Here is a 42,881-nt window from a genome sequence, read left to right as displayed (position 1 = left end):
AAGGGCGTACCCAACTTTCTCCTTAACGGATATCCTATTAGAATCAGGTTTCATATAAATGGTAGGCTTTAATAGATTATGTTTAATTTTTGGCAGCTACTTGAATTACTTCTTTATAAGCTGGTTTCTGTTTATAATCCCTGTCAAAAAGCAAAGGATAATTGGTTCTACCTTCAATAGGCCAATTATTTAACCATGAATCGCCATCTTGTACTCCCCAAAAGGTAACACGGCCAATCTTATCCTGATGTTTTAAGAATAATTCAAAGATATCTTTATAGCGTTTGTTAAATTTAGTTACCACAGAATCTGGCATACCATTAGGATAAGGATTCATTTTAGGGTCTTGCTCAAAATTTTGATTTACGTCTGCACCTTCCAAATCCCAAGGGTTAGGTAAGACCGTAATATCCAACTCTGTGATCATTACTTTGATACCTAATTCAGAATAAGCAATAATACTCTTTTCTATTTCCTCCAAAGTAGGCGTTTCTAGTCCCCAGTGGCCTTGCATTCCAATGCCATCTACTTTACAATTATTTTCTTGTAAAAACTTTATCAATTTAATTGCACCCTCCCTTTTGCTGGGTGCACATAAATTGTAATCGTTATAATAAAGTTCTGTTTGCGGAGCGGCCTGTTTTGCCCAATTAAAGGCATCTACCAAATAGTCGTCTCCTAGTTTATTTAAAAAAAGAGAATTTCTTAAGCTACCGTCTTCATTTAAAGCTTCGTTAACCACGTCCCAACCATTAATTTTACCAGCATATCTACCGGCAACCGTAACCACATGTTTTTTTAGTGCTAGTTTTAAGCTATCCTTATCTTCTATTTCATTAAAAAAGTTAGACAGTTGGCTATGCCATACCAATGTATGCCCAACAATAAACATGTCATTGTCTTGGCCAAACTGAACATATTTGTCTGCTGCATCAAAATTATAAGTGTTTACACCTGGGTGTATGTTAACAGATTTCATTACGTTCTCTGGTGTTACGGTATTGAATTCCCTTTTTATTAATTGTGTAGCTAATGAATCATGACCATAAATCTGATGACTGTTTAATGCCGTTCCTATGGTAAACTTAGATTTAAAGGCCTCTTTAAGAGTTGGAAGTTTGTATTCCTTTTCTGTTAACTCGTGGTTTCTATCTTCTTTACAGCTAACTATAAACAATAGAGTAAGAAGTAGAATTGTTGAAGAGAATGTCTTTTTCATTATGTGCTTTAGTTTAGTAGTATTCAGTTTTAGGTGTTGGGCAGTTAATTTAATAACCTTAAAAAACATAATTCTTTATTGGAATCTTGCTAAGATAGAGTGGTTAGTCTGTTAAATACATAGAATTAAGAATCTAAGTTCGATATGTTTCGCAAAAATTTTCGTAGCATTTTTTGAAAATTAAATGCAATCGATTGCATCTGTAATTTTAATATATACATTTATCATATTGAAACTATAAAGCAGGTAAAATTGCTTAAGTCTCAACCAAACTGTTGAAATTAAACTAAATTCTTAAAACATGTCTAAAAACTTAGATTTTGATTTTTTAATCAAATGGAAGGCAAATGCCTTACGATTGTATTTATGTGTGCTTGCCTTGCTGTTTTGTAGTGTAAGTGCAATTGGGCAAACAAAGGTCTCCGTAAGCGGAACGGTTACGGACGCAGCCGGTACGCCTATTCCTGGGGTTAGTGTTATAGAGATGAACACTACCAATGGAACTACTACGGATTTTGATGGAAACTATGTTCTAGAAGTAGCACAGGGTGCTAGTTTGGAATTCCGTTATTTAGGGTTTAATCCTCAAACGATTGCGTTAAATGGAAGACGAAATTTAAACGTACAGCTAGAAGAGGATACGCAACTGCTAGATGAAGTTGTTGTTATTGGGTATGGTACCCAAAGTAAAGAGTCTGTAACTGGTTCTGTTGTCTCTTTAAAAGCAGATGAAATTAAAGAGGTACAAACTGCCAACTTTCAACAGGCATTGCAAGGGCGTGCACCCGGTGTAAACATTTCTACAACTAGTACTAGGCCTGGTGCGGCGCCAACCGTACGTATTAGGGGTACACGTTCTCTTAATGGAGATAATGATCCATTGATCGTATTGAATGGAATTCCTTTTTCGGGTGGTTTAAGTGATATCAATGTAAATGATATAGAAAGCTTAGATATTCTTAAAGATGCGTCTGCAACGGCTATCTATGGATCTAGGGGGGCAAATGGTGTCATTATCATTACTACCAAATCTGGTACAAAAGGGCAAAAAGCTAAATTTACGTACAACACTTATTATGCAACAAAAGAGGTATTTAGTAAATTTCCCATGATGAATGCTGCGCAACTTACGCAGTTACGAGCAGATGTTGCCGCCAATAATGGTGGTGTTCCAATTTATGATTTAGGAGGGGACGAAGACTTGGCAAACGATACAGACTGGCAAGATTTGCTTTACGGTACAGGCTTACAAACAACCCATGATATAAGCGTACAAGGTGGTACTGAAAAAGGGTCTTATAATGTTGGATTGGGGTACTTTAAAGAAACATCTGTATTGCCTGGAGATTCTTTTCAGCGTTACTCTTTAAGAGCACAAGTAGACCAACAAGTTGGCGAACTTTTTAGGTTTGGTATTAACTCAGTAATGAATTATAACATAACCTCTAGCATTACCGGTGTTTCATTGGCCGCTTCACCTTTATTAAGTCCCTATGACGAAAACGGAAACTTTTTGGAGTCTGTACGGCTGCAAACACAAGCAGATGATGTTTGGATACCTACAAGAAACGAAATAAGTAGAATAGGAGACGGCAGAAAAAATGAACAATTGGATTTTGGATCCTACAACAATATATATGGTGAAGTAAAAATACCATGGGTAGACGGACTTAAATATCGATTAAATGTTGGTTTAAACTTTAGGACCAGTAGAGACGGTAATTTTCAAGGAAGGGGCGTATTTAGTTATAATGAAGACAACAATTCGTCCGCTAGATACAGCACTTCCTTAACAAGGGATTATGTTATTGAAAATCAATTGTTATACGATAAAACCTTTGCGGATAAGCATCAAGTAAACTTTGTAGGATTGTTTTCTTCACAAAGAACAGATTATGATAATGCAACATTAGCGGTAAGAAATGTACCCGATGAAAATTCACTGTGGTATAACTTAGATGCTGCCTTAGCAGAGGATATTACAGATTACGGAACCGGTTATTCTTCCACCGGTTTACTTTCTTATATGGCCAGGGTGCTTTACCAGTATGACAATAGGTATTTGTTTACCGCTACCGTTCGTTCCGATGGTTCTTCAAGATTGGCTCCAGGGTATAAATGGTATACTTATCCGGCGGTTTCTCTGGGTTGGAACATAGGTAACGAATCATTTATGGAGAATGTAGGTTTTGTAGATTTACTTAAATTAAGAGTAGGTTATGGAGAAACATCCAATCAGGCAATTGCCCCATATTCTACACAGGGTAGATTGTCTACGGTAGACTATAATTTTGGAAGCACATTTGCAACAGGCTACAGTGTAACCCAATTGCCAAACCCTAATCTAGGATGGGAATTCTCAGAAACATTTAACTATGGCTTGGATTTCTCTTTGTTTGGTAGCCGTTTGTCTGGTACGGTTGAATATTATGTAACCAAAACCAATGATGTGTTATTTAATCTTGGCTTACCAGATACCTCTGGGGTGAATAACATTGCAACCAATATTGCTAAAACAGAAAATAAGGGTATTGAAATTGCACTTAACGGTACCATAATAGATAATCCAAATGGTTTGTCTTGGGAAGCAGGCGTTAACGTGTTTACCAATAGAAATAAAATTGTTTCCCTTGCATCTGGTCTTGATGAAAACGTTGGTTCTTTATTGTTTGTTGGGTCTCCTATTAACGTTATTTATGATTATAAGCGAATTGGTCTCTGGAACGAGTCTGATCCTGATTTCCAATATTTAGATCAGTATGAACCAGGAGGAAATGTAGGTATGATCAAAGTGGCATATACTGGAGAGTTCAACGAAGATGGTTCTCCTGTAAGAGCGATTAATGCAGATGATAGGGTAGTGCAAGATCCTACACCAGATTTTCAAGGCGGTTTTAACACGCGTTTCACCTATAAGAATTTTGATCTAAGTGCCGTTGGTGTTTTCCAAAGTGGTGGTATACTGGTAAGTACTTTACATTCTTCTAATGGTTATGTAAACTTACTTACAGGTAGAAGAAATAACGTGGACGTAGATTATTGGACACCTACCAATACAGATGCTAAATATCCCGCTCCAGGGGGTATCCAATCTGGTGATAATCAAAAATATGCTAGTACTTTGGGTTATTTTGATGCTTCTTTCTTAAAGGTTAGAGCACTAACCTTGGGTTATACATTGGATCAAAACTTGGTAAAGAATTTGGGTGTGCAGAATATCTATCTATATGCAACGGCCCAGAATCCATTTGTATTGTTTTCTCCGTTCACCAAAGAATCTGGTCTAGATCCAGAGACTAATTCTGGTGTGGACTCTAATGGTAACCGTCAGAACGTAGCGGTAAATACCTCACAAATTTCTAATGGTATACCAACAGTAGGAGCTAACGTTCCTACAACTAGAAATTATATGTTAGGATTAAACATCACATTTTAAAAAAGAATCAAAATGAAAAAGTTTAATAATAAAACAAAATTCTTGGCAGTGTTTGCTTCTGCATTGCTAATAGGTTCTTGTACTAAGGACATTATACAAGAAGAAACAAGGGGTGTGTTTACCCCAGAGTTTTTTGAAACAGAGTTGGGTGTAAACGGAGGTTTAACTTTTTTATACCAAAACCTTAGGGATATATATGGTCAAGCGTACTATTATAATTCCATGGAAACTGGTACGGATGAGTATACCTTTGCCCAAAGTGCCGATAACAATTTTAAAACGGCAGATTTATCTGGTGAAGGAGAAATTATGTCGGATACCTATACTACAGGTATACAGTGGGGCAATAGTTTTCCTGCTATAAATACGGCAAGTGGTATTATAGAAAACGCTTCTGCCGTCGGCTTGGATAACGCCGTTATTGCAGAGGCTCGTTTTTTTAGGGCGTTTAATTATTTTTTATTGGTGCAACAATTTGGAGGTGTACCCCTAGATTTGGGTTCTGGAGAGTTGGCATTCAATAATTCAGCTGTCAGAACATCTACCAGAAATACAGTGCCAGAAGTTTATACAATTGGTATTTTTCCAGACTTGATAACTGCGGTCAACGATTTGCCAGATTCGCCCAGACTTACTGGTACGGTTACTAAAAACGTGGCACGTTTATATTTGGCCAAAGCGTATTTAACTTATGGTTGGTGGTTAGAGAACCCAAGAAATATTCCTACTTACCCAGATACACCAAGGACAGACCCAGATGGTAGGGATGCGCAATGGTATTTTCAACAAGCCTATGATATTGCCGTTCAAGGAATAGATAACCCTGGGCCTTATTCTTTACAAGAATATTTCTATGATGTGCATTTAGCTTCTAATGACCGTCATAGCGAAATGATGTTGTATGCAGACCGTACAGAAGAGAGCGAAATATATAATGGAGCAAGCTTAGGTTGGAGCAGCACAGGAGGTAGTGCCAATACTGCTGTGTGGATGGTAACATCTAATTATACTACTATTAATGTAGATGGTGTTGCAGCAGTTCAAAGAGAGGCAGCGCAAAGTTATGGCCGCCCATGGACACGTATGGCTCCTAGCATTAATGTTTTTGAAGAAACTTTTGCCGAAAAGGAATTAGACTCTAGGTACGATGCCACTTTTGTGACCAGTTATAGAGGTAATTGGAATAAGGGTGGTGTGAGCGACCCTACGATTACAGCGGCCAATGGTATGGAGATTGCCCCCGGGGATGCGGTAATTTCGTTCTTGGATGAATATGATCCAACGGTAGATTATAGCGTTAACGGAGGAAATCTTGGTGCTGGTGAAGTGGCTGGGAGATCAGATTATGTAATCAATCTAAATGAAATTAATAGAAGATTTTATCCAGGTTTATGGAAGTTGGGTACCTACCGTACGGATCATGATACGGAAAATTCCTTAGGGCAGCCAAATGGAGCTTTAACCAGACCGTTTCCTATTGCTAAATATTCCGAATTCTATTTGGTAGCGGCAGAAGCGGCCGTTAAAGGAGCGGCCACACAGGCCGGTAAAAGTGCTAGGGATTTGGTTAACGTTTTACGTGCCCGTGCTGGTAAATGGCGTTTTGATAATGGTGAGCAAGAAGAACGTATAGAGGATAATAGTTCTGCATTAACTGCGGCAACACCAACCACTATTACCATAGAATACATTTTGGCAGAGCGTTCAAGAGAGTATTTTGGCGAAGGCGTAAGATGGTTAGATTTGGTAAGAACCCAGACTTGGGACGTGTTGGCAGCTTCCTACGAAATTGCTGGTAACGATGCCACCGATCACAGCCCTGTGGTTACCACCAGAAACATACAACCGCATCATTATTTAAGACCAATACCGCAAGGACAAATAGACGATTTGGATATGACGGAGGCTGAAAAAATTGCCTATCAGAATCCAGGATATTAAGATGCAACCTAATCTTTTAGTAGCATTAGTTTGAGTTAGTTTAGATTTTTTTGAAAGAGGCTGTTCGTGTTAACGGCCTCTTTCCTATTTTTAGTTGTAGGTAATGAAAATTCTTGGGATATCTGCTTTTTATCATGATGCTGCCGCTGCTCTTATAGAAGATGGTAAGGTTGTGTATGCAGCACAAGAAGAACGTTTTACACGTATTAAAAATGATGCATCCTTTCCAGAAAATGCTATTCGCTTTTGTTTAAAAGAAGCTTGCATTACCCTAGAGCAAATAGATTACATAGCTTTTTATGATAAACCTTTTTTAAAATTTGAACGTTTATTAGAAACCTATTATGCCTATGCGCCAAAAGGTTTTTTATCTTTTGCTAAGGCCATGCCTATTTGGCTAAAAGAGAAATTGTTTACCAAACAGCTAATCCAAAAAAGATTAAAACGACTAAATGGTGGTAAAAAGGTTAAGATGGCTATCTTATTTCCAGAACACCATCTTTCTCATGCAGCTAGTGCTTTTTACACATCGCCCTTTGCAAAAAGTGCTTTTTTAACAGTAGATGGGGTAGGAGAATGGGCCACCACAACCTTTGGTATGGCAGATGGTAGTAAGGGATTCCAAATTATGGGTGAGTTACATTTTCCACATTCCTTAGGCCTCTTTTATTCATCATTCACCTACTTTTTAGGTTTTAAAGTAAACGCTGGTGAATATAAAATGATGGGCTTGGCACCTTATGCCGTACCCAATTCTGCTAGGGTTCAGCAATTTATAGAAATTATTAAATCCCAATTGATAACAATTAAAACGGACGGATCTTTTAAATTAAACCTTTCCTATTTCAACTTTCCGGTCGGTTCTACCATGGTATTGCCTAAAAAATGGGAAGTTTTATTTGGATTTAGAAAGAGGAAAGCAGAAGATAAATTATCTCAAATACATGCAGATTTGGCCTTAGCCGCACAAAAAGTTACAGAAGAGGTTTTGGTGCTATTGATTACGCATGTAAAAAAGATAACAAAAGCCAGTAATTTGTGTTTGGCAGGTGGGGTTTTTCTTAATTGTGTAGCCAATTCGGTTTTATTTGCAAAAGGTCTTTTTTCTGATATTTATATACAGCCAGCAGCCGGTGATGCCGGCGGGGCTTTGGGAGCTGGCTTGGCTGCAGCTTATTTAAAACAACCTTTGGAATTCAAAGGAATGCCGCATCCGTATAAGGTATACTTAGGACCAAAATATTACAATCAGGAAATAGAACGTAATTTAAAAAACCGCAAATTGCCTTTTCGGTTTTATCAAGAAGAAAAAAACTTGTGTAAAGTGGTAGCTGGCTATTTGGCAGCAGATAAGGTGGTTGGTTGGTACCAAGGCAGAACAGAATTTGGACCTAGGGCTTTGGGTAATAGAAGTATCTTGGCAGCGGCTTCTAATCCAGAAATGCAAACAAACTTAAATCTAAAGATAAAGTTTAGGGAAAGCTTTAGACCTTTTGCTCCTGCCGTATGTGTAGAGGATTATACTACGTATTTTGAAGCTGGTAATCCATCGCCCTATATGCTCTTTACAAGTTCTCTTAAACCCTCTTTATGTTTTAACTTAGATAGTGGTTTTCAAGATTTGTCCTTAGAAGAAAAAAGGGCAATACCCAAATCAAAATTACCCGCTATAACCCATATAGATTATTCGGCCAGGGTGCAAGCCGTAAGTAAGGAGTTTAATGCAAGGTTTTGGCAATTAATACAAGACTATAAATTACTTACCGGGATAGGAGTAATTGTAAATACCAGTTTTAATGTAAAGGATGAGCCTATTGTTAATACACCTGAAGATGCCATTGATTGTTTTTTAAAAACCAATATGGATATTCTGGTTTTAGAAAATTACGTGATAGAAAAGTAATGGAATTTATAAAAGATTTTTTTCTTTTTTTAAAAGAACGAAAGAAGTGGTGGTTATTGCCACTGGTGTTAATTTTTGCTGTTTTGGGCTTGCTAATATTTTTGACCAATGGTACTGCTATAGGCCCCTTTATATATTCTTTATTTTAATGGAAAGAGCAAAAGCGTTAGATACCCTGCTGGTCTTGGCATTAGTACCTTTACTAATCGGTTTTTGGTATAAGATAGAATGGTTATCTCTGGTAACAATAGCTTTTTTGCTCGTTGCCCTTTTATCCCATAAAGGAACAATATTTATTGCAAAAACGTGGCTATCTTTTGGCCATTACCTAGGTATACTAATGAATTTCATGATACTTTTTTTGGTGTTTTATCTTGTACTAACACCTTTAGCTATTTTGCAAAGATTGCTAAGCAAAAACCCGATTAAAAAAGAAAATGGTCACAAAGTGAGTTTTTATGTTTTACAGCAAAGGTGTATTGAAGAAAAAGATATAGAACGGCCTTGGTAATGGTTTAATCGGGCTTCATAGCCTTTAATTTTGTTTTTTTGTTTGCGTAGTAGTTTGCGGTTAAGGTATCGCTTAATCTTAGGCAAGTTTCTTCTGCCATTTTATGCACTCGCCATTGTTCTGGATATTCAAATAATAATGTTTCTACAACGGTTAGGGCATTTTTAAAATCACCTTTCTTTGTGTAAAAATGATAGGCTTGGCGCATGGCGTCTTCCCATTTTTGCTTTCCTTGGTGTATGTTCCAAGCCATACGCTCTTCAAAACTGGTAGGACTATAAAGAATTGAATTGTTTGCATCTGGTTTGGGAGTGTTCAAAGTAAATGGCCATTGTTGCTGCAACTCTTTTAGAATTATAGTTCCACGTATACTGTCAATTTTAGTGGTGGGTAAATTGCTAAAAGCTTGTGGGTAGTTTATTTTATTTTTCCAATCTCCAATTAAACGTAGTTCTTCTAGCTTGGTATAAAAAGCATCTGCCATTAAAAAATAGCCTTCTACATTTGGGTGTACATGTTCAGTTAAAAGCGATTTTCCAACCATTTTGCTTGGAGATTTAGACTCAAATAGGGCTTTAATATCTACTAAAGGAATGTTTTCTTCTTTGGAAAATTGCCTAATTATGGTATTAATAGCATCTGGGGCCCTAAAACGTAATAAATCTAATTCTTTGGCTTGATGGAAATAATGCTTGGCAGTATCTAATTGGTTTTTTTTGAAAAAATAATGTCCTAATACATATGATGCCATTGCATTATGCTGGGCTTTAGTTTTAGCAGTTGATAAATCTTTTTCGCAGAGTTTTTTGTAGTACTCAATGTTTAAGGCAGGGCTAATAAAAGGAGCAGTGTCTTTTTCATTGCTTACCAAGGTGCTTAAAATAACGGGTATGTTATGCTTTTTGTAGTAAGAAAGTATCCGGCCAAGATTTTGCTCATATTGTTGTAACCCGGCTAGGTAGGCTTTAGAACCAAGTGGTATTTGCTGTTCTTTGGCCAACACTTCCATAAGCGTGGTTTCTTTTACTGTTTTTAAGTTGTTTTGATCACGTTGGGTAATCTTTTGAAATGTATTCTCGAACAGTTGAAAAAACTTGAAATTTTTCAGTTTTAAGTAGGATCTGATTAAAAATGGGTGGTTACCTACAGAAGCCGAAGAACCAACCCCTAAAGCACCATAATATTCGTTATGGCCCGCATAAATCAAAACAAGATCTGGCTTTTGCGCAATAATTTCTGGGGTTATGTCCCACAAGGTATAGGAGTTTACCGCAGTAATTCCAGTATTAATAACCTCAATATTTTTCTCTGGGAAGGTTTTTTCTAAACGTTGCTTTAATAATCTAGGAAACGATGCGCCACGGTAAAACGGAAACCCTACGGTGGTAGATGCGCCTTGTACAAAAATTCTAAATGTGCTATCGGTTTTTTGGCTTAGAAATAAGTCTGATTGGTTGTCAGAATTAAACCCTGTGTTCTTAAAGTACTTTTTAGAAATATGTGAATTTAAGGTAAGGTACTCTATACCGTTATCTCCTTTTGTTTTATTAAAAAGGTTATAGGTTTCGCCGTACCCAATTATACGTAAAACTATTTCCAAAAGCACTATTAGTACTAAAGGTAATAGTACGGAAATAATTTTAAATACGGCAGTTTTCTTCACCTTGGATATCGCTATTAATTTGTAGTAGTGGCCTCTTTAATATTGTGTATAACATCTATCATAGGAGCAGTCCAAACCTCGGTTTCGTTAGCTTTTAGGTATTCTAATAGTTTACGGTGGGCGGGTAAAGAAACGTCCATAGCATGTTCACCGCCAACACCATGGAAAAGAAATATTAACAAAGCTTTCTTTTCTATGGCTTGTTTAACCAAGGTAATCAATTCCTCACCCGTTTCACCAACTATTGGGTAACTATCCAAATTGTAAAGGTCTATTTCATTTATGGTATGCATTTGAGGGCGTACAGCTCGTGCACCAATTACATCATCCTTTAGATATTCAATGAAGGTATTTTCACCGTTTACGGTAAAATCTCCGCAGGTATAGGCAAACGTCCGCTTCTTCTTATTATCTAATGCTTCTAGTAGGGTGTTATTGATTTTTATTTCATCTACCATACGCTCTACGGTATAGGTAGCCATATCATAATTTTTATTAACCCAGGGCCTATCTTCTTTTCCTATACAAGGGTGATAGATGGTATGATTACCCAGTTCATGACCATTCTGGACAATTTGCTTCCATTCTTTTAGTCTATTTCTAAATGCATCTGAAAAGGTAGAAACATAAAAGGTTCCTTTTAGGCCAAGTGAATCCAGTACGGGAACCGCGTGGTCTAAATGAACGTTCAATGCATCGTCATAGGTAAGCACAACCGCCGCTTTTTTACCTTGCCATGGTATTTTGTTCAATTCTATAGGATTATAATTTTGAAAAGGAGATGCTGGCAAGCCTTCTTTGTTGTACAAATTGGCTCCTTGCGGATTATCTGCCCATGCATACCGTACATATCTTGGATGTTCAATTTGTTCATGGCTAACCACAACGGTGTTGTTGACAATTTTTGCATCTGCCCATATAAACTCTTGGTCTTCTCCAGCAATCTCAAATCGATGTAAGGGTTTATCATCTATGGCAACCAAACCGCTACCTATTTGATCAAACGAAATAACGATGCTGTTCCCTACTACTTTTGTAGCACTAAATAAAGGTCCAGAGTATACTATGTCTTCCCCATAGCCTAATTTTAAGGCGCCCAGGGCTAAACGCTCACCTACATCTTTCTTGTTCAGGGGGTGAATATCGTTCCACTCTCCCAAATCAATGGCAACGGCCATCGCCGTTTTGGGTTCTGTTAGTGCTGTAAATTGTTCAAAACGTAAAGCGGCCCAGTTACTTTCTGTGGGTAAATAATCTACGTCTTGGTAATTGGCCAATTGTACAAATAGAAAAGGTGCCTCTGGAGCATTAAATTGATTGCGCATGTCTTTGATCAACGCCTTAAGATAAGTTCCGTATCCTGTTGGGTTGCCCGAGTTGGATTCTCCCTGATACCATAAAAAACCCTTAACATTCAATGCTGTAATTGGCGCAAGCATAGCATTGTATAAACTTGTGGGTTGGTTCTGAGCCCAAAAAGAATTGTAGGTAGCCGGTTTGTAGCCCTTAGGGTTTGGCGCAAAAACTTCACCTACTTTATACCTCCATTCCCCTTTTAAATCTATGCTAACCCCATTAGCGGTAAGTTCATAATTTTTATCGGGAACAAAACCTCCTTTGCCATTATAATTGGTAACCCTTATTACAATGGTATTACTTCCTTTTTTTAATACGCCTTTTGGAACGGTATACCTTCTTGGTGGGTATTGATAGGTTATGTTTCCTATTTTGGTGCCATTTACATAAACCTCGTCTGCATCTACAATACGGCCCATGAAAAATTTAACGTCAGTTTCTAACAAAGCCTCTGGTACGGTAATTTCTTTTCTAAACCAGACAACACCATCAAGATTTCTTATTCCTTGGTCTTCCCAATAGCCTGGTATATAGAAATTATACCAATCTGTTGTAGATGCCGCTGGATTATACCATTTTGGGTTTTCCAGCAGGCCCATATCTTTTAATTTTTGTTCAGTTTTGGTGCTTGGTGGCACCGTAAATTGGTTGGTATAACTGGTGTCTTTATTTTGCGAAATAGTATTTAGGTCTTCTGGAAATGTTTTGAATCCATCCTCGCTAATCCATGATTGTATGGGCGTGCCTCCTACACTTGCATTGATAATGCCGATTGGCACCTTGTATTTTTCATAAATTTTCTTTGCAAAAAAATACGAAACAGCTCCCATGGACATAATATCTCCTTCAACTGCAGGTTTCCATTGGCTTTTTGGCAAATCTTTCTCTGGTGAAATTAGATTGGTTGTCGTGGGGATAAAGAAATTTCTAATTTCATCATAAGAAGCATTGGAAACCTCTATGGGGTAACGCTCTTTTACCCGCTCCATAGGCGTTACCATATTAGATTGTCCAGAACAAACCCAAACATCGCCAAATAGAATATTTTTGAGTTCTATTTTATTTTTTCCGGTGAAGGTTATCTTGTACGGACCTCCTGCGGTTTGGGCTGGCAAAGTAATACTCCAGTCCCCAAGTTTATTAGCTGTAACTTTATAGGCCTTACCTTTGAACTTACAGGTTATTTGTTCGTTTGGTGATGCCCATCCCCATAAGGTGGTTTCAGTATTGCGTTGCAAAACCATGCCATCACTGATCAATTGTGGAAGTTTTATTTGTGCCACTAAATTGGTGGTTACCATAAATAAACCCCAGAACAATAACTTTATAAGCTTCATGGTACTTTTTTAAGTTTATTTAGTACTGTTTAATTTGTAGGCAATTCCCATTTCTAGCCCCCTTAATTCGGCAAGGCCTTTTAAGCGCCCAATCAAAGAATAACCGGGATATAATTCCGTTCCTTCAAAATTGTGCAAGAAACCATGGTCTGGGCGCATTGGTAAACGTATATCTCGTTTTTGCATTAAAAGCAATAATTCTTCCATAATTGCCTCCATGGGATTGTCACCATTTAGATGTTCAGATTCTCTAAATCGCCTGTATGCCTCATGTTTTACATTTCTCAAGTGTAAAAAATGTATGCGTTCACCATGATTTTTGATTATGCGTACCAAATCATTTTCAGGTTGCCCGCCTAATGAGCCAGTACAATAGCAAAGTCCATTTGCTTGTATGGGTACTGCAGTTAGTATTTTTTCAATATCCGCTTCCGTACAAACAATTCTAGGTAAACCCATTACAGAAAAAGGTGGGTCATCTGGGTGTATGGCCAATTGTACATCTAAATTTTCAGCAAGGGGAGCTATTTCGGATAAGAAATAGATGAGGTGCTCACGTAGTGCATTATCATCTATACCTTTGTATTCTTCTAATAAGTGCAGAATTTGTTCTGCCGTAAAATTTTCTTGGCTTCCCGGTAGGCCAAGCAGTACATTTTGAAATAGCTTTTCTTTTTCGGCTTTTGAAAGCGTTGCGCCAAAGGTTTTTGCTTCGGCTATTTTTTGGGGTGCATAACTTTGTTCCGCCCCAGGTCTTTTAAGTAAGCATACATCAAAAAAGATGAAAGCGGTTTCGTCATACATCAGGGCTTTAGAACCATCTGGATTTTTAAACGCATGTTCTGTACGTACCCAATCTAAAATGGGCATAAAATTATAGGTAACTACTTTAAGTCCACATTCTGAAAGGTTAATCAAGCTTTGCTTGTAATTTTCTATGTATGCCTTGTAGTTGCCCTTTTTTCGTTTTATGTCTTCATGTACTGGCAGGCTTTCTACAACGGACCATTCCATGCCTTCTGCGCGAATCATTTCTTGACGCTTTTTTATTTCGCTTATTTCCCAAATAGCCCCAACGGGAATTTGGTGCAGGGCCGTTACTATACCTTTAACTCCGGCTTGATGTATGTCTGCCAATTTTATTTTATCATGCGGCCCGTACCAGCGCATGGTCTGTTGCATTCTGTTCATTTATTTAATTATTTAGTGCCAATTAGGTTTTATACCGGGAGCAAAAGGAAACTTTAATGATTGGTAATAAGAAAGGTCATGAGTTGGTTTTTCCATTTCCATAGGATAGTCCATCTTAGAGAAAGTTTTAAAATAACTCATACAAGCATCTTTCCACCAGATGGCTTCTTTTAATTGTATGTTAAGGCGCATGGTAACTTCTTTATGCTGTTTGCTATTAACATAGGGTTTCATTGCTTCCCAAGTCTTAATCATACCTTTGACTTCATCTACCCCTTGCTGGTATTTAATACCAAGATTGTCCCAAAGCGTTCTGCCATTTTTTAATTTGTATTCCCATGGAACATGGTGAAACCATAGTAAATAAGCTTCTGGACAGGTTTCTATATTACCAAATTTTTTAGCCAATTCCGGCGCATATTGATCTACCGCATTGCTGCCTGTAAAAGAACGGTCAAAACCAATACCCTGATCATCTGCTTTATGGTAATATACAGGGTTCCACTCTGGTCTAGAAAGATTGGAAACCCATGGCCCGGGCCCGTAGTGATGACCCGTATCAAAAATGTGATGTAACCCTAAGGGATTCATGTAGTTTACAACTGTTTCTCGGGAGTTTAGAAGTAATTTTTTTATAGGTTCTACAAACTCTTTGTTGGTGGTAAACGTTAATTGTAGCCATTCTTCTGCTATGGTGGCCGATTCTAGATTTGGATTCCAGGCAAGACGACCAAACCCGTACAAATCTGCTTGTCCAAATAAGTGCCCCGTCCAATTAAAATCGGTGCCAATATTGGCAACACCCGCCATTCCGGTAATTTTTTTGTTGTGCAAAGAACCATCAATAACCTTGGCAACCGTAGAGCCCTCTCCCTTTTGGTATGTATCGGATTGCAATACTTCTTCAAATAACTTGGGTAAAAAAACCAAGTGGGTTGCAAACCCAAGATATTCCTTGGTTATTTGAAACTCCATCATCAATGGTGTTTTAGGCATTGCGCCAAACATAGGATGAAAGGGTTCTCTTGGTTGAAAATCTATAGCTCCATTTTTTACTTGAATCAACACATTGTCCAAATAATTGCCATCATCAGGAATAAATTCACTATACGCCTGTTTAGCCCTGTCTGTAGGATCGTGTTCTGAATATACAAAGGCGCGCCACATGACCACGCCATTATGTGGTTTTAGAATGGACGCCATCATGTTGGCGCCGTCTAAATGGGTGCGGCCGTAATTCTGTGGCCCAGGTTGGCCTTCGGAATTTGCCTTGACCAAAAAACCACCAAAATCAGGTATTAGCTTATAAATTTCAGCCGTTTTTGTTTTCCACCAGTTTATGACCTTAGGATCTAACGGGTCTGCTGTATCTAAGCCTCCTATTTCTATTGGAGCAGAAAACCTAGCCGTGAGATAAACTTTAATTCCATATGGCCTAAACACTTCTGCCAAGGCCTTTACTTTATCTAGGTATAGAGGTGTTAAAATTAGGGCATTAGAATTTACATTGGTTAATACCGTACCGTTTATGCCAATAGAGGCGTTGGCACGCGCATAATCTATATAGCGTTGATCTATAAAATCCGGTAAGGTGTGCCAATTCCAGATTGAAAAACCCGCGTAACCACGCTCTACGGAACGATCAAGGTTGTCCCAGTGGTTCAGTACTCTTAAATCTACTTGGGGGTTGTCTACTATTTCAAGGTTTTTGATGTTTTTTTGCTGCTGTAATTGTCTGATAAAATGAAAGGTACCGTATAGTAATCCACTATTTGTTTTTGCAATGATAAGGGTATGCATTTTATCTGATAGGGTTACCGCCTTAATCATAAAACCATCCTTTTCCAGTTTAGTCGTGTTTATGCTCTTTTTTAAGTCCTCAGGTAAGTTTTCTGGTTTGCTTATTACAAGAGCGTTAATGTTAGAATCAAAGGTAGATGGTTCAAAAGCTACGCCCAATAAACCTTTTAGGGCTAGAGAAAGTTCTTTTTTTATTATTGCCGTGGTTTCATCCGCATCTTGAACCACAATACTTTTTAAGTGATCACGGTACTCTTTTGCAATTGTTTGGTTTTCAATTTTATCATATTTAAGCCAAAGATCGTATCCGTTGTCTTGTGAAAAATTCCAGGAGAAGATTAAGATGGAAAGTATTAAAGTAAGATATAATTTAGGTTTCAATTTGGATTAATTTAAAGGTTTAGTATTCGGCCCGTAAAAAGTTATATAGAAAGTGTGTGTTTAAAGATAATCGTTGTTGAATCTAGTTTTGCAACCGATTGCATTTTTCAAATATTTTTATTCTAAGCTGATTTGTAATTGATTAAAAGTTTAAAAAATTTTAGTTAATTGGTCTTGTAGAAGCTCTGGCAATAACTTCAGTATTCAAAACCGAGACTTCCGTTAGTAAATCGTCTTGTTCCTTTTGTTCATGTTCCAAAATACGCTTTGCGGATATTTTACCCATTTTTAATGCAGGATGCGAGATGGTAGACAAAGCTGGTTCTACTATTTTTGAAATGGGGTCGTCATTAAAACCAATTATAGCTAAATCTTCCGGCACGGAAAATCCCATTTTTTTAGCGCATAAAATAGCACTCACAGCAGCAGTATCGTTGGCAGAAAAGATAGCATCTGGTGGTTGTTCCATCTTCAATAACTTTTTGGTTGCTTTCTCTCCCTCTTCAAAGCTTAACGTTTTAAAAGGTATTATTAGGCTTTCGTCAATAGGTAGGTTATGTTCTTTAAGTGCATCAACATAACCTTTTTTACGATCTTCATAAACGTTCCTGTGTTGCGATCCAGCAAAATGGGCAATACGTTTGCACCCACCTTGTATTAAATGTTTAGTGGCTTTATAACCTGCGGTATAATTATCTATAATTACTTTATAAGAATTATAGGTTTTAGGTACCCGGTCTACAAAAACAATAGGAATTCCTTGGTCTGTAAATTGTTTAAAATGGTCGTACAGCTCTGTTTGCATGGCCAATGATACAATTAGGCCACTTACCCTACTATCGTATAAAGTGCGTGCATTGGCAATTTCAATTTCGGCCTCATCATACGATTGAGAAATCAAAACATTATACCCCGCTTTTCTAGCGGATTCTTCTATTCCACTAATTAAAGTAGATACAAATGGTCTATTTAAATGCGGTACCAGAATGCCTATGGTCTTGCTTTTATTATTACGTAGGCCAGCTGCAAGATTGTTAGGTCTATAACCAACTTTTTCAGCAGTTTCTTTAACCAGTTTAATGGTTTTTTTGCTAATGCTTTTATGATTGTTAAGCGCTCTAGAAATGGTAGAGGGCGAATAATTTAGCGTTTTAGCTAAATCATAAATAGTAACTTCTTTTTTTACTTCCATTGCTTGTAACTACGATTTCTATAAAAAATCAGAAACCATCTATTAAAAAAAATTCAAGATAAACAAAACCTAGCATTTAAATTTATTAGGGGTCTGCGACATGCTATTTGATCAATTTGCTTTGTTCTGGCCCCAAATAACTTGTTCTTAAACCACCGGCATCTATCACAAATTTTTGAATTACCACTCCAGGATCTACCACCCATATTTTTAAGGTGTGTTTTCCTTTTTTTAGTTTTCCATGTTTAGAAACACTTTTCTTAATATGGTCTCCCACAGATTCCATCCACCATTTTGCATATTCCCAATCGGGTTTTTCTTCCCCTTTGTTTATATTTATGAGTTGTGGTTGCGCATCGTCAATAGCTATGGCAAACTTAAGGCCATCTTGTTTTTTAAAGTCTTGGTTAGGAGAAAGGTAGGCTTCTACTGTAATTTCATTTTCTTGAAATATAGTAAAATCGTAACTCACCATAGCTCCATTACTAATGGGTTCTTGCGTATCTATATCCATTGGAAATGGTACAATAGCGCTATCGGTTCTGCCAAGGTTAGGTACAATCTTCCATTGGACACCTTTATTTGATTGACTGTGGGTATAATTAGCGGCATTAATGCTAACCACGCCGTTGTTTTCTATAAAACCGTGTCCGTTTTCTAAGTACCTTATTGGAATTTTTATGGAATAGGAATGCGTTCCGTTGGTTAATTCAACTTCTCCTATTGTGTTGGTTTTTGGGGCTTTGCTCCAATCTATACTTACCCAAACTTTTTCTGAATAGGTAGTTTTGCCTCTGGTTTTGGAAAGTTGTATCCAATCTTCTTTAGCATTTAATTGGTATGCTAATTCTCCTTGACCTTTATTAACTATTTCTATATAATATTCTTGCAGGTTTATATTATCAAATAATGGTAGCGAATTACTAAAAGCCCAGTCGCCTTCAACATCTAACCAACCCCATTTGGGTGTGTCTCCGTATTCTAATAAATATCCAAGGCCTGGTTTTTCTGGTGCATGTACGTAGGATATTGCAGGCATTTTGTCTAACGGCGGATGACTCCATGAGGTATAACCAATATGTGTTTGAGACATCATATGGTTCCATTTGCCATTTAACAAATCTTCATGATAGGCTCTGGTTAGTTCTTTATCCTGGTTAAACAAGGCTCTTACCTTATCGGCATAAAAATTTGCAGCGGTAATACCTTTTTCTGCATAATAGTTGTTTTTGGCTGCCGCAACGTACATTTCGTTCAAGTTAGCGCTAAGCGCAATAGGGGAATGCACCAATTGATAAAATGCAGCTTTGTAAGATTCTGGTAAGCTTTTATAAATTGTATTGCTTTCTTTTAAAAGTTGATTATAACTTGTTACAACACGATCGGCCTCACCATAGTTTTCTAAGCTGTAGGTATCTGGTTTAAGCATTTCTGGGGTACGCCTTGCATTGTATTTGGTATAAGTGGCTAATAAACCACCAATTTTTTCGGCATATTTTTCTCCAAATTGCTGTTGCGCCCACTTTGTGTAATAGGGAGGTAGGTCTTCTGCCTTAAAAGAAGCAGCGTTCCATGCCATATCCATGTAAAAACTAATTGGAAGTTCCATGGGTTTAATATCGCCCACGTTAACCAACCACAAATCGCGAACGCCCCAGTCATAGCTAAGTTTCATCTGTTCCCAAGTACGTTCTATCTGGGTTACGTTTAGCCACCTGTACGAAACAGGTGCGCCTACATAATCAAAATGATAATAGAGGCCAAACCCTCCCTTATAATCCCTGTCTTCTTTTTTTGGAAGTATCCGTACGTTGCCCCAATTATCGTCACAGAAAAGAATCATGATATCATCAGGTACTCGCATGCCTTTATCATAATAATCCTGTACCTCTTTATAAATGGCCCAGACTTGAGGTGTTTCATTAGCAGGTTTTTGGGTAACTTCTTCAATTATTTTTCGTTGTTCATTAATTATTGTCTTCATCAGGTCAACGGCGGTTTCTGCGCTCATGGCTTCGTCTCCATCACCGCGCATGCCAACGGTAACTACGCTTTCATGGTTTCCCATGCGTTCAATTCCCCCACGCCAAAAACTATTTAAATTATCCTTATTGGTTTCATAATTCCAAGACCCTTTACCGTATTTATACCATTCTGCATGGGCTCGCATCATAGGCTCATGGTGACTGGTAGAAATTACCACGCCGTATTCATCTGCAAGCGCTGCGTTTTTGGCGTCATCATCCGCAAAAGCACTTGGAACCCACATAGCAGGCCATAGGTAATTGCCTTTGTTTCTAAGAATCAATTCAAAAACTTTATCGTAAAATTTATGATTAAAACCTCCAAAGGTATCTAAAGCCCAGTTGCGTAAGGCCGGGGCTTCGTCATTGATAAAAATACCCCTGTATTTCACATCTGGTTCTCCCTGGGTGTGCAATCCTTTTATAATGTGAAGTTCTCTATGCTTTTTCACTGGCACATCTGCCCAGTAATACCAAGGGCTAACACCAATTTGGGTGGCAAGGTCGTACAGTCCAAAAATAGTTCCACGTTTATCGCTACCTACAATTACTAAAGCCTTTTTAACATTTGGAAATGGATTTTTAACCGTGGTGATGATAAATTTTTCCCATTTTCCTTCCAAATCCGAAGCATTTAATTTCCCCGCTTGTACCAACTGGTCAATTAATGGACTTTTACCAAATGTACCAATAATAACTATTTCCTTGTCGTTAGTTTGGTCTTGCTGTAGCACAGGTTTTGTACCTGTTACTTTCTCAATATCTGTTTGTAGTTGTGCTGCTACTTTAAGTACACCTTTAAAATCTTGGCTGCTAACCAAAAGATTGGCAACTTTTCCCTTAGAAGCTAATGCAAAATGCTTGGTAGATGGTTTATGGGCAACATAGGAAATAGTATCTAAAGCCAACAGTTTGGTAGCTGTGGTTAATAGGAAAAATAGAAGAAACTTTTTTAGTTGCATAGGGGCAGATCATCAATTTTGCAAAACAGTAATCCGTTAAAACCAGCTCTACCGCGTTCTCTCGGATTTTGCTTTTAGTTGTTGAATGTGAAATAATTAGAGGTTATTGAAACGAATATAAAAATAAATAACACAATCGATTGCGTAAATGATAATATTAGAACGAAAATTTTATTATAATTTTCGCTGCACATGGAATTTTTGTCAAATAAGGCATCAATAAGAACTCTTGAAAGAAGTTCTAAATTGGGTTGGCGTACAGCCTTTTAGGAGCTTAAATTTTCTGTTGAAATTGGCGACATTGGTAAAACCGCATTGTTCTGCTATAAAGGAAACTGGTTGTTCTGGATTATTTGCTAGTATTTTACAAGCTTTATCTATTCTTATTTCTATTAAAAACTGGATAAAAGTCTTGTTAGTCCGTTTTTTAAAATACCTACAAAAAGCGTTTTTACTCATGTTGGCAAGGTTGGCTATCGTATCTAACATTATTGGATTGTGATAATTGCTCATAGCATAATCAAAAACACGGTTCATGCGTTTCCCCTCATTTTCAGAATAATTTTTTGGATATACAAAAGAGGAAAGTGGCTTGGTATCACTTTGGGCAATTAAACTTATTACTAGTAACAAGGTAGCTAAGCGCTCAACCGTATTTTGGCTGCCTAGGTTAGTAACATATTCTTTGATGCTGGTAGTTTGGTTTACTACCTGCATGCCAAAGATGGTCTTATCAAAAAAGGTTTTGGCCGGTGTTAAGTCTGGAAGGGAAAAAAAAGTTTCTCCAAAGGCGTTTTTGTCGAAGAATAGGGTGTGCATTTCTGAAAGTTCTTTGGTAGAGGTATCGCTTTTAAATGCATGGGGCAAATAACTTCCAATTACAAATACATCACCATTCTTAAAATGGCTTAGGGTATCACCTACCAAAAGCATTCCACTACCTTCTTTAATATAACTTATTTGTATTTCGGCATGTTGGTGTAGTTGGTCGTAGAACACCTGTTCTTTATCTACTTGATAAATAACGGCCTCATTCTGTGGCTTGGGTATTTTAAAAGGTAATACTTTCAAAGCATACTATGTTTAAATTAAATTACTCGTAATTTAATTTTAATTGTTGATAAAGGGTAATATAGTATCAAATGTAGCTAATAATTATACCTGCTTCTTGTCTTTGCGCTTCTAATTTTGAGGAAAGCTTTATATATGTTAGAATGGAAAGGCGTAATGCCTGCGGTTACCACCAAGTTTACCGCAGAAGACGAATTAGATCTGGAATTATTTAATAAAAATATTACGGCACAAATAACTGCAGGCGTACATGGTATTATATTAGGAGGTACCCTAGGAGAGGCGAGCACCTTAACCAAACCTGAAAAGGAATTGTTATTAAAAAATACCCTAAATACGGTAGCTGGTAAGGTGCCCGTACTATTAAATATTGCCGAACAGACCACAAAAGATGCCATTGCAGCGGCACAAAATGCGGAGAAAAATGGTGCTGCAGGTTTAATGCTCTTACCGCCTATGCGGTATAAGGCTACTGATTTTGAAACGGTTACCTATTTTAAGGCCATTGCCAATAGTACTAGCTTACCTATAATGATTTATAACAATCCGGTAGATTATAAAATCATGGTTACCTTGGAGATGTTTGAAGATTTACAATCTTGTGAAAACATACAGGCTATCAAGGAATCTACCAGAGATATTACCAACATCATAAGAATAAAAAATAGGTTTGGAGACCGGTATAAAGTATTTACGGGAGTGGATACCTTGGGTATGGAAAGTTTGGCCATTGGAGCAGATGGTTGGGTAGCAGGTTTGGTATGTGCGTACCCCGCGGAGACCGTTGCAATTTATGAGTTGGTTAAAGCAGGTAAATTATCAGAGGCCTTAACAATTTATAAGTGGTTTATGCCTTTGTTGGAGTTAGATATAAGTCCGCAATTGGTGCAAAATATTAAATTGGCAGAACTAGCAACAGGTATTGGCTCAGAATATGTTAGGGCACCCAGATTGCCTTTGCAAGGAAAAGAAAGAGAGCGAGTGCAAGCGATTATTGCAAAAGCTATGGAAAATAGGCCAATGCTATTTAATTACAAAAGCTTATAATCTATGTTAACTGGTAAAAATAGTATTGGGTGGGAGTACTCCAATAAGGGTGAAGAAACCTTTAAAACTACTACTGCGGTAACCAATACAGAAAATGAAACTGATTTCTTTACGGCAACCGTTGATGAGATAGACAATGCCTGTAAACTGGCAGATAAAGCTTTTAGATCGTACCGAAACAAAACAGGAAATGAACGTGCCGAGTTTCTTTTGGCCATTGCGGAACAAATAGAAAGTTTGGGAGATGAGTTAATTAATATGTATTGTAAAGAATCTGGTTTACCAGAGGGCAGGGCAAAAGGTGAAAGAGGTAGAACAATAGGACAACTAAAACAATTTGCAGCACTGATTAAGCAAGAAGACTGGAAACAGGTTGTTAAAGATGCCGCAGAACCAGATAGAACTCCGTTTCCAAAAGCAGCACATATTCGTTCTGTTCTTCCTATAGGTCCAGTGGCAGTATTTGGAGCCAGTAATTTTCCGTTGGCATTTTCAACTGCCGGAGGGGATACCGCTAGTGCGTTGGCAGCAGGTTGTCCGGTGGTTTTAAAAGCTCACCCTTTACATGCAGGTACTTCAGAAATGGTAAGTAGGGCTATTGTAAAAGCTGCCCAGGAAACAGCAATGCCAGAAGGCGTATTTTCTAGTATTAATGGTGGTAAAGAAGTTGGCGTCCATTTGGTTCAACATACACAGATTAAAGCCGTAGGTTTTACCGGTAGCTATAAAGGAGGCAAGGCTTTGTTAAACTTGGCTAACCAAAGAAAAGAGCCTATACCCGTTTTTGCAGAAATGGGAAGTATAAATCCGGTGGTAATAAGTGCTGATGCAGCAGCAAAGCGTACCCATGAATTGGCGGCAAGCCTAGCACAATCTATTAGTTTGGGTGCTGGGCAGTTTTGTACCAATCCTGGCTTGCTTTTAATGATAGCTAGCGACGCTACAGAGCTATTTATGAAAGCCTTAACCGATAAAATAGTAGCCACCGCGCCACAGACTATGTTACACAATAGTATTAAACAAACCTATGAAGCTAACGTAGGTTCGGTACTTGCACAAAAAGGGGTTGTCCTCATGGGAAAATCCGGGAATCATATGGGGTTAAATGATGCGGGTAGCTACTTGGCTAGGATCTCTGGAACCGATTTTATCCGTAATCCAAAAACGCAACAAGAGGTATTTGGTCCGTTTTCTTTAGCAGTAGTTTGTAAAAATGAAGATCAATTGCATGAGGTAATTGAAAACCTAGAAGGACAACTCACGGCAACTGTAATTGTAGAACCTAATGATACTTTACATCTGAATAAATTAGTGGATGCTTTGTCCTATAAAGTGGGTAGAATCATCTATAACGGTGTGCCAACTGGTGTAGAGGTCTGTAACGCTATGCAGCATGGAGGGCCATACCCCGCCACTACAGATGCCAGGTTTACTTCTGTGGGTACGGCGGCAATTTATAGATGGGTACGCCCTATTTGCTACCAGTCTTTTCCAGAGCATCTAGTGCCAAAATAGTATTTTTAGTTGATCTAATTTTCTTTGAACGCAATGGCTAGAAAAACATTTTTTTGTGTGGATGCCCATACCTGTGGCAATCCCGTACGTTTGGTTGCTGGTGGCGGCCCAAATTTGGTGGGAAAGAACATGAGCGAGAAAAGGCAACATTTTCTGCGGGAGTTCGATTGGATTCGAAGAGGGCTCATGTTTGAGCCACGAGGTCATGATATGATGAGTGGTAGTATTCTATTTCCTCCGCACGACCCAGATAATGATTTTTCCATTTTATTCATAGAAACATCAGGTTGTTTGCCCATGTGCGGACATGGAACAATTGGCACGGTAACTATAGCACTGGAAGAAGGTCTCATAACGCCCAAAATACCGGGTCTAATTAAAATGGAGGCACCTGCCGGATTGGTAACCATAGCCTACCAACAAACCGGGAAGAAGGTAGATTGGGTTAAGATAACCAACGTTAAATCTTACTTAGCGGCTTCAGACTTAACCATAGAATGCCCAGAACTGGGATTGTTAACGTTTGATGTGGCTTATGGGGGTAATTTTTACGCAATTATAGATCCACAAACCAATTTTAGTGGTGTACATAATTTTACGGCCAATAAAATTGTACAACTCTCTTTGATTCTTAGAAATCGTATTAATAAAAAATACCCAAACACCTTTGTGCATCCAGAAGACCCCACCATAGCAGGGGTTAGCCACATGCTTTGGACGGGAGAGCCACTAGATGCTAAGTCTTCTGGTAGAAATGCAGTTTTTTACGGGGATAAGGCCATTGACCGCTCACCTTGTGGCACGGGAACGTCAGCACGTATGGCTCAGTTACATGCCAAAGGTAAATTAGGCTTGGGAGAAACCTTTGTTCATGAAAGTTTTATAGGGAGTACTTTTATAGGACGTGTAGAGGCTACAACAACCATAGGTGTATATGAGGCCATTGTACCAAGCATTCAAGGCTGGGCACAAGTAACGGGTTATAACAATATTATTATAGATGATGATGACCCCTACGCGCATGGTTTTCAGGTTTTATAATTAGGTGAGTTATGGCGAAAGTGGTTGTTATTGGTGGTGGAATAATTGGGTTGTGTTCTGCCTATTATTTGGCTAAAGATGGGCATGAAGTGACCATCTTGGATCAACAGGAAAAAGGTGAAGGAGCTTCTTACATTAATGCTGGCTACATAACGCCCAGTCATTTTATGCCTTTGGCCGCTCCAGTTGTAGTAGCTCAGGGGTTAAAATGGATGTTTAATAAGACGAGTCCACTTTACATAAAGCCACGTTGGGATATTGATTTTTTTAAATGGGCGCTATACTTTAAAAGTTTTGCCACAAAAAAGCATGTAACCAACTCCATACCGTTATTATTGGATTTGAACTTGCGTAGCCAACAATTGTATGAGCAGCTTTGGGTAGACACGGGTCTCAACTTTCATTATGAAAATAAGGGGGTGCTTATGGTATGCAAAACAAAAAAACATTTTATACATGAAAAGGAGTTAGCAAAAAATGCTACAGATTTGGGACTTAACGTAACAGTGCATTCCAACGAAGATTTACTTAGGTTGCAACCAGCATTAGCGCCAGAGCTTGTTGGTGGTGTACATTATGCTTGTGATTCTCATATGACGCCCCAAAACTTTATACGGCAATTAAAAGAATATTTATTGCAGGCAGGCGTAACTATAAAATGGCAGCAACAGGTTATAGGTTTTGAAAAAGAAAATGGTAGACTACAACAAGTACTAACCAAAAAGGCTCAATTTGTAGCAGATCAAGTGGTTCTTGCTACAGGTAGTTACACAGGTGGGTTGGCAAAACAATTAGGTTTACAAATTCCCATACAGGGTGGTAAAGGGTATAGTATGGATGTGTTTAGGAAATCAAATATTACCATACCTGCCATTTTAGTAGAGTCTAGGGTTGCTATAACACCCATGGATGGTTTTACCCGGTTTGCAGGTACTATGGAATTTTCTGGAAACAACAATGCATTAAATAAAGCCAGAATAGCCACCATAGCCCATGCAGCCAACACCTATTATCCAGAAGTACAAATACATAAAGAAGAATTAAAAAAAGCGAAATCAGGTTTGCGCCCGGTTTCACCAGATGGCATTCCTTTAATTGGCCATACTAAAAAGTATAAAAACTTAAATATAGCTACTGGCCATGCCATGATGGGGTGGAGTCTGGGTCCAATAACAGGTAAATTAATTGCAGAAAATATATCTGGTAGAAATAATTATACTTGGGCAAAACAACTTTCCCCAGATAGGTTTGCATAGGGTTATTTTAATAATTGGTAAGTATGTAGTTGTATTACTTTTTTGGTGGCTTGCAATTTTTACAAAATGCGGCTAGGTTGTTTATCTCCTCTTTTATTTTTTGGTGTTCTTCTAATAGTAGCTCTTCCTTTTTGCCAAATTCCGTTTCCGAGTATACTCGTGAACTCAATTGGTTCCGTTCAGAAATGATTTTATTATAGTAGGGCATAAAAAAGTCTCCTTTAGAAAAGGTTTTTTTATTCTCATAAAGGGCCTTTCTTATTTTACGGGCATACAATTCTGATAAGTCAAAATCAAAATTGGCCAAATTTAATAGCTGTTGGGCTTGTTCTTCATTTTGTGCCATAAGCACTGCAGATTTAGAATCTTGGACACAAGAGACCTTACTATTAAAATTTTTTGTGAACATAAATGCTAGATTGCTCATTTGAAAAGCCAACTCTATATTAACTCCAGTTTGCAGATATAAACTTTTCACCTCTTTGCTTACTTGCGTAGCATTAGATTTAAAGTCTGTAATAGTAAAGTTATGGTTTGGCCGCCACTCTTTTAACTCTTCTTGCGCAAAGAGGGGCGTTACAATTAAATAACTAGCCAGTATAATGGCATTTTTAATACTTAACATATAAAAGCTATTTAAGAAATCTAAGATAGAATATATGAGAATGCAAGTTTCATAATGCTTATTTAAAGTTTAGGTTACTATATAAATAAAACGATGGCTTAATTTGGACATCTGTTTAAAAGTAATAGAACAGTTACCCTAATTAGTGAGAAAACCCAATGCAAGGCATTGGGTTTCTTTTTTGATACCATTTTTGCATTAAACTATACCATTTTAACCTAGAACTATGCAAAATTACCGTTTACAATTAATTAACATTAGCAGTGGGGTAATATAGCATAGATATTGGCAAATTTTGTGGTAGAGTAGCATAGGATAACCGGCGTATGTTTGCAGTGTAAGATTTTTACAACTCATAAAACGAAGTAGTTATGAAAGCAATCTTGAAAAACACCGTAGTAGCCACATTATTATTTGCAACAGTTGCAGTAATGGCAAACGGACCAGAAAAAACTTTTGGTAAAAAAGTTAACGAGGTAGAAAAGAACTTAATAGCTGTAAAGCTAGACCCAACTTTTAAGAGAAAAGGAGACAAATTATTGGTTAACCTTTTAAACTTGGAACAAAAGGATGTTATGATCAAAATTTATGACAACCAGGGTAGGGTAGTATATAAAGAATTATTGGAAGGTAAGTTGGTAATTGAAAAGGCATTCAATTTTGAAAATGCTTTTGAGAATGACTATACAGTAGTTGTTACAGAGAACGACAAAACTTTCAAAGAAACTGTAGCGGTAAAATAGGCTACAGTTCTGCACAGAGCAGTTTAGTTTTTAGTTAATTTATTCAGTTTGTGGAAACCCCGGTAGCAGTGCCGGGGTTTTTTAGTGTGTATAGGTCTTATTTCAAATCAATAAGATAGACTTATATAAACCATTCTCCTTAAAAGTTTTTTTCTCCACTTTTTTACTTAGCAGTTTGCTATTCGTGTATAGCTAAAAGATATCTCTCTTTACATTAGCAGTTTTACTCTTATACGTACATCACATCCCAATCTTATCAGCGTTACACTTGTTCTAGTATATACTTTAAGCAATTTTCTTATTCTAAGAATTGTTCAGTTCTATAACTTCTTTCTCTTTTCAAGTTCGTCCACAAATACATTCGGTTTTCACATAGTCTTGATTTGAATTGTGGTTATCCTAATAGATGGTGTTGTTTTTTAATAAAATGACTATTCAGGATAGTGCAGGATGCGGATTTAACAAAACCTTAATACTATTGATGAACTTGAATATTTAACGCCAACCTAAAGGCTGACTAAACACTTAAAAATTATGAAAGACAATTATGGAAAAATCTTACGTAAGGCATTCTTCATTTGCCTTATGATTTTTTCGTTGGGCGCAAATGCCCAAGGTAAGATTATTAACGGTACGGTTACAGCTGCTAATGGAGACCCAATACCGGGAGCAAACATTATTCAGAAAGGTACCGCAAATGGGGTAGTTTCAGATTTTGATGGTAATTATTCCATTCAATTACGGGAAGGAAGTGACATACTTGTCTTTTCTTTCATCGGATTTAAGACTTCAGAAGTAAAGGTGGATAATAAAAGCACGATAAATGTTGTGCTAGAAGAAGATTCGCAACAATTAGATGAAGTAATTATTGTAGGTTATGGTTCACAGAAAAAATCAGATGTAACCGGCGCATTGGTAAGGGTAGATGCAGAAGATGTAAATTCCAGACCAGTGAATAACGCTTTAGAAGCGGTACAAGGTAAAGCCGCGGGTGTAGACATTACCACTAATGAAAGACCAGGTGAGGTTGGATCAATTACTGTAAGGGGTGTACGTTCTTTAACCGCATCAAACTCGCCACTTTATGTTTTGGACGGTATTCCATTAATTTCAGGAGGTATCAACAATATAAATCCAGCAGATATTGAGTCTATTGATGTTTTAAAAGATGCATCTGCCACAGCTATTTTTGGGTCGCGTGGTGCTAACGGTGTGGTAATTATTACTACAAAAAGAGGTAAGGAAGGTAGAATGACGATCAACCTAAATAGCTCGGTTCAACTACAATCTATAAATGAATTGGCACCTATGTTCAATGCCAGTGAGTTTGTAGATTACAGGAGATGGGCATACTATTATACCAATCCAGAAATTTACCCAAGAGGGGACCAGCCTACCTTGGCAAATGACGAAACAATTTTTGCCGGTGACGATGTGGCCTTTAGCAATATTAGAAGAGGCTGGGAGAGCGGTAGTTGGGACCCAACTAAACTTACTACCACAGATTTTACGGACTTTATTACGCAAACTAGTGTAACTACCCAAAATACACTTAGTGTTAGTGGTGGTACAGAGAAAATGAAGGCTTACGGTTCTTTTGGTGTAATAAATAACGAAGGTGCTGTTAAAGGGCAAAGTTTTAAAAGATATAACGCGGTAGCCAGTGTAGATCTTACTCCAAAGAAATGGTTTTCTTTTGGGGGTACCATAAATACTTCTTATGGCGTACAAGAGTTTGGACAATCTGGTGCTGGTAATAGTGCGGTTTCTGCTAGTGGCGACTTATACAGCAGTGCAAGAGGTATTTTTCAATATGCCTTGCCTTTTGATGAGGAAGGTAATAGAGTAGAATTTCCTGGTGGGGATATAGCGGTAAAAACAGTAATTGACGAGGAAAAATTTTCTCAAGATCAACGGGTAACCCTAAGAGCTTTTGGTAGTTTATATGCGCAATTGGATTTTGGTGAAATATTGCCTGCTCTAAAAGGTTTAAAATTTAGAACAAATTTTGGTCCAGATATAGAAACATTCCGTAGGGGTATCTTTTTGGATGGGCAATCGGTAATTAGAACCGGATCTAGCTTTGCGTCTTTAGAGAAAAGACAAAGATTGTCTTACACCTTAGATAATCTTCTGCTATACGATAGAAATTTTGGTGATCACACCTTGGGTGTAACCTTATTGCAGAGTCAAACAGAATTTGACCAAGAAAGCAGTTATATGGCAGCGGAGAACATACCGTTTGCTGATCAAAAATGGAATGCTTTAAACAATTCTAACGTTACATTGGCAAATTACGATTCTAACATAAGCGAAAGGCAATTATTGTCTTACATGGCACGTGTAAACTATAGTTATGCAGATAAATACCTACTTACGGTATCCGGTAGGTATGATGGGGCTTCCCAGTTGGCAGATGGCAATAAGTGGGATTTCTTCCCTAGTGCTTCTTTTGGCTGGCGTTTGGATAAAGAGCGTTTTTTAGAAAATTCTAGTTGGATCAATCAATTAAAGCTACGTTTAGGTGTTGGTGTTGTGGGTAACTCTGCGGTAGATGCTTACTCAACCAAAGGTGGTCTAGGCTCTTTATTTTATGCAGTGGGCTCTTCTCAAGAAGCAGCTGTTTTAAATTCAAGTACATTGGCCAACCAAAACTTAGGTTGGGAAAAAACTACACAGTATAACCTAGGTTTAGATTTTTACCTGTTAAACGGTAGAGTTTCTGGTAGTCTAGATGTATACAAATCAGAAACCAATGATCTTTTGTTAGAGAGAAGCATACCTACGATTACCGGTTTTCGTAACACCTTTGACAATATAGGTAAAACCAAATCTAGTGGTATTGAACTAACTTTAAATACCGTAAACGTAAGAACAGCTGATTTTGAGTGGTCAACAGATTTTAATGGGTCTTACCAAACCAATGAGATCGTAGAAGTTGCTAATGGCACGGAAGACGATATCAATAATGGCTGGTTTATTGGAGAATCTCAAGATGTAATTTATGGTTATGAAAGCAATGGAATTTGGCAAGAAGAAGATGCGGCAGAAATAGCCTTGTTCAATGCAAACGGTCAAAATTTTACTCCGGGTAATGCTAGGCCAGTGGATCAAAACGGAGATGGTATCATTGATCCAGATAATGATCGTGTGGTTATTGGAAGCGAGATTCCAAAATATATTGCAGGTATTACCAATACCTTTTCTTACAAAGGTGTAGAATTATCCGTTTTCTTGTATGGTAGATTCGATTATCTCTTTAATACTGGGGGCGAAGGTCTTGGTGGAAGATATAATCAAAGAAGGGTAGATTATTATACGCCAATTAATACGGATGCGGAATATCAAAGACCAATATTTACCCAAGGTACTGGGGATAACTTCGCAGGAACATTGGGCTACCGAAGTGGGTCTTTCCTTAAAGTTAGAAACATTTCTTTAGGATATGTTTTTCCATCAAAAATAACTGAAAGTCTAGGCCTTACTAACCTAAGAATTTATGCTCAGGCATCCAACCCAGGGATGATCTTCTCAAAAGTAGATTGGATAGATTTGGATATCCGTAGGTCTAACCCACTAAGAGGTATAACCACAGGTATCAATGTTGAATTTTAAGCTATGAAACTAAATAAATTAACGAAAATGAAAAACAAGGAGAAATACTTTATAAGGCTGTTCACGGCTTTTGTATTCATTGCTAGTTTGCTTACGTCATGTACAAAAGATACTTTTTTAGATGAAGAGTTAAAAACGCAACGAAATAACGACTTTTTTGAAACCGAAGATGGTGTTTTGCAGTTAGCGGTTGGTGCTTACCAAAGATCTCTAGCAGCCATGTTTGGTAACGAGGAACAATTTGCTACCACCAACTATGGTACGGATGAATTTCATGTTGGTGGTGATGCTACCAATAGCTCTTGGAACAATTATGATGCTAGCTTTGGCCCTATAGTACAAACTACTAGAACAACATCAGATATTCCTTGGGATAGATACTATGTTGCTATTGGTATGACCAATCAACTCATATCGTCTGCTACAAATATAGAATCTACAAATCCTGCGGTAAAGAGAACCGCACTTGGAGAAGGTTACTTTTTAAGGGCGTACAATTACCTTAAGCTGGTTAGGCAATATGGTGGTGTACCCTTAAAGCTAGAGCCGAGTTCTACTGTTGAGTTAGAATTTACAAGAGCTTCTGCCGAAGAAGTTTTGGCACAAGTAATATCAGATTTAACTCAAGCGTATGACTTGTTGGATAACTCTGCTCAAGCGCCGGTAAAAATAACAAGAGATGCCGTGGCACATTATTTAGCCAAGGCATATTTAACCAGAGCCAGTGAAATCAATGATTCTTGGAATTCGGGCACCAAAGATGCAGATTTGCAACGTGTTGTAGATTTGTGTGATGAGGTAATAGCCAACCATCCGTTAGCGCCTAATTTTCAGGATATTTGGGCTTATACAGAGCCAGATGGGGCAAATGAATTTTTGCCTGAACTAATATTATCTGCTCAGTTTAGCAAGGCAACCCATGCAGCGTATAGTAACTTTCATCATGTTGCTTTTACGGCTCGTTACGATGATTTACCAATGATGAGACGTGATTTAACCGGAATGAGACCGTACAGTCGTTTGGCACCTACTTATTTTGCCTATGATGCTTATGACAAAATTAACGATTCTCGTTTTTGGAAAACGTTTAGAACAAAGCATAGGGTAAATAGAGGAGGTACTTTTGATGATGGTACCTTTGGACCGGTAGAATACGTTCCGGGTGTCGATTTAGGTATCCTCTATATAATAAACTCCCCAGAGGATGATCGTTTTGAATTTACCAAGAACAATAACAATCCAGATATTCTTTACAACGGTAAAACCATTCCACATGTTTATGTAGCGCATGCTGCGGACGGCGTTTCTTTGCTGGCGGAACCTAGATTCCCATCCTTATCCAAACATTTTGATTCCGCCAGAAACTCTATAAATGATAACAGGGGAATGCGAGATGAAATATTGGCGCGATCCGCAGAAACCTATTTAATGGCAGCAGAAGCCCATATAAGAATGGGCACTTACGCACAGGCATTGGCTTACATTAATGAGGTAAGAATGCGTGCGGCATACCAAGATGGGGAAGACCGTTCTTATTACACAGATGGGGCGGAGGCATATCCAACCTCAGATTTTTCACAGCCGTTTGAACACAACTCATATATGAACGAAAATTCATATTATGAATCCAATAATATCCCAGTTACTACTGCTGCCACTGATTTAATGGTAACAAGTATTAGCGATTTGCCAGAAGAAGATGAGGCTATCATAGCAAAATTGGGTTATGCTAGTGATTATGATCGTATGTTATGTTTTCTATTAAACGAAAGGTCTAGAGAATTAATGGGCGAGTGGCACCGATGGGAAGATTTAAGTAGAACCTTAACTTTGGTAGAAAGAACCAGGGCTTACAATCCAGGTGCGGCTCCTTTTATTCAAGACTACCATGTTTTAAGACCCATACCGCAAACTTTTCTCGATGGTGTGTATAGTAGTGAGGGGGCTCCTTTAACTCCGGAACAAAAAGACAATATTCAGAATCCAGGATATTAAACTGTATAATAATAAGTTAGTTTAGTTTCAATATTTAAGGTCTCAACAATATATTCGTTGGGGCCTTAATTTGTTATTTGGCAACGCATTGGCTTTGTGTGTTCAATTTATGGGACAATTAATTATTAGAAAATTATTGCGGCTAGAATTAAAATTAGATATGTGTAACAAATTATTTAATGCTTTTTTGCTAATACTTTTTTTAACCGGTGTGTACGCTTGCTCCAGTGATAACGAAACTGGTTTCAAGATTTACGATGGTAATAAAGTGGTGCCTATCTATATAGATGAAAATACCACTGATTTAATAAAATGGGCAGCAGAGGAATTGGCCACGGATATTGAAGGCCTCACGGGTACAAAACCAGAAGTAAAGTTTACTAGCAGTAATAATAGTAGTGGTATTTACATTGGAACGTTTAAGGACCATTTGAATTTGCCAACGGATTTTAAATTTTCACTACACGAGGAAAAGGAAGCCTTTTCGCTCAAAAATCATAAAAATAGCTTGTATATAATTGGTAGCGATGTACGTGGAACTGTTTATGGGGTTTTTGAAGTGGCAGAACGTCTGGGGATTTCTCCATTCAAATGGTGGGCAGATGTTGAACCAATTAAACAAGAGAGTCTTGGTTTAAATTTACCTCTAGATGGCGTTACAGAGCATCCATCCGTTGCTTATCGGGGAATTTTTTTAAACGATGAAGATTGGGGTTTACAACCTTGGGCAGCCAAAACTTTTGAACCAGAAACTGGAGATATTGGCCCAAGAACCTATGAAAGAATTTTTCAACTTTTATTGCGCTTAAAAGCCAATACCATATGGCCGGCAATGCACCCATGTACCCAAGGCTTTTTTACGGTAGATGGCAACAAAGAAATGGCACAAAAATACCATATGGTCATTGGTACATCGCATGCAGAACCCATGCTTAGAAATAACGTATCTGAATGGAAGCAAGACCATAGTAAATATAATTATACCACCAATAAACAAGATATAAATGCATATTGGCAGTCTAGATTGGATCAATTGAAGCAAGGAGATAACCAAGCCATTTTTACCTTGGGTATGCGGGGCATCCATGACAGCGGCATGCAAGGCATAAAAGATAGAGAGGAAGGCATAACATTGTTACAAGATATAGTAGATAACCAACGAACCATGCTTGCAAGCACTTTTGAAAAACCTATAAAAAATATACCACAGGTTTTTATTCCCTACAAAGAGGTATTGGAGCTGTATGATGCAGGTATGGATATTCCGGAAGATGTAACCCTTATGTGGACAGATGATAATTACGGTTACGTTAGGCGATTAAGTACTGAAAAAGATCAACAGCGTCCAGGTGGTAGTGGTGTATATTATCATCTAAGTTATTGGGGTAGACCACATGATTACCTTTGGCTTAGTACTGCCCAACCGGGTCTTATTTGGTATGAAATGACCAAGGCGTATGCCAATGGCGCAAAAAGGATATGGATAGCAAATGTTGGAGATATTAAACCTGCAGAATACAACACGGAGTTTTTCTTGGATTTGGCATGGGATATAAATATTCTAGACCAGAATACAATACCCAACCACCTAAAAGAATGGGCTGCACGGGAGTTTGGTGCTGAATTGGCCAACGATATTTCAAAATTAATGAACGAATATTACCGATTGGCGTTTTTACGGAAACCAGAATACATGGGTTGGGGCCAAACCGAACCTACCACCCAAAACAACGTTTCGGACTTTACGGTTACGGAAATGCGCAGAAGAATGGAGGCTTACAACAAGCAAATTAAAATGGTAGACCAACTAACCAAGCAGATACCCAAAGAACGCTTGGCGGCATGGTTTCAATTGGTAGTATATCCCGTAAAAGGTGCTGCTTACATGAATCATAAATTTTTATGTTTGAATTTAGCTGCAAAGACAAATGAAAAAGCTGTAAAAGTAGAATACGTTAAGCAAGCTGAACTTGCGTTTGCGCAAATTGAAGCGCTAACTACACATTACAATACGGCATTAAAGGATGGTAAGTGGAACCATATGATGTCTATGAAACCGCGAAATTTACCTGTTTTTCATGCGCCTACAGCAGATTTGCTGCAAAAAAATGATGAACAAACGGATAGTCTAGTTATTGAAGCGAACAAAATTGCGATAAGTGCAAGTGATTTTGAAACTAGTAACGGAACAAAAGAGTTTCAATGGAAAACAGTAAATGGATTGGGTTATAGCAATGCGGCTGTTACCTTGTTTCCACTTAGGGCCAAAACTTTTGATGAAAATAATCCATGGTTAAATTATGAATTTCAAGTAAAGGAACCTGGAGATTATGAAGTACAACTTAGGGTGCTACCCACACATTCCAATAATTTTGACCATAAAGTTGGATTAGCGGTAAACAATAATTCTAAAACCTGGTTTTCCGTAAATACCAAAGGTAGGAGTAAAGTTTGGAAAGAGAATGTGTTGCGCAATGCTGCTATTGTAAAATTACCAGTTCAATTAAATAAGGCAGGAACACACCAACTTCAAATTGCGGTTAACCAAACGGGTATTGTATTAGACCAGATTGCGATTTATAAATTGGGAGCTCCTTCGTTTTATGAAATTCCTTTAAAAGCTAACAAGCAATAAATATAAACTTGGTGTAGGTTTAAACAAGCCATCTGGTACTTAAAAATAAATGTGCATTCGCAGTTAAAAGATATTTTAATTAGGACTTATAGTGAAAAACGAATTTATTGGTATTTAATATACAATTTGGTTCTTATTTTGTTATTGACAATCAAATGCTTACCATTTGTATAGTTCTAGGTACGTGCCTTGTTGTTAATCCTTAGTTTAGAACGTACACTTATTTTAAAAATGGGTGTTACCACTAAAATGCTAACCCATGGAAATTTTAGATGCCGTACTAAACATAAATCCCAACTACTTAATAATAGGTCTATTGGCGCTTTTTTTTACGCTGGAACAGATTGCTAAAACGCCATTTGTTTTTAAAAGCCGAGGCATGCATTTAGCACAAAATATACTCTTTCAACTTGTATTAACGGTACTAAACCTCTTTTTTGTTGCATTACAAGTATACTGTATAGAATGGCTCAATGCCCATAAGATTGGTTTGCTATACTTGGTAGAAATACCATTTTGGGCTAAATTGTTTTTGAGCGTTGTGCTTTATGATTTAACTACTTATTGGATACATAGGGCATCCCATAAAGTACCGGTATTGTGGCGTTTGCACAGGGTACACCATAGTGATACTACCATGGATTCTTCCACAACGTTTCGGTTTCATCCTTTAGAACTTATTTTAATTTATCAGACCGGTAATATACTTACCGCATTAATTTTTGGAACAGATGTTATGGCAATGGCCGTGTATTATTTGTTTCTTTATGTGTTCTTTTTCTTAGAGCATTCCAACCTAAATTATCCTAGTTGGCTAAACAATAGTTTAGGCTTAATTTTTGTGATGCCAGATCATCATAGGGTGCACCATCACCAAGAGCAGTATTACACCGATTCTAATTTTGCGGATATTTTTATTATTTGGGACAGAATTTTTGGAACCTATAAGTTAATACCTGTAGCTGATATTAGGTATGGTCTAAAGGAGTTCGAATCCGAAAAAAAACAATCTTTTTTGTATTTGATGAAGAGCCCTTTTATACATGTGGAGTCTGAAACAGAAAAACCCATTGAGGAAAATAGAAACCAAGACAGCTAATTCAATACAAGCCTTTTAATTGCGTATAGGGATAAAGTTAGTTGGCAAAACCGACTATTTTAGACGTAAAAAGACCATGGATAAGAAGCACGAGTACTACATGCAATTGGCCATTGATTTGGCAAAAAAAGGAAAAGAAGATCCAAATGGTGGAGCCTTTGGGGCCGTTATTGTAAAAGAAGATAAAATTTTAGTGGCCGTGCATAATGGTGTAAAGAAAGAAGGAGATATTACACAACATGCAGAACTTTACGCAATTCAGTTAGCTTCTAAAAAAATTGGGAAGGAAAACTTAAACCAATGCACTTTATATACAAGTTGCGAACCCTGTTTAATGTGTTTGGGGGCGTGTTATTGGGCCAATTTTAAAGCAATATATTTTGGAGCTTCGGCCGCAGATGCCAAAGAATATGGTTACGTATACTCAGATGTCTATTATCAGATGGATGTTAAAAAACGCCACCAAGAGTTTAATATGATTCAGTTAATGGCAGAAGAAGCCATAAAAGTTTGGCAATAAAAAATCCCGCGTAATGCGGGATTCAAAGTAAGATTCAACGCAGTTTAATATTTTAAACTGTTTAAAAAGTCGTTTACTTTTTCTTTGCTTTCACCTGTTTTCTTTTGAATACGGCCTACAAGTTCGTCTTCTTTACCTTCTTGGTAATCTAGATCGTCATCTGTAAGTTCTCCCCATTCTTGTTTAATTTTTCCTTTAGCAATATTCCAATTTCCTTTTGCTTTATCTTTCCATGGTGCTGACATAGCTTTTATTTTTTAATTATTATAATTCTAAAATTACAATAGGCTAAGCGTATTGCTTAATTCATTTCATTCAATAGTTAGCCTAAAAACTTTAGTATTTAAATCTTGTATTAATACTAAAATCTAGTGGCGGTAATTACAAAATGGCAGTATTACTTTCAGTTTTGGGTCCTAGATAAAAGAAAAGGTCTTTTTAGTTTTCTTGTGCCAATCTGCTTCGTCCTGAAATTGGTTGACTTAAAAAGTTGTCAATTTTAGTTATTTACAGAAGAATCAAAGAAAATGATGCAACCCCTCCAAGTTCGTAAAAAGGGCTAATACACTAAGAACATGGGAGTTTATGGTTTCAACATGGTTTAATAGTATAAATCTTACACTTTTATGCTACATTTCGTCTAAAAAAACATACTATTTATGGATTTTTTTAGTTTCTTGTAGGAAACAACACCAACAAATTAAATTATGACTGTGGACTTTTCCCCCTTCCACCAGTTGGATACACCCTTTGCCATTATAGATAAGGAGTATACCTACATAGAAATTAGCAAACAGTGGCAGCAACAATTTAAACTAAAAAAGACGTTTAAGGGTAAAAAATTCTTTGAGTGTTTACCAGAGTTACCAGAAGAATTTCAAATAGATGTAAGCTACTGTTTAGAAGGAATAAGTTCTAGGTCAGATACCAAACGTATTGTAACCAGTTGTGGTAATTCGGTTTGGTATCAATGGAAAATAAGCACTTTAGGTGGGCATGAGGTCAATAATTACCTGTTCATCACTTTAGAAGATGTAACCGATAAAAAACTAGAAGAAGACCTTTTGTACAAGACCCAAGAGGTTGCCAAGATTGGGTCCTGGCGAATGGATTTAAAATCCAACACTATTTTTTGGTCAGACATGGTCAAAACAATTCATGAAGTACCGTTAGATTTTAAACCAGACTTAGAAAAGGCTATTTTCTTTTACAAAGCCGGCTGGAGCAGGGAACATATTACAAATCTTGTGAGTAGGGCCATAGCTTCCGGCACTTCTTGGGATACCGAGTTGATTATTGTTACGGAAAATGGGAAAGAAAAATGGGTGCGTGCCATAGGAGAACCAGAGATGGTAAACGGTAGCTGTATACGTTTGGTAGGTACTTTTCAAGACATAGACGCACGTAAACAGACCGAGTTGGAACTGGAGCGAAGCAAAAACGCTTTTGCAGATTCCATTAAAAACTCTAAAGTGGGTATGGCATTGGTTTCTCCTTCTGGACAGTTTTTAGAAGCAAACGAGAGCTTGTGTGCTTTATGGGGGTACAACAAAGAAGAATTAAAAAAATTAACCTTTCAAGAAATTACCCACCAAGAGGATCTAGAAAAAGATTTAGCGCTTTTAAATGAGGTGATAAACGGTAAAAGGGACACCTATCAGCTAGAAAAAAGGTATTTTGATAAAAAAGGACAAATAGTATATGCCTTATTAACTGTTACGGCCGTTAGAGACCAAGAGGGTACTATACAGCAATTTATTTCTCAGGTAATTGGGCTAAACGAACGCATCAAGAACGAAAACAAGTTAAAAAAGCTTTTAGATATTACTACCAACCAGAACGAAAGCTTGCTCAACTTTGCCTACATTGTTTCCCATAATTTAAGGTCGCACGCCAGTAATTTGGCTTTGGTTTGTGGCTTGGTCAACAATAACAAGCTATCTGCATCACAACGGGAAGAGGCCATGCTGCATTTAGAAAAGGCGTCTTCTAGTTTAAATGAAACCATAGACCATTTAAACGATGTGGTGCAAATAAAAATTGGTGGCGAACAACATTTGGAAAAGGTAGATTTAAAAAAGACCATTTCTAACACCCTAAAAGGAATTAGTGCGTTAATAGCAGAAAATAAAGTTGCCGTTACGTTGGATTATCAAGGTACGCCCAACATTTCTGGCAAACTTATTTATGTAGAAAGTATAGTTCTTAATTTAATCTCTAACGCCATAAAGTATAGGAATACCGCAATACCCGCCAAAATTGCCATACGTGTACAAGAACTAAATGATGCCGTATTGTTAGAAGTAGAAGATAATGGTTTGGGTATAGACATGGAGGCTAACGGCAGAAATTTATTTGGCATGTACAAAACCTTTCATAAGCATAAAGATGCCAAGGGTATTGGCTTGTTCATAACCAAAAACCAAGTAGAGGCAATTGGCGGTAAAATTGTTGCTACCAGCAGTGTAAACCAAGGGTCTACCTTTTCTGTTAAGTTTAAAAAACACCAGGTATGAGTATATCAAAATTTAAAACCAGCTGCATCATAGATGATGACCCTATACACCAATTTGGGTTAAAAATACTGATGGATAGGGCCAATTTTTCACAAGAGGTATTGGTGTTTGAAAATGGGGAAGAAGCCTTAAATGGATTAGCTAAACGTTTAAAGGAAGGTGAAGAATTGCCTGCTGTAATTTTTTTAGATTTAAATATGCCCATAAAAGATGGTTGGGGCTTTTTAGATGGGTTTGTAACCATACCCAATATTAATACGGATAAAGTAACCATATACATAGTGAGTTCTTCTATAAACCCTGCCGATATAGAAAAAGCCAAAACCTACGAGATGGTAAGCAATTATATTGTAAAACCGTTGGGGATAGACCAATTAGAAGCAATTATAGAAAGTCTATGATAGTACACCAAAATATCTAAACCTACTTAAATATTGCAATGAAAAACCCGGTACGTGTATCGGGTTTTTTAGATAATAGTAGTGGGTAATTGTATGGTTTTCGAGCTGTGTTGTTTAGCTTAAAATTGCGTAGTTTTATGCCAAACAGCTATGCGTTATAAGATGGATAGCTAATTGTTGCCATTAATTTGAAAAAGAGAATTATTGAAACAAAATATGATTTCTAAAACTTGGAATTATTACCAAAAAAATAGCTGGAAGTTAGGAGTTTTTATTTTATCAATATTTCTTCTTTATTTTATTAATCAGAAAATTGAATTAAAACAAAATTCCGTTGAAACTTACGGTAAAATATATGAAAAGAAACGAATTGTAAGTGGATTCAGAGTTCCTCCTATTTTTAAGTACAAGTTTTGGTTTATGTACGAGGAACAAAAGCATTTAGGCGAAACAACAGAAATTCTTGAGGGAGAGAATAATATTGGAAAAGTTTTTAAAGTTAGAGTTTTAATGAATAAACCTGAAAACTATGAGATTCTTTTTGACCAAGAATACATCGAAAAATATATTGTTGACAAAAACGGAAATCAAAAGACTCTATACTTTAAGAAAAACTAAGTAGAACATTGGCTATAATTCATCTTGGGTGTATTTACTAACCCGCAAACCTTTGACTTAAGGCAACGGTAAAATTTCGGGTGTAATGTTCACTTTGTTAAAATCCACAACAAAATCATAACTAAAGCGTAGTGTTTATTTCCATATGAAAGATAAAACGTCTAAAAATATTGGCTGGTATCGAGTTCTTTTAATTGTTCTCCCCTACTTTTTCATCGTAGGCCTATTTCAATTTATTGGAATCCTAATTGCTGGTATAGATTTATCTCAAGATTATCCAGAAAAGACTGCTTTTCAAAAATTAATTATAAGCTGGTTCAATTTACTTGGTACATTCCTTGTAATATGGATTTTTATGGAATATGTTGAAAAACAGAAATTTATACAACTCGGATTCCATATAAAAAACAGAATAAAGGATATCTTGATAGGAATTATCTTAGGTGCGCTTATTATGGGAGCGGGATATCTATTGCTTTATTTTTGGGGCGAAATTCAATTCGAAAGAGTGTTATTTAATTTTACGGATTTAACTTTAATTATCTTGCATTTTTTAATAGTAGCCCTTGTTGAAGAAGTTCTTTTCAGGGGCTATATCTTAAGAAATCTGATGATTTCATTTGATAAATATATTGCCCTAATTCTTTCCTCTTGTCTGTTTTTACTTATGCATGGTTTCAATCCTAATATTAGTTCATTTTCATTAATGGGATTGTTCTTGGCCGGGATGCTTTTAGGTGCAACATATATCTTCACAAAGAACTTATGGTTTCCAATTGCCCTACACTTCAGTTGGAATCTTTTTCAATCACTTTTAGGATTTAATGTAAGCGGACAAAATTCTTATTCGATTGTAGAACATCAAATAAGAGAAGCAAATTTATTTAACGGGGGAGCCTTTGGATTTGAAGGTTCATATTTGTCAATTATAGTCCAGCTAATTTTAATTGTTGGAATTATCTACTATTACAACCGAAAAAAACTAAACACGCAATAAGCTATAATTTATAGCTGCAATTTGTTAATTTGAAAGTATAAAACCATCAGCAACTGTATTTGCAAGGGCTAGATATCAAACTATTCATAAAGTGCGCAACTAACGATAAAAAAATGAACTATTTAATCTACCTGCTACTGTTTCTTTCAATGCTTAGCTCCTTTGGACAACAGAATTCTATTCAAAATGAATTTAACATTATTATTGAAAAAATTGGTGATTTAGATGGTGATGGAATTGGTGAGAAAGTAGCTGTTTATGAAATAAAGGA

At 37.2% G+C, this 42,881-nt stretch carries 30 protein-coding genes (1 of these 30 only partly in view); 20 read left to right on the top strand and 10 right to left on the bottom strand.

What is annotated here, in order from left to right; genetic code table 11:
• Positions 1-82 precede the first annotated feature (82 nt).
• A complete protein-coding gene (locus BUL40_RS13895) occupies positions 83-1,219 on the bottom strand; it encodes an endo-1,4-beta-xylanase (protein WP_080319751.1) in 1,137 nt (378 codons plus the stop codon).
• A 301-nt stretch (positions 1,220-1,520) separates the two neighbouring features.
• Between BUL40_RS13895 and BUL40_RS13890 the strand changes: the two genes are divergently transcribed.
• From BUL40_RS13890 to BUL40_RS13875, 5 genes are all read left to right on the top strand, one after another.
• Positions 1,521-4,655, top strand: coding sequence for a SusC/RagA family TonB-linked outer membrane protein (locus BUL40_RS13890; protein ID WP_080319746.1), 3,135 nt, complete (start codon positions 1,521-1,523; stop codon positions 4,653-4,655).
• A gap of 12 nt (positions 4,656-4,667) precedes the next feature.
• Positions 4,668-6,596 (top strand): RagB/SusD family nutrient uptake outer membrane protein, encoded by a 1,929-nt coding sequence (locus BUL40_RS13885; protein ID WP_080319745.1) that lies wholly within the window; start codon positions 4,668-4,670, stop codon positions 6,594-6,596.
• A 103-nt stretch (positions 6,597-6,699) separates the two neighbouring features.
• Complete coding sequence (locus BUL40_RS13880) at positions 6,700-8,499, top strand: carbamoyltransferase family protein (protein WP_080319744.1); 1,800 nt, start codon at positions 6,700-6,702, stop codon at positions 8,497-8,499.
• Positions 8,499-8,648, top strand: a complete 150-nt coding sequence (locus tag BUL40_RS15870; RefSeq protein WP_010517015.1) for a DUF5989 family protein — start codon at positions 8,499-8,501, stop codon at positions 8,646-8,648. The genes BUL40_RS13880 and BUL40_RS15870 overlap by 1 nt, the downstream gene beginning before the upstream one ends.
• Entirely contained in the window at positions 8,648-9,010 is a 363-nt protein-coding gene (locus tag BUL40_RS13875; protein ID WP_080319743.1) for an SxtJ family membrane protein, read from the top strand. Before BUL40_RS15870 ends, BUL40_RS13875 begins: the two co-directional genes overlap by 1 nt.
• A gap of 4 nt (positions 9,011-9,014) precedes the next feature.
• Here BUL40_RS13875 and BUL40_RS13870 read toward each other — a convergent pair whose 3' ends face one another.
• From BUL40_RS13870 to BUL40_RS13840, 7 genes are all read right to left on the bottom strand, one after another.
• On the bottom strand, positions 9,015-10,673 hold the full coding sequence (locus BUL40_RS13870; protein WP_176465491.1) for an SGNH/GDSL hydrolase family protein: 1,659 nt from the start codon (positions 10,671-10,673) through the stop codon (positions 9,015-9,017).
• 14 nt (positions 10,674-10,687) lie between these two features.
• Positions 10,688-13,366, bottom strand: a complete 2,679-nt coding sequence (locus tag BUL40_RS13865; protein ID WP_080319741.1) for a sialate O-acetylesterase — start codon at positions 13,364-13,366, stop codon at positions 10,688-10,690.
• Between the two features lie 15 nt (positions 13,367-13,381).
• Entirely contained in the window at positions 13,382-14,557 is a 1,176-nt protein-coding gene (uxuA, locus tag BUL40_RS13860; protein ID WP_080319740.1) for a mannonate dehydratase, read from the bottom strand.
• Positions 14,558-14,569: 12 nt separating this feature from the next.
• Positions 14,570-16,738, bottom strand: coding sequence for an alpha-glucuronidase family glycosyl hydrolase (locus BUL40_RS13855; protein WP_080319739.1), 2,169 nt, complete (start codon positions 16,736-16,738; stop codon positions 14,570-14,572).
• A 160-nt stretch (positions 16,739-16,898) separates the two neighbouring features.
• Entirely contained in the window at positions 16,899-17,930 is a 1,032-nt protein-coding gene (locus tag BUL40_RS13850; protein WP_080319738.1) for a LacI family DNA-binding transcriptional regulator, read from the bottom strand.
• 103 nt (positions 17,931-18,033) lie between these two features.
• Positions 18,034-20,916, bottom strand: a complete 2,883-nt coding sequence (locus tag BUL40_RS13845; protein WP_080319737.1) for a glycosyl hydrolase 115 family protein — start codon at positions 20,914-20,916, stop codon at positions 18,034-18,036.
• Between the two features lie 216 nt (positions 20,917-21,132).
• Entirely contained in the window at positions 21,133-21,987 is an 855-nt protein-coding gene (locus tag BUL40_RS13840) for an AraC family transcriptional regulator (protein ID WP_080319736.1), read from the bottom strand.
• Positions 21,988-22,122: 135 nt separating this feature from the next.
• On the opposite strand from BUL40_RS13840, the gene BUL40_RS13835 reads away from it, so the two are divergent.
• The 4 genes from BUL40_RS13835 to BUL40_RS13820 are packed head-to-tail and all read left to right on the top strand — an operon-like array spanning position 22,123 to position 26,846.
• Positions 22,123-23,034, top strand: coding sequence for a dihydrodipicolinate synthase family protein (locus tag BUL40_RS13835; RefSeq protein ID WP_080319735.1), 912 nt, complete (start codon positions 22,123-22,125; stop codon positions 23,032-23,034).
• A gap of 3 nt (positions 23,035-23,037) precedes the next feature.
• Positions 23,038-24,549, top strand: coding sequence for an aldehyde dehydrogenase (NADP(+)) (locus tag BUL40_RS13830; RefSeq protein ID WP_080319734.1), 1,512 nt, complete (start codon positions 23,038-23,040; stop codon positions 24,547-24,549).
• Between the two features lie 33 nt (positions 24,550-24,582).
• Complete coding sequence (locus BUL40_RS13825; RefSeq protein WP_080319733.1) at positions 24,583-25,590, top strand: 4-hydroxyproline epimerase; 1,008 nt, start codon at positions 24,583-24,585, stop codon at positions 25,588-25,590.
• 11 nt (positions 25,591-25,601) lie between these two features.
• A complete protein-coding gene (locus BUL40_RS13820) occupies positions 25,602-26,846 on the top strand; it encodes an NAD(P)/FAD-dependent oxidoreductase (RefSeq protein WP_080319732.1) in 1,245 nt (414 codons plus the stop codon).
• A 34-nt stretch (positions 26,847-26,880) separates the two neighbouring features.
• Here BUL40_RS13820 and BUL40_RS13815 read toward each other — a convergent pair whose 3' ends face one another.
• A complete protein-coding gene (locus tag BUL40_RS13815; protein WP_080319731.1) occupies positions 26,881-27,471 on the bottom strand; it encodes a hypothetical protein in 591 nt (196 codons plus the stop codon).
• Positions 27,472-27,842: 371 nt separating this feature from the next.
• Here BUL40_RS13815 and BUL40_RS13810 point away from each other — a divergent pair, with 371 nt between their 5' ends.
• The 6 genes from BUL40_RS13810 to BUL40_RS13785 all read left to right on the top strand — a co-directional run bounded on the left by BUL40_RS13810 (position 27,843) and on the right by BUL40_RS13785 (position 38,078).
• Positions 27,843-28,214, top strand: coding sequence for a hypothetical protein (locus BUL40_RS13810; RefSeq protein WP_080319730.1), 372 nt, complete (start codon positions 27,843-27,845; stop codon positions 28,212-28,214).
• A 534-nt stretch (positions 28,215-28,748) separates the two neighbouring features.
• Positions 28,749-31,829 (top strand): SusC/RagA family TonB-linked outer membrane protein, encoded by a 3,081-nt coding sequence (locus BUL40_RS13805; protein WP_080319729.1) that lies wholly within the window; start codon positions 28,749-28,751, stop codon positions 31,827-31,829.
• 27 nt (positions 31,830-31,856) lie between these two features.
• Positions 31,857-33,824 carry a RagB/SusD family nutrient uptake outer membrane protein gene (locus BUL40_RS13800; RefSeq protein WP_080319728.1) on the top strand — a complete coding sequence of 656 codons (1,968 nt, stop codon included), beginning with the start codon at positions 31,857-31,859 and terminating at the stop codon, positions 33,822-33,824.
• A 160-nt stretch (positions 33,825-33,984) separates the two neighbouring features.
• The gene (locus BUL40_RS13795; protein WP_244901879.1) at positions 33,985-36,459 is read left to right on the top strand and encodes a glycosyl hydrolase 115 family protein; all 2,475 of its coding nucleotides are present in this window, start codon (positions 33,985-33,987) and stop codon (positions 36,457-36,459) included.
• A gap of 259 nt (positions 36,460-36,718) precedes the next feature.
• Positions 36,719-37,558: a sterol desaturase family protein gene (locus tag BUL40_RS13790; RefSeq protein ID WP_080319726.1), complete on the top strand. Its 840-nt coding sequence runs from the start codon at positions 36,719-36,721 to the stop codon at positions 37,556-37,558.
• Positions 37,559-37,634: 76 nt separating this feature from the next.
• Positions 37,635-38,078 carry a nucleoside deaminase gene (locus BUL40_RS13785; RefSeq protein ID WP_080319725.1) on the top strand — a complete coding sequence of 148 codons (444 nt, stop codon included), beginning with the start codon at positions 37,635-37,637 and terminating at the stop codon, positions 38,076-38,078.
• Between the two features lie 44 nt (positions 38,079-38,122).
• Here the strand turns inward: BUL40_RS13785 and BUL40_RS13780 are convergent, their stop codons facing one another.
• Positions 38,123-38,323: a CsbD family protein gene (locus tag BUL40_RS13780; protein ID WP_010516986.1), complete on the bottom strand. Its 201-nt coding sequence runs from the start codon at positions 38,321-38,323 to the stop codon at positions 38,123-38,125.
• Between the two features lie 462 nt (positions 38,324-38,785).
• On the opposite strand from BUL40_RS13780, the gene BUL40_RS13775 reads away from it, so the two are divergent.
• The 5 genes from BUL40_RS13775 to BUL40_RS13755 form a co-directional block, all read left to right on the top strand.
• The gene (locus BUL40_RS13775; RefSeq protein ID WP_080319724.1) at positions 38,786-40,594 is read left to right on the top strand and encodes a PAS domain-containing sensor histidine kinase; all 1,809 of its coding nucleotides are present in this window, start codon (positions 38,786-38,788) and stop codon (positions 40,592-40,594) included.
• Entirely contained in the window at positions 40,591-40,995 is a 405-nt protein-coding gene (locus tag BUL40_RS13770; protein ID WP_080319723.1) for a response regulator, read from the top strand. Before BUL40_RS13775 ends, BUL40_RS13770 begins: the two co-directional genes overlap by 4 nt.
• Positions 40,996-41,211: 216 nt before the next feature.
• Positions 41,212-41,613: a hypothetical protein gene (locus BUL40_RS13765; protein ID WP_080319722.1), complete on the top strand. Its 402-nt coding sequence runs from the start codon at positions 41,212-41,214 to the stop codon at positions 41,611-41,613.
• A 145-nt stretch (positions 41,614-41,758) separates the two neighbouring features.
• A complete protein-coding gene (locus tag BUL40_RS13760) occupies positions 41,759-42,610 on the top strand; it encodes a CPBP family intramembrane glutamic endopeptidase (RefSeq protein ID WP_080319721.1) in 852 nt (283 codons plus the stop codon).
• A 113-nt stretch (positions 42,611-42,723) separates the two neighbouring features.
• On the top strand, positions 42,724-42,881 hold the beginning of the coding sequence (locus BUL40_RS13755) for a hypothetical protein (protein WP_141239679.1). Its footprint extends 484 nt past the window's final position; only the first 158 of its 642 coding nucleotides appear in the window; its start codon is at positions 42,724-42,726; the stop codon falls past the right edge of the window.

It is taken from the genome of Croceivirga radicis, from assembly GCF_002072105.2.
Lineage (GTDB): Bacteria > Bacteroidota > Bacteroidia > Flavobacteriales > Flavobacteriaceae > Croceivirga > Croceivirga radicis.
Note: the sequence above shows the minus strand (reverse complement) of the source record. Positions and strands in the feature narration are given on the sequence as shown.

What these genes read in the sequence shown, in the direction of transcription:
- BUL40_RS13850 (WP_080319738.1), bottom strand. Translation starts at nt 17,930, where the DNA reads ATGGAAGTAAAAAAAGAAGTTACTATTTATGATTTAGCTAAAACGCTA.
- BUL40_RS13790 (WP_080319726.1), top strand. Translation starts at nt 36,719, where the DNA reads ATGGAAATTTTAGATGCCGTACTAAACATAAATCCCAACTACTTAATA.
- BUL40_RS13835 (WP_080319735.1), top strand. Translation starts at nt 22,123, where the DNA reads ATGTTAGAATGGAAAGGCGTAATGCCTGCGGTTACCACCAAGTTTACC.
- BUL40_RS13845 (WP_080319737.1), bottom strand. Translation starts at nt 20,916, where the DNA reads ATGCAACTAAAAAAGTTTCTTCTATTTTTCCTATTAACCACAGCTACC.
- BUL40_RS13885 (WP_080319745.1), top strand. Translation starts at nt 4,668, where the DNA reads ATGAAAAAGTTTAATAATAAAACAAAATTCTTGGCAGTGTTTGCTTCT.
- BUL40_RS13875 (WP_080319743.1), top strand. Translation starts at nt 8,648, where the DNA reads ATGGAAAGAGCAAAAGCGTTAGATACCCTGCTGGTCTTGGCATTAGTA.
- uxuA (WP_080319740.1), bottom strand. Translation starts at nt 14,557, where the DNA reads ATGAACAGAATGCAACAGACCATGCGCTGGTACGGGCCGCATGATAAA.
- BUL40_RS13890 (WP_080319746.1), top strand. Translation starts at nt 1,521, where the DNA reads ATGTCTAAAAACTTAGATTTTGATTTTTTAATCAAATGGAAGGCAAAT.
- BUL40_RS13820 (WP_080319732.1), top strand. Translation starts at nt 25,602, where the DNA reads ATGGCGAAAGTGGTTGTTATTGGTGGTGGAATAATTGGGTTGTGTTCT.
- BUL40_RS13805 (WP_080319729.1), top strand. Translation starts at nt 28,749, where the DNA reads ATGAAAGACAATTATGGAAAAATCTTACGTAAGGCATTCTTCATTTGC.
- BUL40_RS13785 (WP_080319725.1), top strand. Translation starts at nt 37,635, where the DNA reads ATGGATAAGAAGCACGAGTACTACATGCAATTGGCCATTGATTTGGCA.
- BUL40_RS13830 (WP_080319734.1), top strand. Translation starts at nt 23,038, where the DNA reads ATGTTAACTGGTAAAAATAGTATTGGGTGGGAGTACTCCAATAAGGGT.
- BUL40_RS13765 (WP_080319722.1), top strand. Translation starts at nt 41,212, where the DNA reads ATGATTTCTAAAACTTGGAATTATTACCAAAAAAATAGCTGGAAGTTA.
- BUL40_RS13815 (WP_080319731.1), bottom strand. Translation starts at nt 27,471, where the DNA reads ATGTTAAGTATTAAAAATGCCATTATACTGGCTAGTTATTTAATTGTA.
- BUL40_RS15870 (WP_010517015.1), top strand. Translation starts at nt 8,499, where the DNA reads ATGGAATTTATAAAAGATTTTTTTCTTTTTTTAAAAGAACGAAAGAAG.
- BUL40_RS13825 (WP_080319733.1), top strand. Translation starts at nt 24,583, where the DNA reads ATGGCTAGAAAAACATTTTTTTGTGTGGATGCCCATACCTGTGGCAAT.
- BUL40_RS13895 (WP_080319751.1), bottom strand. Translation starts at nt 1,219, where the DNA reads ATGAAAAAGACATTCTCTTCAACAATTCTACTTCTTACTCTATTGTTT.
- BUL40_RS13865 (WP_080319741.1), bottom strand. Translation starts at nt 13,366, where the DNA reads ATGAAGCTTATAAAGTTATTGTTCTGGGGTTTATTTATGGTAACCACC.
- BUL40_RS13810 (WP_080319730.1), top strand. Translation starts at nt 27,843, where the DNA reads ATGAAAGCAATCTTGAAAAACACCGTAGTAGCCACATTATTATTTGCA.
- BUL40_RS13880 (WP_080319744.1), top strand. Translation starts at nt 6,700, where the DNA reads ATGAAAATTCTTGGGATATCTGCTTTTTATCATGATGCTGCCGCTGCT.
- BUL40_RS13775 (WP_080319724.1), top strand. Translation starts at nt 38,786, where the DNA reads ATGACTGTGGACTTTTCCCCCTTCCACCAGTTGGATACACCCTTTGCC.
- BUL40_RS13760 (WP_080319721.1), top strand. Translation starts at nt 41,759, where the DNA reads ATGAAAGATAAAACGTCTAAAAATATTGGCTGGTATCGAGTTCTTTTA.
- BUL40_RS13800 (WP_080319728.1), top strand. Translation starts at nt 31,857, where the DNA reads ATGAAAAACAAGGAGAAATACTTTATAAGGCTGTTCACGGCTTTTGTA.
- BUL40_RS13770 (WP_080319723.1), top strand. Translation starts at nt 40,591, where the DNA reads ATGAGTATATCAAAATTTAAAACCAGCTGCATCATAGATGATGACCCT.
- BUL40_RS13780 (WP_010516986.1), bottom strand. Translation starts at nt 38,323, where the DNA reads ATGTCAGCACCATGGAAAGATAAAGCAAAAGGAAATTGGAATATTGCT.
- BUL40_RS13795 (WP_244901879.1), top strand. Translation starts at nt 33,985, where the DNA reads ATGTGTAACAAATTATTTAATGCTTTTTTGCTAATACTTTTTTTAACC.